General features: G+C 45.9%; 56 protein-coding genes and 1 riboswitch (2 of these 57 running past the window's edge). Of the genes, 47 read left to right on the forward strand and 9 right to left on the reverse strand.

The window, feature by feature from the left end; translation table 11 throughout:
- The 4 genes from V6669_RS08790 to V6669_RS08805 form a co-directional block, all read left to right on the forward strand.
- Window positions 1-317: the final stretch of an endonuclease MutS2 gene (locus V6669_RS08790; RefSeq protein WP_338592923.1), read on the forward strand. 2,050 nt of this gene lie to the left of the window's left edge; the window shows 317 of its 2,367 coding nt (coding positions 2,051-2,367); its start codon lies beyond the left edge, outside the window; it ends in the stop codon at window positions 315-317.
- A 50-nt stretch (window positions 318-367) separates the two neighbouring features.
- Window positions 368-808 carry a DUF350 domain-containing protein gene (locus V6669_RS08795; RefSeq protein ID WP_082219034.1) on the forward strand — a complete coding sequence of 147 codons (441 nt, stop codon included), beginning with the start codon at window positions 368-370 and terminating at the stop codon, window positions 806-808.
- 119 nt (window positions 809-927) lie between these two features.
- Window positions 928-1,494: a hypothetical protein gene (locus V6669_RS08800; protein WP_338592927.1), complete on the forward strand. Its 567-nt coding sequence runs from the start codon at window positions 928-930 to the stop codon at window positions 1,492-1,494.
- A gap of 129 nt (window positions 1,495-1,623) precedes the next feature.
- On the forward strand, window positions 1,624-2,838 hold the full coding sequence (locus V6669_RS08805) for an MFS transporter (protein WP_338592930.1): 1,215 nt from the start codon (window positions 1,624-1,626) through the stop codon (window positions 2,836-2,838).
- An 89-nt stretch (window positions 2,839-2,927) separates the two neighbouring features.
- Here the strand turns inward: V6669_RS08805 and V6669_RS08810 are convergent, their stop codons facing one another.
- Window positions 2,928-4,148, reverse strand: coding sequence for an FAD-dependent oxidoreductase (locus V6669_RS08810; RefSeq protein WP_338592933.1), 1,221 nt, complete (start codon window positions 4,146-4,148; stop codon window positions 2,928-2,930).
- A gap of 97 nt (window positions 4,149-4,245) precedes the next feature.
- On the opposite strand from V6669_RS08810, the gene V6669_RS08815 reads away from it, so the two are divergent.
- The 7 genes from V6669_RS08815 to V6669_RS08845 all read left to right on the forward strand — a co-directional run bounded on the left by V6669_RS08815 (window position 4,246) and on the right by V6669_RS08845 (window position 8,500).
- Window positions 4,246-4,482, forward strand: a complete 237-nt coding sequence (locus V6669_RS08815) for a hypothetical protein (protein WP_338592936.1) — start codon at window positions 4,246-4,248, stop codon at window positions 4,480-4,482.
- A gap of 30 nt (window positions 4,483-4,512) precedes the next feature.
- The gene (locus tag V6669_RS08820) at window positions 4,513-4,908 is read left to right on the forward strand and encodes a spore coat protein (protein ID WP_062833450.1); all 396 of its coding nucleotides are present in this window, start codon (window positions 4,513-4,515) and stop codon (window positions 4,906-4,908) included.
- A gap of 160 nt (window positions 4,909-5,068) precedes the next feature.
- Entirely contained in the window at window positions 5,069-5,569 is a 501-nt protein-coding gene (locus V6669_RS08825) for an Lrp/AsnC family transcriptional regulator (RefSeq protein ID WP_024628343.1), read from the forward strand.
- Window positions 5,570-5,582: 13 nt separating this feature from the next.
- Window positions 5,583-6,791, forward strand: coding sequence for an aminotransferase class I/II-fold pyridoxal phosphate-dependent enzyme (locus V6669_RS08830; RefSeq protein ID WP_036610094.1), 1,209 nt, complete (start codon window positions 5,583-5,585; stop codon window positions 6,789-6,791).
- Window positions 6,792-6,933: 142 nt separating this feature from the next.
- Complete coding sequence (locus V6669_RS08835; RefSeq protein ID WP_017689627.1) at window positions 6,934-7,200, forward strand: aspartyl-phosphate phosphatase Spo0E family protein; 267 nt, start codon at window positions 6,934-6,936, stop codon at window positions 7,198-7,200.
- 168 nt (window positions 7,201-7,368) lie between these two features.
- Window positions 7,369-7,920, forward strand: a complete 552-nt coding sequence (locus tag V6669_RS08840; RefSeq protein ID WP_338592944.1) for a hypothetical protein — start codon at window positions 7,369-7,371, stop codon at window positions 7,918-7,920.
- Between the two features lie 37 nt (window positions 7,921-7,957).
- Window positions 7,958-8,500, forward strand: a complete 543-nt coding sequence (locus V6669_RS08845) for a bifunctional adenosylcobinamide kinase/adenosylcobinamide-phosphate guanylyltransferase (RefSeq protein ID WP_017689625.1) — start codon at window positions 7,958-7,960, stop codon at window positions 8,498-8,500.
- Window positions 8,501-8,585: 85 nt separating this feature from the next.
- Here the strand turns inward: V6669_RS08845 and V6669_RS08850 are convergent, their stop codons facing one another.
- Window positions 8,586-9,197 (reverse strand): DedA family protein, encoded by a 612-nt coding sequence (locus V6669_RS08850; protein WP_091014720.1) that lies wholly within the window; start codon window positions 9,195-9,197, stop codon window positions 8,586-8,588.
- Between the two features lie 148 nt (window positions 9,198-9,345).
- On the opposite strand from V6669_RS08850, the gene V6669_RS08855 reads away from it, so the two are divergent.
- The 8 genes from V6669_RS08855 (at window position 9,346) to V6669_RS08890 (ending at window position 16,888) form a co-directional block, all read left to right on the forward strand.
- Window positions 9,346-9,921, forward strand: a complete 576-nt coding sequence (locus V6669_RS08855) for a cob(I)yrinic acid a,c-diamide adenosyltransferase (protein WP_036610088.1) — start codon at window positions 9,346-9,348, stop codon at window positions 9,919-9,921.
- On the forward strand, window positions 9,918-10,901 hold the full coding sequence (locus tag V6669_RS08860) for an RluA family pseudouridine synthase (RefSeq protein WP_338592952.1): 984 nt from the start codon (window positions 9,918-9,920) through the stop codon (window positions 10,899-10,901). Before V6669_RS08855 ends, V6669_RS08860 begins: the two co-directional genes overlap by 4 nt.
- A gap of 400 nt (window positions 10,902-11,301) precedes the next feature.
- Complete coding sequence (locus V6669_RS08865; protein ID WP_338592954.1) at window positions 11,302-11,667, forward strand: arsenate reductase family protein; 366 nt, start codon at window positions 11,302-11,304, stop codon at window positions 11,665-11,667.
- A gap of 368 nt (window positions 11,668-12,035) precedes the next feature.
- Window positions 12,036-12,929 carry a 5'-3' exonuclease H3TH domain-containing protein gene (locus V6669_RS08870; RefSeq protein ID WP_338592956.1) on the forward strand — a complete coding sequence of 298 codons (894 nt, stop codon included), beginning with the start codon at window positions 12,036-12,038 and terminating at the stop codon, window positions 12,927-12,929.
- On the forward strand, window positions 12,926-14,041 hold the full coding sequence (locus V6669_RS08875) for a phosphodiester glycosidase family protein (RefSeq protein WP_133384130.1): 1,116 nt from the start codon (window positions 12,926-12,928) through the stop codon (window positions 14,039-14,041). The genes V6669_RS08870 and V6669_RS08875 overlap by 4 nt, the downstream gene beginning before the upstream one ends.
- Window positions 14,042-14,071: 30 nt before the next feature.
- Window positions 14,072-14,758, forward strand: coding sequence for an MOSC domain-containing protein (locus V6669_RS08880; protein ID WP_338592960.1), 687 nt, complete (start codon window positions 14,072-14,074; stop codon window positions 14,756-14,758).
- A 73-nt stretch (window positions 14,759-14,831) separates the two neighbouring features.
- On the forward strand, window positions 14,832-15,710 hold the full coding sequence (locus tag V6669_RS08885; RefSeq protein ID WP_338592962.1) for an ROK family protein: 879 nt from the start codon (window positions 14,832-14,834) through the stop codon (window positions 15,708-15,710).
- Window positions 15,711-15,886: 176 nt separating this feature from the next.
- Complete coding sequence (locus V6669_RS08890; protein ID WP_338592964.1) at window positions 15,887-16,888, forward strand: HRDC domain-containing protein; 1,002 nt, start codon at window positions 15,887-15,889, stop codon at window positions 16,886-16,888.
- A 71-nt stretch (window positions 16,889-16,959) separates the two neighbouring features.
- Here the strand turns inward: V6669_RS08890 and corA are convergent, their stop codons facing one another.
- Window positions 16,960-17,895, reverse strand: a complete 936-nt coding sequence (gene corA / locus V6669_RS08895; RefSeq protein WP_062833460.1) for a magnesium/cobalt transporter CorA — start codon at window positions 17,893-17,895, stop codon at window positions 16,960-16,962.
- Between the two features lie 451 nt (window positions 17,896-18,346).
- Window positions 18,347-18,470: riboswitch (SAM riboswitch) on the forward strand.
- A gap of 236 nt (window positions 18,471-18,706) precedes the next feature.
- Here corA and metA point away from each other — a divergent pair.
- The 6 genes from metA (at window position 18,707) to V6669_RS08925 (ending at window position 25,605) form a co-directional block, all read left to right on the forward strand.
- Complete coding sequence (gene metA / locus V6669_RS08900) at window positions 18,707-19,624, forward strand: homoserine O-succinyltransferase (protein ID WP_076209189.1); 918 nt, start codon at window positions 18,707-18,709, stop codon at window positions 19,622-19,624.
- Between the two features lie 24 nt (window positions 19,625-19,648).
- Window positions 19,649-20,836 carry a PLP-dependent transferase gene (locus tag V6669_RS08905; RefSeq protein ID WP_253432814.1) on the forward strand — a complete coding sequence of 396 codons (1,188 nt, stop codon included), beginning with the start codon at window positions 19,649-19,651 and terminating at the stop codon, window positions 20,834-20,836.
- Window positions 20,833-22,005 carry an aminotransferase class I/II-fold pyridoxal phosphate-dependent enzyme gene (locus tag V6669_RS08910; RefSeq protein ID WP_036669808.1) on the forward strand — a complete coding sequence of 391 codons (1,173 nt, stop codon included), beginning with the start codon at window positions 20,833-20,835 and terminating at the stop codon, window positions 22,003-22,005. The genes V6669_RS08905 and V6669_RS08910 overlap by 4 nt, the downstream gene beginning before the upstream one ends.
- 241 nt (window positions 22,006-22,246) lie before the next feature.
- Window positions 22,247-23,383 carry a cyclic dehypoxanthinyl futalosine synthase gene (gene mqnC, locus V6669_RS08915; protein WP_124113707.1) on the forward strand — a complete coding sequence of 379 codons (1,137 nt, stop codon included), beginning with the start codon at window positions 22,247-22,249 and terminating at the stop codon, window positions 23,381-23,383.
- A 231-nt stretch (window positions 23,384-23,614) separates the two neighbouring features.
- A complete protein-coding gene (locus V6669_RS08920; RefSeq protein WP_338592975.1) occupies window positions 23,615-24,595 on the forward strand; it encodes an aldo/keto reductase in 981 nt (326 codons plus the stop codon).
- The gene (locus V6669_RS08925; RefSeq protein WP_338592977.1) at window positions 24,592-25,605 is read left to right on the forward strand and encodes a zinc-binding alcohol dehydrogenase family protein; all 1,014 of its coding nucleotides are present in this window, start codon (window positions 24,592-24,594) and stop codon (window positions 25,603-25,605) included. Before V6669_RS08920 ends, V6669_RS08925 begins: the two co-directional genes overlap by 4 nt.
- Before the next feature lie 84 nt (window positions 25,606-25,689).
- Here the strand turns inward: V6669_RS08925 and V6669_RS08930 are convergent, their stop codons facing one another.
- The 4 genes from V6669_RS08930 to V6669_RS08945 form a co-directional block, all read right to left on the reverse strand.
- Complete coding sequence (locus tag V6669_RS08930; RefSeq protein ID WP_338592979.1) at window positions 25,690-26,595, reverse strand: YitT family protein; 906 nt, start codon at window positions 26,593-26,595, stop codon at window positions 25,690-25,692.
- Window positions 26,596-26,706: 111 nt separating this feature from the next.
- Window positions 26,707-27,945 carry a cation:proton antiporter gene (locus tag V6669_RS08935; RefSeq protein ID WP_076289901.1) on the reverse strand — a complete coding sequence of 413 codons (1,239 nt, stop codon included), beginning with the start codon at window positions 27,943-27,945 and terminating at the stop codon, window positions 26,707-26,709.
- A gap of 4 nt (window positions 27,946-27,949) precedes the next feature.
- Window positions 27,950-28,444, reverse strand: coding sequence for a cation:proton antiporter regulatory subunit (locus V6669_RS08940; protein ID WP_036610059.1), 495 nt, complete (start codon window positions 28,442-28,444; stop codon window positions 27,950-27,952).
- Window positions 28,445-28,737: 293 nt separating this feature from the next.
- Window positions 28,738-29,142 (reverse strand): hypothetical protein, encoded by a 405-nt coding sequence (locus V6669_RS08945; RefSeq protein ID WP_338592986.1) that lies wholly within the window; start codon window positions 29,140-29,142, stop codon window positions 28,738-28,740.
- A gap of 180 nt (window positions 29,143-29,322) precedes the next feature.
- Here V6669_RS08945 and V6669_RS08950 point away from each other — a divergent pair, with 180 nt between their 5' ends.
- The 16 genes from V6669_RS08950 (at window position 29,323) to V6669_RS09025 (ending at window position 47,552) form a co-directional block, all read left to right on the forward strand.
- A complete protein-coding gene (locus V6669_RS08950) occupies window positions 29,323-30,267 on the forward strand; it encodes a putative sporulation protein YtxC (RefSeq protein WP_338592988.1) in 945 nt (314 codons plus the stop codon).
- 414 nt (window positions 30,268-30,681) lie between these two features.
- Window positions 30,682-32,619, forward strand: a complete 1,938-nt coding sequence (thrS, locus tag V6669_RS08955; protein ID WP_253432841.1) for a threonine--tRNA ligase — start codon at window positions 30,682-30,684, stop codon at window positions 32,617-32,619.
- Between the two features lie 175 nt (window positions 32,620-32,794).
- Window positions 32,795-33,586: a 3D domain-containing protein gene (locus tag V6669_RS08960; protein ID WP_338592991.1), complete on the forward strand. Its 792-nt coding sequence runs from the start codon at window positions 32,795-32,797 to the stop codon at window positions 33,584-33,586.
- Window positions 33,587-33,697: 111 nt separating this feature from the next.
- Window positions 33,698-33,913, forward strand: coding sequence for a hypothetical protein (locus V6669_RS08965; RefSeq protein WP_338592993.1), 216 nt, complete (start codon window positions 33,698-33,700; stop codon window positions 33,911-33,913).
- 197 nt (window positions 33,914-34,110) lie between these two features.
- The gene (gene liaF, locus V6669_RS08970; RefSeq protein WP_338592995.1) at window positions 34,111-35,139 is read left to right on the forward strand and encodes a cell wall-active antibiotics response protein LiaF; all 1,029 of its coding nucleotides are present in this window, start codon (window positions 34,111-34,113) and stop codon (window positions 35,137-35,139) included.
- 3 nt (window positions 35,140-35,142) lie between these two features.
- Complete coding sequence (locus V6669_RS08975) at window positions 35,143-36,168, forward strand: sensor histidine kinase (protein WP_036669825.1); 1,026 nt, start codon at window positions 35,143-35,145, stop codon at window positions 36,166-36,168.
- A gap of 18 nt (window positions 36,169-36,186) precedes the next feature.
- Window positions 36,187-36,849, forward strand: coding sequence for a response regulator transcription factor (locus V6669_RS08980; RefSeq protein WP_017689597.1), 663 nt, complete (start codon window positions 36,187-36,189; stop codon window positions 36,847-36,849).
- Between the two features lie 148 nt (window positions 36,850-36,997).
- Entirely contained in the window at window positions 36,998-38,662 is a 1,665-nt protein-coding gene (locus tag V6669_RS08985; protein WP_091014685.1) for a trypsin-like peptidase domain-containing protein, read from the forward strand.
- 176 nt (window positions 38,663-38,838) lie between these two features.
- Window positions 38,839-39,528 (forward strand): response regulator transcription factor, encoded by a 690-nt coding sequence (locus tag V6669_RS08990; RefSeq protein WP_091014684.1) that lies wholly within the window; start codon window positions 38,839-38,841, stop codon window positions 39,526-39,528.
- A 1-nt stretch (window position 39,529) separates the two neighbouring features.
- Window positions 39,530-40,990 (forward strand): HAMP domain-containing sensor histidine kinase, encoded by a 1,461-nt coding sequence (locus tag V6669_RS08995; RefSeq protein ID WP_338593004.1) that lies wholly within the window; start codon window positions 39,530-39,532, stop codon window positions 40,988-40,990.
- Between the two features lie 67 nt (window positions 40,991-41,057).
- Entirely contained in the window at window positions 41,058-42,011 is a 954-nt protein-coding gene (locus V6669_RS09000; protein WP_036669829.1) for a 4-hydroxy-3-methylbut-2-enyl diphosphate reductase, read from the forward strand.
- 282 nt (window positions 42,012-42,293) lie between these two features.
- Window positions 42,294-43,358 (forward strand): 3-deoxy-7-phosphoheptulonate synthase, encoded by a 1,065-nt coding sequence (gene aroF, locus V6669_RS09005; RefSeq protein ID WP_338593007.1) that lies wholly within the window; start codon window positions 42,294-42,296, stop codon window positions 43,356-43,358.
- Between the two features lie 413 nt (window positions 43,359-43,771).
- Complete coding sequence (gene glnA, locus V6669_RS09010; RefSeq protein ID WP_074094318.1) at window positions 43,772-45,196, forward strand: type I glutamate--ammonia ligase; 1,425 nt, start codon at window positions 43,772-43,774, stop codon at window positions 45,194-45,196.
- A gap of 239 nt (window positions 45,197-45,435) precedes the next feature.
- Window positions 45,436-46,524 carry a 3-phosphoserine/phosphohydroxythreonine transaminase gene (serC, locus tag V6669_RS09015; protein WP_074094319.1) on the forward strand — a complete coding sequence of 363 codons (1,089 nt, stop codon included), beginning with the start codon at window positions 45,436-45,438 and terminating at the stop codon, window positions 46,522-46,524.
- A 138-nt stretch (window positions 46,525-46,662) separates the two neighbouring features.
- Window positions 46,663-47,130 (forward strand): tRNA (uridine(34)/cytosine(34)/5-carboxymethylaminomethyluridine(34)-2'-O)-methyltransferase TrmL, encoded by a 468-nt coding sequence (gene trmL / locus V6669_RS09020; protein ID WP_017689589.1) that lies wholly within the window; start codon window positions 46,663-46,665, stop codon window positions 47,128-47,130.
- A 167-nt stretch (window positions 47,131-47,297) separates the two neighbouring features.
- Window positions 47,298-47,552: an AbrB/MazE/SpoVT family DNA-binding domain-containing protein gene (locus tag V6669_RS09025; RefSeq protein WP_036610032.1), complete on the forward strand. Its 255-nt coding sequence runs from the start codon at window positions 47,298-47,300 to the stop codon at window positions 47,550-47,552.
- Window positions 47,553-47,653: 101 nt separating this feature from the next.
- Here V6669_RS09025 and V6669_RS09030 read toward each other — a convergent pair whose 3' ends face one another.
- The gene (locus tag V6669_RS09030) at window positions 47,654-48,571 is read right to left on the reverse strand and encodes a serine hydrolase (RefSeq protein ID WP_338593015.1); all 918 of its coding nucleotides are present in this window, start codon (window positions 48,569-48,571) and stop codon (window positions 47,654-47,656) included.
- A gap of 471 nt (window positions 48,572-49,042) precedes the next feature.
- Here V6669_RS09030 and V6669_RS09035 point away from each other — a divergent pair, with 471 nt between their 5' ends.
- The 6 genes from V6669_RS09035 (at window position 49,043) to V6669_RS09060 (ending at window position 56,706) form a co-directional block, all read left to right on the forward strand.
- Window positions 49,043-49,807 (forward strand): alpha/beta hydrolase family protein, encoded by a 765-nt coding sequence (locus tag V6669_RS09035; RefSeq protein ID WP_338593018.1) that lies wholly within the window; start codon window positions 49,043-49,045, stop codon window positions 49,805-49,807.
- A gap of 11 nt (window positions 49,808-49,818) precedes the next feature.
- Window positions 49,819-50,778, forward strand: coding sequence for an ABC transporter permease subunit (locus tag V6669_RS09040; RefSeq protein WP_017689585.1), 960 nt, complete (start codon window positions 49,819-49,821; stop codon window positions 50,776-50,778).
- An 18-nt stretch (window positions 50,779-50,796) separates the two neighbouring features.
- On the forward strand, window positions 50,797-51,699 hold the full coding sequence (locus V6669_RS09045) for a carbohydrate ABC transporter permease (protein WP_289391845.1): 903 nt from the start codon (window positions 50,797-50,799) through the stop codon (window positions 51,697-51,699).
- Between the two features lie 53 nt (window positions 51,700-51,752).
- Window positions 51,753-53,348 carry an ABC transporter substrate-binding protein gene (locus tag V6669_RS09050; protein ID WP_307538221.1) on the forward strand — a complete coding sequence of 532 codons (1,596 nt, stop codon included), beginning with the start codon at window positions 51,753-51,755 and terminating at the stop codon, window positions 53,346-53,348.
- Window positions 53,349-53,446: 98 nt separating this feature from the next.
- The gene (gene bglX, locus V6669_RS09055) at window positions 53,447-55,612 is read left to right on the forward strand and encodes a beta-glucosidase BglX (RefSeq protein WP_338593028.1); all 2,166 of its coding nucleotides are present in this window, start codon (window positions 53,447-53,449) and stop codon (window positions 55,610-55,612) included.
- Window positions 55,613-55,689: 77 nt separating this feature from the next.
- Window positions 55,690-56,706 (forward strand): LacI family DNA-binding transcriptional regulator, encoded by a 1,017-nt coding sequence (locus V6669_RS09060; RefSeq protein WP_338593031.1) that lies wholly within the window; start codon window positions 55,690-55,692, stop codon window positions 56,704-56,706.
- Between the two features lie 298 nt (window positions 56,707-57,004).
- On the opposite strand, the gene V6669_RS09065 is transcribed toward V6669_RS09060, so the two are convergent.
- Window positions 57,005-57,671, reverse strand: the 3' portion of a protein-coding gene (locus tag V6669_RS09065) for a phosphodiester glycosidase family protein (RefSeq protein WP_338593034.1). It continues 398 nt past the right edge of the window; the window shows 667 of its 1,065 coding nt (coding positions 399-1,065); its start codon lies beyond the right edge, outside the window; the stop codon is at window positions 57,005-57,007.

Here is a 57,671-nt window from a genome sequence, read left to right on the forward strand (position 1 = left end):
TACAGCAGTCGGCTCCCGCAGCCAAACCGAAACAAAAACCGGTAACGGGTATGAAACGCACACGTGATGACAATGTGAAAAGTGAATTGGATCTGCGCGGTACCAACCTGGAAGAAGCCCTGATGGAGACAGATCGGTTCATTGATGAAGCTTTCCTTGCCAACCTGGGTCAAGTTTATATTATTCACGGTAAAGGTACAGGAATTTTACGTTCCGGTATTCAGGATTACCTGCGTAAGCATAAACATATTAAAAGCTACCGGCTGGGCAATTACGGAGAAGGCGGGAACGGTGTGACCGTCGCAGAATTGGAATAGCCGGTCCATGAATCAATGATATTCTGTGACCTTATTCATGAAGGTCGCAGATGGGGAGAGGGGAACGGTGCGTGATAGAAAGCATTGACCAATTGCTGTCTCATCCCTTGGGGATGGTACTCGGTTTTTTCTCGGTAGCGATTATGGAGCTGCTTGTATTTCTGGCTTGCTTCGAACTGGTGACCAAGTATAAATGCTGGACGGAGATCAAGAAGGGCAATGTGGCCGTTGCGATGGCTACAGGAGGCAAGATCTTCGGGATCTGCAACGTATTGCGGTTCTGCATACAAGCGAAATCTTCGGTGTATGAAGCCATGACGTGGTCATTTGTAGGGTTTATCCTTCTGCTCATTGCCTACTTTTTGTTCGAATTCCTGACACCCGTGTTCTCCATTGATAAGGAGATCGAATCGGATAACCGAGCTGTCGGATTGATATCCATGATTATTTCAGTCTCGCTGTCGTTTGTTATTGGCGCGAGCATTATCTAGGGGGACCGGTCATGAAGATATTGATACGGATTCTGTTTGCGGCATCGATCGTGTTTTTTGCCATCGGTGTCATCTATGTAATGAATACATGATTATATGAAAGAGAAAGGTTGATCAATATGGAAACAACAGTATGCCCTTGGTGTCAGACGGAGATTGTATGGGATGAGGAACTCGGTCCTGAAGAAGAGTGTCCTTATTGTCACAATGAGTTAAAAGGATACCGTACACTCAACATCAACATCGATGATGAAGAGAACGATGAAGCTGAGGACGACATCTATGATGTAGACGATGTAACGAACGAGAAACAGACTACGGATCTTTCTGATCTGTGGGGGGATGAAGTCGAACTCAAATTGCCGGAGTTGCGAACGTTAACCAAATATGCGGATGAAGGTAATGACCTCATTCAGTATGAACAAGGTGTCCAGAAGCAACTTGATCATCAGGAAGAAGTGCCGGAGTGCCCGAATTGCCGGGAATTCATGATTCTCGCAGGTACGCAAGCTGCAACGCAGGATAACTTCGTGCCAGTTGCTAACGCAGCTTCAGGCGAAGGGTCACTATTGTCACCACCTTTTAAGGTATTGACCTATGTATGTTCGGGATGTTTCCAAGTTCAATACAGTCTGTCTGAGGAAGATCGTCTGCGTCTGATCAAGAACCTGAGTACGCAGGAATAAACATTTCGGAGATTCTAACCAATTTCATAGCAATCCTGAAGATTCATCATGTTTTCCTCTTGCTTGGGGCACGTTAACCCTGAGACCTACCTGTACACAGTTCACTTCAGGTGGATGAAGGAGGAGCAGATGAAGATTACTTTAGGCCGACAATCCATTCTGCTTTTGGGCGTGAATGGATTGTTTGCGTTAGCCGGAGCGTTGTCGGGAACCTTTTTGAATGTGTTTCTGTGGAAAAGCCGTCCGGATTATGCCATGTTGGGGTGGTTCACCCTCAGTCAGCAACTGGCCATTGGACTGACATTCTGGCTTGCTGGCAAATGGGTCAAGGAACACAATAAAATGAGTGCACTACGATTAGGTACTGCGCTGTCAGGCATATTTTATATGATAGTCCTCTGGGCTGGTTCCAAAGCTGTAGACTGGATATGGCCTCTGGGTATACTACTGGGTTGTTCCCTGGGGCTATTCTGGATTGCATTTAATGTTGTGTATTTTGAAATAACGGATCGGGAAAACAGGGATCTATTCAATGGCTGGGTGGGGTTACTTGGTTCGATGACAGGAATTATAGGTCCATGGTTCTCCGGTCTGATTATTACTCGCATGACAGACAACACAGGATATCGGCTCATCTTCACGGTATCACTCGTTATTTATGTAATCGCGGTAGTTTTTAGTTTTTTTCTGAAAAAAAGAAAGGTGAGCGGTACATACCGCTGGTCGGAACCTTGGATACAGCTATCCAAGCGGGATAGTCCCTGGAGGACCTTAGGCTTGGGTTTATTCGCTCAGGGTGCACGTGAAGGTGTCTTTGCCTTCCTGATTGCACTGCTTGTATATTTGGCCACTGCACAGGAGTACAAATTGGGGCAGTTCTCACTCATCACTTCAGCTGTGGCACTAGTAAGTTATTGGGCAGCTGGGAAATGGTTCAAACCACAGTATAGATCAAAAGGCATGTTCATCGGAGCCCTCATTCTGCTCGTTGTGCTTCTTCCTCTTCTCTGGAAAGTGACCTATGGAACGCTGTTAATCATGGGGATTGGGAGTGCTGTTGCGATGCCGTTATATGTACTACCGATGATATCAGCGGGATTCGACATGATGGGCACAAGTGGCGAAAATGTGGAGAAAAGGGTTGAACTTGTCGTTTTGAGAGAGTTATGCCTGATGCTTGGCAGACTATGTGGGTTGGTCATATTTATTGTGACAGTCTTAAATGCTCCGTCTCTACACATGTTAACCTGGCTTATTATTGTCCTCGGTGCTTCTCCGCTAATTGGATGGATCTTTATGCGCAAGCTATTGAACCGAACGGAAGGACAAGAGCCCTCGGCTTAGCAGGCTTCCCAATATATAGAACAGGGTACAGCGGCGGGAAAGAGAACTTTCCGTGTGCTGTACCCTGTTTGTATTGATTTATTTTGATGTTATACAGGAGATGGTTTACTTGTACGTGTGAGAGAGAACAGATCCATATCAGGGTTTTGTTTGCCAGTAATAGCATCCGCAATTAAGGAAGCAGCAATCATGCTGTATACGGTCCCGTTACCTCCATACCCTTCTACAAAATATGAATGCGGATAATCGGGATGTGTACCAATTAGAGGCAGGCCATCATTCGTATTACCAAACACAGCCCCCCAGGCATAATCGACTTCAAGATCATCTAAAGGGAAATAGGAACGGACCTCTTCCAGGAGTGTGTCTCCCCGGTGTTTTGACCGTATTTCACGTTGATCCTCTCGAGGTGTTTCTTCATCCAAACCGCCTGCAATGATTCTTCCGTCCGGTGTTGTTCGCATATACAAATATGGACGAGCTGTCTCCCAAATCATGCTGTGTTCAAACCATGCACTAAGATCAGACAACGGTTTGGTAGCAATCGCGTAGGTCGTTTTCAGATAGGCTCCGCGATCCTTTTTGATGTCCTGTGTCTCGTAACCGGCAGCAAATATGACCTTCTTGGCACGGATTTTACCGTTGGCAGTGTGGCAGATTACACCATCTTCATCGTATTCACAGTGTATCATCTCTGTCTGACCATAGATTCGTGCGCCACGCTTATTTGCGGATTCAAACAAGGCATGAACAAAACGATAGGGATTCACTTCTGCATCTCCCATTGTGTACAGTGCAGCGGGTTTGCTGAAGGGGAAATGCTGGCTTATTTTGTCGGCATCCCACAGTTCAGCTTCAAAACCATAACGCTTCAAGGTCTGATATTCTTCCTCCAATAGGGCTACATCATCTTCACTGCTTGCAAAACAAAGACTTGTTCGTGGGATAAACCAAGGGTCTGTATCCAGGCTGTCTGCAATTTGAGCAAGTTGTTTCATGGCTTCACGACAAAGCTCATAAAAACGTACGCCTGTTGCTTCACCAAAAGTGTGGATACATGAGGTTAGTGTCTTGTCATTGGTGTATTGTAAAAGACCTGTATTGGCAGAACTGCTGCCGTGGGCAGTGTCTCGCTTATCAATCACAACAGTGTTGACACCTTGTTCCGTGAGTAGTTTAGATGTCAATGCGCCCCCCATGCCCCCACCAATGATGAGGCAGTCACAAGAGATGTCTTCTTGTAGCGCAGAATAATTAAATGTTGAATTGAAAGTGGAGGGCCAGAAAGGTGTGCCATAGACCAGATCCATTAGAAACATCTCCTTTATAATTTAAATTTGTATACTTTTGTGTGACCGGGTTAACAATAATTGCGCATAAACTTTATGCCGAGGAGGCCATCGAAACATGCAGAATCATACTATGCAAGCGCTGAGTCCCAAGGAATTGAACTACATTACGGACTCGATCACCAATGAAGAACTGCTGATTAAGCAGTGTGCAGCCACAGCTTCCATCACACATAATCCACAAATTCAACAAGCTCTGAATCACTATGTTCGCTCACATGAACAGCATCTGAACACGCTTGTCAATGCACTGCAGCAACATCAGTCTCTTGCACCGGCGCAAGTCAGTAATTGAGACAACTCTAACTGTATAGGAGGAAAACGCATGTATTCTCAATCTTTATCATCTAATGGCGCTTTTATGCAGGAGCAGGATCTGTTGAAGTCGATTCTTGCAGATTTAAGACGAACCTCGCGCGAATATACGACTGCGACAACGGAAGCTTCCTGCCCCATGACACGTCGGATGTTCACAGACCTGACGAACGATACCCTAAGATTACAAGGGGAACTGTTCAATCTGATGCAGCAAAACAACATGTATTCTGTCTCGTCCAAGGCACTTCGTCAGGATGTGGACAAACAAATTCAGTCCGCCCACCAGACCCAACAAAAGTGTCAGCAATTCATTCAGGAAAAGAATACGCAGAACAGTTCATATAGCCAAGCTCCTAATGTGCCTCAGCATCAACCGAATTACGGTAACCCTTATTACATGTAACCTTTGCAAAAGAGGTTTGAAGCACCTATCGTTAAAGGACCATACCACCGCTTGCCTGAATTCAGGGCAGGCGGTCTTTTGTCTATGCATCAACGTCAAATTCATGTAATATAAGTATTAATTCATTTTCAGGAACCTGGATGACGCTGGAGGGAAAACCATGAAAGATTTGAACGATCTGCAATTAAAAGTTCTGGATCTGCTGAAGGAAGACGCGAGAAGGACTCCCGCACTGCTGTCGACGCTGCTGGGGGAGTCGGAAGACAAGATCAAAAACGCCGTGGCACAGCTAGAACAAGACCACGTCATCGTGAAATATGCAACCGTCGTGAACTGGAGCAAAATAGATGATGAAAAAGTAACGGCCCTGATTGAGGTGCAGATCACGCCGGAGCGTGGTCGTGGTTTTGAAGGGATTGCCGAACGCATTTATCTCTATCCGCAAGTGAAGTCCGTATATCTCATGTCCGGTGCATACGATCTGCTCGTTGAAGTAGAAGGTGGCAACCTGCGTGAAGTCGCTAATTTTGTGTCGGAGAAACTGTCTCCGATAGACTCTGTACTGTCAACCAAAACGAATTTTATTCTTAAAAAATATAAGCAGGACGGGATTATCTTTGAAGACCATCAGGAAGACAACCGTCTCATGATCTCGCCGTAAAGGAAGATGTGTCATGATAGTGAATGAACAGACAACCGGGAACAACAAGAAAATGACATCTTATCTGGCACCCCTCGTGCAGCAGATACCTCCATCCGGAATTCGTAAATTTTTTGATCTGGTTGGAGACAATAAGGATATTATCACATTGGGTGTGGGTGAACCTGATTTTGTTACCCCTTGGCATATGCGTGAAGCTTGTGTATACTCGCTGGAAAGAGGTATGACCAGCTACACATCTAACGCAGGTATGCCGAAGTTGAGAGAAGCCATCAGTGAATATCTGGATACTCAGTTTGATACCAAATACGATCCCAAGGATGAGATTATTGTTACCGTGGGTGGCAGTGAAGCGATTGACCTGGCTTTGCGCGCATTAATCGTACCTGGCGACGAGATTCTCATTCCTGAACCTTCGTACGTGGCGTATTCACCAATCGCTTCAATCGGTGGCGGTATACCAGTTGGTGTTGAAACCTACGCGAAAGATCAGTTCAAGTTAACGGCCGAAGCACTTGAAGCTGGTATCACACCGAAGTCGAAAGTGGTTATTCTGTGTTATCCGAGTAATCCGACTGGAGCCATCATGACGTATGAAGAGTGGCTGCCTATTGCTGAAGTGATTAAAAAGCATGATCTGATTGTGATCGCGGATGAAATTTACGCTGAATTGACGTATACGCAAAAACATGTTAGTTTTGCAGCTATCCCTGACATGAAGGAGCGGACTATTCTCGTAAGCGGATTTTCAAAGGCTTTTGCAATGACAGGTTGGCGGATCGGTTACATGTGTGGTCATCCTGAGCTTATTGCAGCCATGCTCAAAATCCATCAGTATACGGTAATGTGTGCGCCGGCCATGGGTCAGGTTGCTGCACTTGAGGCGTTGACAAATGGTTTGGGTGAGAAAGATCGGATGGTAGAATCATATAATCAGCGTAGACGTTTAATTGTGCAGGGATTCAGAGATATTGGACTCGATTGTCATGAACCTCAGGGAGCATTCTATGCATTCCCGAGCATTCAAAAGACGGGTATGAGTTCCGACCTGTTTGCTGAGCGATTGTTAACGGAGAATAAAGTGGCTGCTGTTCCGGGCAATGTTTTTGGCCCTCAGGGTGAAGGCTTCTTGCGTTGTTCCTATGCTACTTCCGTAACCCAATTAAATGAAGCTTTGGAACGAATCGGAAACTTTGTTTACAAACTTCAAAAAGAGGGTTAATTTAAAGTAGAATCTTTTTACAAATGTGATATTGTTATCATTGGAAAAAAATAACTTTCTTTTACAAAATAATGTGATATAATTTCAATTTGAAATAAGTTTTCATAAATTTGGAAACCATTTTTCCAAGGAGGGGTTAGCTTTGTTTTGTGTTGAATATGATTTACCGACGAATCGTGGGCACTATCTGGCAGAAGGCGATCATGGCGACCGATGGTCGGTGAAACCCGATAACGCATCTTTGCATGACATTTCCTTGGAAGATGAAATTCATATGCTTCGTCGCAAGATGGAACAGATCTTCCTCGAAGAGAAATCATTCACATCCGATATTGTAATTGAAATCAGCAGTCTGCTTGATTTAAAGATTAATGAATATATGAAGGCTAACCCGATTAAAGCAAAATAACGTTTATGCTGGAGCGAAACGTTTCATTAATCGAATTAGAAAGGGAGACCTGAGAGGGTCTTCTTTTTTTGTATGTAAAGGCAGGGTGATCCCCCGATAAGCCAGGTTATTTTTTTGCGTGGAACAATTGTGATATATTGGACATAGGAGACTAAAGGGGGAACTGGAATGAAGAGATTTTGGGGGCTTACTGCAATCATTTCTATCGTTTTTCTGCTTGCTGGTTGTGGAGGTAAAGATGGTTTTTCCATATTCATCATTGATAACCAAGGAAATCCATCTGTAATCTCAGAGCAGTTACAGGCCAATCTGCAACAGAAACTGGGTGAGGAACCCAAGGTGGAAGTGATTACCAGTGCAATGTATGATGTTCAGAAAATTATGGTAGAATATGCGGCTGGAGGACATGATATCTTCATTTTGCCTGAGTCTGACATGAAACAATACGGAAGTAATGGCTCCAATGTTCCGCTGGATGATACTTTTGATCCCAAGAAGTTTGAACGGGGTGTATTTGAGGGGGGAGTATTGGTAGAGAAGGGTGAAGGAGATGGAGGTTCAGATCTCAAGCAAGAAACACATCTTTACGGCATTCCACTCGAAGATATGAAAATGTTTAAAGATGTAGAATATGCTGCGAGCAATTTGTTCGCCACCATTCCAGTGTCATCTTCCAATGTCGAAGAATCCAAAAAAGTGCTGAAGGCGCTGACAGAGTAAAGAAAATTCAGAATGGCTATGGAAGGAGGGAAGCGGATTGCTGATTACGGTCACAGGCGGCATAGGTAGTGGTAAAACCCGGTTTGCCCTCAAGTACGCAGCCGGGATTAGCCGGGAGGGTGTATATTTATCCACTGGTGATCATGATCCCGTTATTCCCGAATTGCCATCCGCTCATTATCGTGCCATTCATGCCGGGAACGGTCAGCATCTGACAGAGGTGATCACCCAGATTAATCGGGAATCCAATCTGTTTTTGGCGGATCAGCGAATTGTAATTGTAGACAGTCTGACCTCCTGGATGGCTGCCGGTTTCAGGGCAACAGAGGATCTGGATCATCAGCGTTCAGAGACACAGCTTTTGCTTGATGCTTTATTGTCTTATCAGGGGAAGTTGCTTGTGATTACCAATGAAATGCATGGCACATTGCATCCTACCGAGGAAGAACGAATATTTACAGCGAGAATGGCTTCGGTTAATCGGATGCTGCAGATACATGCTGAAAAGATGTACTTGCTGGTATCTGGTCTGGCTATCGATCTGAAGAGTCAGGGCATGCGAAATGAAGATGAACGATAGCGAGATGACATAAACGGGTGACATAAAGAAGCCTCCTTAACCACGAATTGGTGGCGAGGAGGCTTTATTTATTAAGTTATCCTTTTTATTTCTGCTTTTTGCTACGTCTGATCCACCAGATGATACATCCGATGACAATGATGGCCAGAATGACGTACACTACAATGGAATAGACGTCCATAAAGTGCAAAATGCTCTCCCATGATGCGCCAAGCGCAGCACCAACGCAGACCAGAATGACATTCCAGATCAATGTACCAATGGTTGTAAAGAGAAGGAATAAACCAAATTTCATATTGGACATGCCTGCGGGAATGGAGATAAGACTACGGACGAGGGGAACCATTCGGCAGAATAATACGGTCCACATGCCATATTTGTCAAACCATGCATCGACACGGTGAATATCCTCTTTTTTGATGCGCAGAACATGTCCCCAGCGTTCCACAATTTTCTCAAGGCGTTCGACGTCAATGAGTAGACCAATACCATACAGGAGAACAGCACCAAGGACGGAGCCAATGGTTGCGGCGATAATAACTCCTGGAAGAGTGAGACTGGTATAGGTGGTCATGAATCCGCCAAACGGCAGAATGATTTCGGATGGAATCGGGGGAAATACGTTCTCAAGAGCAATAATGAGTGCAATGCCTATGTAGCCGTATTGTTCCATGAAATCGGTTATCCAGTTTTGCATAATCGTCTCCTTTACTTTTGGTTTCCTTCGATTTGTCGTATACTCGGCAGAGCACACCAATTCTTATATACGTGTAAAGCGATAGACGGGTTTCTGAAAAAATGGCATTCCCGTATTCATTATTATATTACCAATTGGAGGGATAACGATGGGCATATATACACGAACAGGTGACGAAGGACAGACTTCGGTCATCGGTGGACGCGTCATCAAGGATGATGACCGAGTTGAGGCTTATGGCACGATTGATGAATTGAACTGTTTTGTAGGCCAGGCGATCAGCCTTATTGACTCTGCTCAAGGGGAATTTGAAGATCTGCGTGAACATCTGCTGGAAGTTCAGCAGGAACTGTTTGATTGCGGGTCGGATCTGGCCTTCGTGAAGATTAGTGAGACCAAATATAAGGTTAGAGATGAAATGGTCACACGTCTGGAACAATGGATTGACCAGTATGATGCAGAGAATCCAAAAGTGGAACGGTTCATTATTCCTGGTGGCAGTCAGCTGTCTTCTGCTCTTCATGTGTGCCGTACTGTATGTCGTCGCGCAGAGCGTCGCACGGTAACACTCGGACAACATACGGACATTAACCCGTCTGTACGACGTTACTTAAACCGACTGTCTGATTACTTCTTCGTGGTTGCACGGACAGCCAATGCGAGACAACAGGTGGCGGATATTGAATATGTGCGGAGCAAAAAAGTCTTCCGCCGCAAAGAATGAGCCTATACTACTCGCCGATTGTTTACACGGTGACCGAACAAGAAGATGGCTGGCTGCTGAAGACCGTGCTTCAGCGGCGGCTGCTGGTGTCGCGTAAGCTTTTATCCAAAATCAAGCTGACGGAGCAAGGTGTCATGTTAAATGGAGAGCGTGTATACATTAGCGTCAAGGTAGCTGCGGGTGATGTCGTAGAAGTTCGGATGGAGCAAGAGGAATCGGATGATATTTTGCCTGAACCTATTCCCTTTACCGTTCTGTATGAAGATGAGCACTTGCTTATTGTCAACAAGGATGCGGGCATCATCGTTCATCCAACACATGGACATTACACAGGTACTTTGGCGAATGGGGTCGTTCATTACTGGAAATCCAAGGGCGAGCGATTCCGGTTCAGACCGATTCATCGACTTGATCAGGAAACGTCAGGTGTGCTGGCCATAGCCAAGAACCCTTATGTGCATCAGCATGTGTCTGAACAGATGATCGCGGGAACAGTGGATAAGAAATATATTGCCCTTGTACACGGTAGCCCTGTCCCGGAACAAGGCGCAGTGGATGGCCCGATTGACCGCGATCCTGAAGAGCCACACCGCCGAATCGTAACACCTGATGGTTACGCTGCAAGAACGCTGTACACAACCTTAACACATTGGGCAGAAGGTAGCGCCAGTGCGATAAGTCTCAAGCTGGAAAGTGGCAGAACCCATCAGATCAGGGTACATATGACGTCCATCGGCTGTCCATTAATTGGTGATCGCATGTACAAGACACTACCTGTGCACGAGATCGATGAGCAAACCATGGCTGTTCGTGAGGAACGGGATACCTGGATCGAACGGCAGGCATTACACGCTTGTGAATTGACGTTCGAACACCCAATTCTACAGGAACGCATAACGTTCCAAGCTCCTTTTCCAGCAGATATGGCCGCGTTGGAGCAGCGTTTGAATGATGAGGCAGCTCCCAGAGAAGAACTGTAGGAAGCTGCGACGGGGCTCTTGGTTCTGCACCCTATGTCGCATTCTCTTGCACGGCCCGTCCTGCTTGGGAGCAACAATGATTGGCTATTCCATGTGAGGGGGGCTTAATGCACCCGAACAACATGCCGTAGGCTAATCTTACGGTTTCATGGTTTAATGTATTGATGTTTACCAATTTCATGTTAAATATTTCAAGAATTCAAATCTCAAAAGCTTTTAAGGATATAAAAGCTGTAAGATTTTGACCCAAAAAATATAGCGAATGTGTGTTTTGATCTCATTCGCAAAAGTCAGTAAAATTACATGGCGATGGTATCGATTTGGAGCGACTTTTGGATTTGCGAAGCAAACCAAGGGAAGCGAGAAGTCGATACCGGAGCATTTGGAGGAACACAAATCAATGAGTAACTTAAAAGTATATCAATATGCCAAATGCGGCACATGCCGCAAAGCTGTAAAATGGCTTGAAGCTCAAGGACATGAGCTGGAGTTAATCCCTATTTTTGACACACCGCCATCAGAATCTGAACTAACAGAACTCATCCAAAAGAGTGGACTGGAAGTGAAAAAGTTCTTTAATACGAGTGGGGAAGTGTACAAAGAACAACAACTGAAGGACAAACTTCCGGGAATGTCAGCTGATGAACAGATTCGTTTATTGGCTTCCAATGGTCGTCTGATCAAACGTCCGATCGTTACGGATGGAGAAAAGGTGACGGTTGGATTCAAGGAAGAAACGTACGAGCAGGAATGGAATAACGCGTAAACGCGCTGAATATCAGCCTTGAATTGTTCAAAATTCAGGGCTTTTTTGGCTGATCGATGGTTGGCGGAACTATGCTATAATGATAGAATTAGTTCGATATTTTATTTGCTATAGAAATTGAACTAAACATTTACACGAAAATGGAGAGGACAGAAATAACCTGAAGAAGCGGAGCGTTCGCCTAAAAGCTTTCTGAAAGAAAGCTACTTCGGAAGCATATGCTATCCCCGGATTTTCCCTTTTGGAAAAGGGTATCAAAAAATCTGGGGATAACAGCGATCAGAAGGTTGTTCTGTCATCGGAATGGTAAGTGTAAATATACTTTAGTTTAATTTCTATAGAATCAGGACAGGAGAGAACAAATTCAAGTGAATCAACGTAATGAACCTACTTTGTTGCTGGTAGACGGTATGGCGGTGTTGTTCCGTGCTTTTTATGCGACATCTGCAAGCGGATATATCAGACGTACAAAGGCAGGATTGCCTACCAACGCAGTCTACGGATTTATCCGTTATTTCTGGGATGCGGTTCAGACTTTTGGGCCAAGTCATGTCGTATGTTGTTGGGATATGGGCGGTAAGACGTTCCGCGGTGAAGAATATGCAGCCTACAAAGGCAACCGGGCCGAAGCTCCGGATGATCTGATTCCCCAGTTTGCCCTGATTCGTGAAGTCATGGATAGCCTGGGTATTCCCAATATAGGTGCACAAGGATTCGAAGCCGACGATTGTATCGGGACGCTTGCGAAGTATTATACCGAAGAGACCGATATGAATGTTATGGTGCTGACTGGTGACCACGACATGTTGCAACTGATCAATGACCGCACGAGTATCATTATTATGAAAAAAGGCCATGGCAACTACATGGTGTACAACCCTGAAACGCTCATGGCAGAGAAACAACTGACACCTCGTCAAGTGATTGACATGAAGGGTCTGATGGGAGATGCCAGTGACAATTATCCCGGAGTACGGGGAATTGGTGAGAAAACAGCGTTGAAGCTTGTACAGGAATACGGCTCCATTGAAGGGATTTTGAGCAACATGGATAAACTGACCTCTTCGGTGCGTAACAAGATTGAGAATGATCTGGACATGCTTCATCTGTCCCGCAAACTGGCAGAGATTCATTGTGCTGTTCCGGTTGCCTGTGCGCTGGATATCTGTGAATTGCGTCTTGATCCGGATATGGTGATGGACAAGTTTGAACAACTTGAGATGAAGAGCCTTGGCTCTTGGATGGGAGTGGCAATAGGGTGAGCAACAAGCAGAACGTACGAACAGGCAAAAAGTGGTGGACAGGGGCTATGGCCCTCGTCCTGGCCTTGCCCGTAATTCTTTCGGGAGCAGTAAGTGCGCCACAGACAGTGGATGCCAAAGCAGCAATTAGTACCAAAGTACAGAAAGTAAAAGCAGCAGGACGTAATTTTACCGTGCAGACCGTTTCGATTCCAAAGGGAACACCGGTTACCGTGGGACTCGCGAAGAAGCAAGTTGGCCAGACGGCAACATTGCCATCGATTGTGAAAGCCTATGGTGCACAAGCAGCCATTAACGGAGCATTTTTTGAAGCATATAACGGAGCACCAGATCCATACGGTATGTTAATAGCAAATGGTAAGGTCATACATATTGGAAGATACGGAACATCAATTGGATTTAAGGAAGACGGCTCGGCGATCATGGATTCACTTCAGGTGAGTTTGACAGGTAAAGTAACGGATACAAAAGGTAAATCACGGAGTTGGTATGCAACCTTTATTAATCGAACACCTTCAGCGAACGCGAGCATAACAATGCTGTATACGCCTGAACGAGGTGCCACAGTCGGGTTCAAAGGTGGCACCGCGGTTGTCATGGAGAAAGGTATTGTGACCAAAAAAGTGCCCAATACAAATGTAGCGATTCCTAAGAATGGCTCGGTATTGGTCTTCACAGGTAATCAGAAGTCTTCTTCGGATCGTTTCACCGTTGGTTCGACCGTAGAAATGAATTATAAGTATACGAACGCAGCAGGCAAAGAGATCCCTTGGCAAGATGTAGTGACTGCTGTTGGGGCAGGACCACGTCTGGTGAAAGACGGCAAGGTAGCTGTAAATCCGACGAGCGAAGGTTTCAAGGATGCCAAGATTCTTAATGCTTCCGGAGCCAGAAGTGGTATTGCAATCATGGCGGACGGTTCTGTTATGCTGGCTACCGTTTCCGGAGCAACAATCAAGGAGTGGGCAGCGGTGATGCAGAAGCTTGGTGCCAAACAGGCAATGAATCTGGATGGCGGTGCTTCCTCGGGTATGTATGCCGGGGGCAAAATGCTGACTTCTCCAGGTAGGCTTTTGAGTAATACACTCGTATTTGGCGGCTCTGTGCGTTAAAAGAAAGTGATTATGGGAGGTATGACGCAAATGACACTCACATCTGATCGAAAGCCAGGGGAGGGCAATACAGCTGTTCTGGCCATTAATGTAGGCCTGCCGCAGCCGCTCCCTGGGCAGAAGCGTGAAGTGCTGAGCGGCATTGTGAAACATCCTGTATCCGACGTGGTTTTCCTGTCATTCACTGGAATGACAGGGGACGCGCAGGCGGATCTGGTGCATCATGGCGGCCCTGACAAAGCCGTTTGTGTATACGATTACAGTCGTTATCCGGCGCTGGAACAACTGATGAATCGCAAGTTGGATTGGGGAGCTTGTGGAGAAAATCTGACGGTTGAAGGCTGTGCCGAAGAAGACGTACGGATTGGTGATGTGTACGAGTTGGGCGAAGCCACAGTGCAGGTCAGTCAGCCCAGACAACCTTGCTTCAAGCTGGGTGCGAGGTATGACTATAAGGAGCTGCCTGTTTATTTTCAGGAGAGTGGATATACCGGCTTTTACTTTCGTGTACTGCAAGAAGGTGAGGTAGGGCCTTCATCGATATTTCGACGGATCAGCACCGATCCAACATCAATGACGGTTCTTGAAGCCAATCGAATTATGCATCAGGGGAAAGAAAATGTCGATGGTATCCAGGCGTTGCTGGCCATTCCTGCGCTGTCAGACAGCTGGAGGCAAACGTTAATGAAACGATTGTCCAAGCTGGAGAACAAGTAGCAGGGTAATTATAGTGTCATCAAGTAAAATAATCCGAATTCCTTTTTTAAACTAACTTGGGAGTGTGACTAACATGACGATCTTAGGCGCAATTGAAGCAGGCGGAACCAAATTTGTATGTGGTATTGGCACAGAAAACGGAGAAGTTCTGGAACGCGTAAGTTTTCCAACAACAACACCGGAAGAGACCATGGCTCAAGTGATTTCATTTTTTGAAGGCAAAGGCATTGAAGCTCTGGGTGTAGGTTCATTTGGTCCGATTGATCCGATTGAAGGAAGCCCAACATATGGTTATATCACAACAACACCAAAACCACATTGGGGACAGTATAACGTGATTGGCAAGCTCAAGGAGCATTTTGATGTGCCGATGACATTTGATACCGATGTGAATGGTGCGGCACTTGGAGAAGCAACCTGGGGCGCTGCACAAGGTCTTGAGAGCTGTCTGTACATCACTGTGGGTACAGGTATTGGTGCAGGTGCTGTGGTTGGCGGTAAAATGGTCCATGGATTGTCACATCCAGAGATGGGACATATCATTGTACGCAGACATCCGGAGGATACATACGAGGGTTTCTGTCCGTATCATGGTGACTGCCTCGAAGGCCTTGCAGCAGGACCGGCCATTAACAAACGTTGGGAGCAACCGGCTTATGAACTGCCGACAGATCATAAAGCTTGGGAGATCGAAGCACATTACCTGGCACATGCACTGATGAACTATGTTCTGATTCTCTCTCCGCAGAAAATCGTCATGGGTGGCGGAGTAATGAAGCAGGAGCATCTCTTCCCGATGGTGCGTAGCAAACTGCAGGAGTTGCTGGCTGGATACGTTCAGCATCCTGCACTTCAATCCGACATTGACCAGTATGTTGTTTCACCAGGACTTGGTGACAATGCGGGTCTGTGTGGTTCGCTGGCGCTTGCCAAGTTGGCATTGAATAAGTAGTTCATTAAGGGATTGACGAATTTTACCATTGTGGTATGATATGGGCAACAGCATAGTACGGTTAATGAGGAAGCACCTCTCTTGCATGGATTTTGCAGGAGAGGTGTTTTTTGTGCTGCCTGCAGGTAGCGTAACTAACCCGTATAGGCTGAAATGTTAAAGGGAGGGAACGGAAAATGGAAGTCATTTTCATGAACAGATTGTCCAGAATGTCAGATCAGAATGCAGAGTATGCACAGCTATGGATTGGGGAAGAGGAAGATAGTTGGCAGCTGGGTTGGAGTCGCTACGAGGAAGGAGAGCGTGAGGACAGCATCTGGTATGAAGGGACTTCTTGGGAGGAGCTGCTTCATATTTACCGTCATCAGCTTGCCATACAGATGAGTGAGGGGTACCGACCGCAGTTGCAGGGGTTATTTCATGAGAATGATGATCTGAAATCACGCAGTTATGGTGGACAGCGGCTCCATTGTTACAGTGAGTTATACGGCAATGAGCAATTATATACGGATCTGTGCACATGGCGCAGGAAGAGAGCTGTGTCTGACCGGAAGGCACCGTATTTTATTGCAACGAATCGTCTGCTGCGTTTGATCAGTGCTTTTGTTCCGCAATCGCTGGATGAACTGATGCAACTGCCGGGCGTAGGAGAGAGCAAAGCGACTGAGTATGGTACGGAATGGATGGAGATTACAAACGGGTTGGAGCGTTCAACGACATTCCCGCTGGACTGGGTATACACGGCGCTGAAGGAAGAAGAGTATGAGAGTTGGTTATACAAGCAGAGAGAGCAGAAGTACAAGCAGGAACTTGATAAGTTCACCACGCGTAAGCAGGTGCTTGAAGGCATGAAGGAAGGGTATACATTAGAGGAGATTGTTAATCGATCCGGATTATCCCGACGCGAGTTGGTTGAGTTGTTAGAGGCACTGGATCATGAAGGTTATGACACCGATTGTCTTCTTGATGTGGAGCTGGCAGTGATGCCAGAGAACGAACAAGAGGCCGTATGGAGTGCGTATGAGGAGCTGGGAGATACGTTCCTGAAGCCAGTATTACATAAGGTGTATGGAGGAGAGAAACCCGATGGAGGGAGTCTGGAGCAGGTCTATGAAAGACTTCGCATGATTCGAATCCGCTTTCGTCGGCACGCAGAGACAGAGAAGCAAGTTGGTTAATGATTAGAAATGAAAAAAAGACGAGGCGTTTCTCCAAGAGGAGCGCTTCGTCTTTGTTATTTCATACGGGTTCATACCCAGTCTTTCTTGCGGAAAATGAAGAACATGCTTAGGCCCAGAGTAACCATCAGGCCAATCACAACAAAATAGCTGTATTTCCAGTTAAGCTCTGGCATATTCGTAAAGTTCATGCCGTATATACCGGTAATGACCGTCAGCGGCATGAAGACCGTGGTAATGGCGGTAAATACACGCATGATCTCATTCGCCCGGTTCGCAATACTGGATTGGTAGGCTTCTCGCAAGTTGCCCATCAGGTCGCGATAAGTCTCAAAGGTTTCAGATATTTTTACAGCATTCTCATAGATGTCACTGAAATACTTTTGCAGTTGATCATCGATGAGACGCAGATCTTTTTTGTTCAGGGTGTTAATGACCTCTTTCTGAGGTCCGAGCACTTTCTTCAGCCACAGAATCTCACTGCGCAGCCCGATGATTTCATTCAGATGTGACTTTTTGGTGTGCATCAGAATGTCTTCCTCAAGCTTCTCGATCCGTGCTTCAATTCGGTCACCTACGGTGAAATAATTATCAACAATCAAGTCAACCAGCAAATACAGCAGACGATCCGGTGTACTGATTTCCTGTTCCCACAGGATTGGTTTCAGTGTACGCAATTCGCTGACCTTTTGCTTTGTAACACTAATAATGAAATGTCTGCCGAGGAACAAGTTCACCGCACGTAGAAATATTTCTTCATCATCGAAACGGATACTATTAATTACAATAAAATAATGGTTCTCATAAATTTCAATCTTCGGACGTTGTTCTTCGTCACTGAGACAGTCTTCCACAGCCAGATCATGCATCAAGAACAGCGGCTGAAGTACCGCCAAATCGTCTACGTCTGCATCAATCCAGTAAAATCCTTCCGCTGGTGGAGTCAGCGCCTGCTGAATGTCGTCCACCGGAATAAATACACCGTTGTTTACCAACCGGATTTTCATCGTCAATCTACTCCTTCTGCACCCGCCAACTTGGCGGATATTATCATTATGGGCGCAAAAAGAACAAATCAGCCGGTCGGCAGCGGAGCCTGGAGATCAGGGCTGCGTTCACTATATAATCAAACGGAAGTCACGTCCCGCTGCCGGCATGCTGATGTCAATTCTCTATGCAGTTTGTCGGAATTCGGCTGCCAGTCAGGCCTCGGGTCGCCATCCATTTAATATGTCACCTCTCACATAAGGGTTTATAACACCTTGTTTAGTATACCGCTGGTACAAGGTGCTTTCAAGCGCAAAAATGTGTCTATTTCGCGCCCTGAGGCAGTGTATGACAACGGATGATGAACGGTTCCGATCTGGGAAGCAGACATCGAACTGCATCTTGACGTGAGGGCATTAATGTAATAAAGTAGACGGTGAACCATATCTAATTACAATCTAATACAGCGAAATCTTATCAAGAGTAGGTGGAGGGACTGGCCCGATGAAACCCGGCAACCGGCGGTATACCGCACGGTGCTAATTCTTGCAGCGACTAAGTGTCAAGTGGCACTGTTGTAACTGAGAGATGAGAGAGGCGCATATCTTTTTTACATATGACCTTTCTCGAAATCCGAGGAAGGTCTTTGTTATATGCCCCGACTTCTCAGCAGTGATTTTCGCTAAGGAACTTGAGGTTGTTTGTAACGTTGGATGAAAGAGCAATTCAATGTTTTTACAAGCTCAAGGCAGTCTATACCTGTATTGATGTGAAGACATCAAGCCAGGGGTGGCTGCATCTATCTATGCAAAAGGAGGAGTTAGACTTACTATGCCAATCAAAATACCCGATACTCTACCAGCAAAAGAAGTACTTGAAGGAGAGAATATCTTCGTCATGGATGAAACTTCTGCATATCAGCAGGATATTCGTCCACTCCGTATCGCTATATTAAACCTGATGCCCACAAAGGAAACGACCGAAACACAATTGCTTCGTCTGGTGGGAAACACGCCTATTCAGGTGGATGTCGTTCTCGTACATCCCAAATCCCATACGTCGAAGAATACGTCTCAGGAGTATTTGGATCTGTTCTATAAAACCTTTGATGAGATTGAGCACCGTCGTTTCGATGGAATGATCATTACGGGTGCCCCGGTGGAACAGATGGATTTCGAAGACGTGAACTATTGGAATGAAATCCAGGAGATCTTTGAATGGACCAAAACTAATGTGACTTCAACCCTCCACATATGTTGGGCTTCCCAGGCAGGTTTATACCATCATTTTGACGTACCTAAGGTTGCACTGGATGAAAAGTGTTTTGGCGTTTTCCCGCATACCATCAATAAACCACATGTTCCGTTGTTGCGTGGATTCGATGAAGTATTCAACGTTCCACATTCCCGTCATACGGAAGTGAGACGCGAAGATATTGAAAAGAATGAGAATTTAGAGATTTTGGCTGAATCCGAGGAAGCGGGGATCTTCCTGGTTGCTACCAAAGACGGCAAACAGATTTTTGCCACAGGACATGCCGAGTATGACCCGTTCTCATTAAAGTGGGAGTATGACAGGGATACAGCCAAAGGGTTGGATATCGCATTGCCTAGACATTATTATCCGAATGACGATCCTTCCCGTGTGCCACCGGCTACTTGGCGCGCTCATGCCAACTTATTATTCTCTAACTGGCTCAATTACTATGTGTATCAAGAAACACCTTACGATATTGGCCCGCAAATCTAATCGAGATTACAGGAGGATGCAGCAATGGAAGACAACAACAAGTTGAAAATCGAAAGCCGCTTAGCACAAATTGGGTCCATCAATGAACCGGTAACAGGCGCCATTAACTTTCCGATCTATCAATCCACTGCGTTTCGCCACCCGAAGCTTGGACAAAGCACGGGGTTTGATTATATTCGTACAACTAATCCAACCCGTAAAGTGTTGGAAGAAGCGGCTGCAGCGCTGGAGTCCGGTGATGCAGGGTTTGCCTGTAGCTCGGGTATGGCCGCACTGCAAACGATTTTTGCCATGTTTGGTCAAGGGGATCATCTGATTGTATCGCTGGATCTGTATGGTGGAACCTATCGTCTGCTTGAACGCATCTTGTCCCGTTTCGGCGTAACTGCAAGTTATGTGGACACAAATGACCTTGCAGCATTGGAGAAGGTTCGTCAGCCGAATACCAAAGCTGTATTCATTGAGACACCAACCAATCCACTGATGATGATCACCGATGTGGAAGCCGTTGCTTCCTGGGCGAAAAGTTACAACCTGTTGACCATTGTTGACAACACGTTGTTGACTCCATTTTTCCAACGTCCGATTGAACTCGGTGCCGATATCATCATTCATAGCGCTACCAAATATCTGGGCGGACACAATGATGTGCTGGCCGGACTAATTATAACCAAGGGTGAGGCATTATCTGCAGAGATGGCATTCCTGCATAATTCCATTGGAGCGGTATTGTCACCAAGTGACTCCTACCAGTTGATGAAAGGTATGAAAACGCTGGCTCTTCGCATGGAGCGTCATGAATACAATGCGCTTACCATTGCCAAATATTTGCTTGAGCATCCAGCGGTGGGTGAAGTGTACCATCCAGGCCTGTCGGATCATCCGGGGTATGAGGTGCAGAATAAACAATCCACGGGTAACACAGGTATCTTCTCTTTCAAAGTGAAGGATGCACGTTATGTTGAACCATTGCTGCGTCATATCAAACTGATTGCTTTTGCCGAAAGTCTCGGTGGAGTGGAATCCCTCATGACCTACCCAGCGGTACAAACGCATGCGGATATTCCGCTTGAAATTCGTGATGCTGTAGGTGTGGATGATCGACTGCTCCGGTTCTCCGTAGGCATTGAACATGCGGATGATCTGATTGCAGATCTTGGCAATGCTCTTACTGCTGCACAACAGGAAGTTGAAGGAGGCGTGCACTCATGAGTGAGTCCAACAACAAGCCGAATTCCGAGTTGAAATTTGATACCAAATTGCTTCATTTTGGTGATGAGATCGACAAAACAACTGGAGCCTCCAGTGTACCAATCTATCAAGCTTCAACCTTCCATCATTTTGATATCTTCAATCCGCCTCAACATGATTACAGTCGTTCGGGTAATCCGACACGCCAGGCTTTGGAAGATTACATCACACTGCTGGAGGGCGGAGCACGGGGATTCGCCTATTCATCGGGAATGGCGGCGATCTCCAGCGTGTTCATGATGTTCTCCGCAGGAGATCACATGATTGTAACGGAAGATGTATATGGAGGAACGTATCGTTTGCTTACTTCCATATTAAGCCGTATGCAGATCGAGACAACCTTTGTAGACATGACCAATATAGATGAAGTAAAAGCGGCACTCAAGCCAAACACCAAGGCAGTTTATATGGAAACACCGTCCAACCCTACACTGCGAATTACGGATATCGCTGCTGTAACTGACTGGTCGAAGGAACATGACCTGATCACGATTCTGGATAACACCTTTATGACTCCGTACTATCAGCGTCCAATTGAGCTTGGTGTGGACATCGTCGTACATAGTGCTACGAAGTTTCTCGGAGGTCATAGTGATGTACTGGCAGGGTTAGCCGTTGCTCGCACGGAATCACTTGGCGTACAACTGAAACAGTTACAAAATGGACTTGGAACTGTACTCGGGGCACAAGAATCCTGGCTTCTGATGCGCGGGATGAAAACCTTGGGGGCTCGCATGGCTCATAGTGAACGGAGCACAGCTAAACTTGCGGCATGGCTTAATGAGCGTAGTGATATTACCGCTGTCTTTTATCCTGGACTGGAGGATCATCCGGGCCGTGAGGCACATGAGCGCCAGTCCACAGGATATGGAGCTGTCGTTTCATTTGACGTCGGTTCAGGCGATCGCGCAAAAGCAGTTCTTAACCGGGTGAAGCTACCCATTGTTGCTGTAAGCTTGGGAGCTGTGGAGAGTATTCTGTCCTACCCAGCCATGATGTCTCATGCGGCAATGCCAGCTGAGGTTCGCCGTGACCGTGGCATTACAGACGGGTTGCTGCGCTTCTCCGTAGGTCTGGAAGATATCGAAGATCTCATTGTAGATTTGGAGCAAGCACTTCAGGAATCCTAGCAAAAGAGGATGCCCGAATACGCCGACCCGTATCACTTAAGTTCGAATAAATTCCATTCCATATGTAAAAATTTTTACTTATTTTTAAAGCACCTGAACATAAGGTGCTTTTTTTCACATGTAACCTGTGTTACGATATGTGGAGTACAGAAATACGATGTTGCCACCAGAACTTGCTTCTCTTGAACAAGTTGGGACGGATCGTTATATAATTTCTCTTCATGAGGGAGGCTTTTTTACGATGAGTACGGTAGACCGTATCTTAGATAAAGCCCTTCGGGGCGAACGTTTGGACTTGGAAGACACGATTCAGCTATTTGAATCCAATGAAGTGGACAAAATCGGGGCAGCTGCTAATGTCATCATGAAACGCATGCACCCTGAACCATACAGAACATTTGTAATTGGGCGTAACGTCAACTACACAAACGTGTGTGATGTGTACTGCCGTTTTTGTGCTTTCTACCGCAGACCTGGTTCGGATGAAGGTTATGTGCTTCCGGACGAAGTTATTTTCCAGAAGATTCAGGAAACGGAAGATGTGAATGGTACCGAGATTTTGATGCAAGGTGGAACGAATCCAAACTTGCCTTTCAGCTATTATACAGACCTGTTGAAAGCCATCAAAGAGCGTTTCCCAAACATCACGATGCACTCTTTCTCCCCAGCGGAGATTATGAAAATGGTTGAAGTATCCGATGGCCTTACATTGGAAGAGGTTGTTCGTGCCATTCACGAAGCTGGACTGGATTCCTTGCCTGGTGGCGGCGCTGAAATTCTGGATGACCGCACACGTCGGAAGATTAGCCGTTTGAAAGGTTCATGGCGTGATTGGATGGACGTTATGCAAACTGCACACCGCATCGGTATGAACACCACGGCAACAATGGTTATCGGCCTTGGTGAATCGATGGAAGAGCGTGCATTGCACTTGCTCCGTGTACGTGAAGCTCAGGACGAATGTATTGCGAACAAGTATGATTCCGAAGGTTTCTTGGCGTTCATTCCGTGGACTTTCCAGCCAGACAATACCAACCTTAAGCTGGAGCGTCAGACTCCGGAAGAGTACTTGAAGACTGTAGCCATCAGCCGCCTGGTGCTGGATAATATCAAGAACATTCAATCCTCTTGGGTAACGATGGGTCCTGAGATTGGTAAGAAGTCGCTTGAATTTGGCTGCAATGACTTCGGTAGCACCATGATTGAAGAGAACGTTGTATCTGCTGCTGGTGCAACATATAAAGTTAACATTGAATCCATTCTGCGTTTGATTCGGGAGTCCGGTTATATTCCGGCACAACGTAACACGCGATATGACATCGTGCGCATGTTCGACGAAGAGAATTCCGTGCATGAAGATTTCGTAATGCAGAACTAATCCTGATTATTTGAATACTACTCCCATAAATGCTGATCGTTAGATAAGTATTTATGAAACCAAGCCCGCTGACTACTCCGTTTGGAGAGACGGCGGGCTTTTTGATTTCTTTCTGTGGTTCGAGGTCATCAAACAGTACATGTTACGCAATTGGCGATATTTTATATTGAAATTGAACTGTTACAATGAAAGGGAACTTGTGTAGTCAGACACGCTGGAAGGGGTAAACCAATGAAGAGAAGAATACTTGGCAAGACGGAACTGGACGTACCTGTATTGAGTTTTGGAGCATCCTCTCTCGGTTCTGTATTTCGTGACATTGACCGGGACGAAGGGATCCGCACTGTACATGAGGCCGTAGATGCGGGGATGAATTACATAGACGTTTCGCCTTACTACGGACTGACAAAGGCAGAGACGGTGTTGGGTGAAGCCATCCGTAGCTTGCCGCGTAGTTCATATATGTTATCAACCAAAGCCGGACGGTATGGGGAAAATGAGTTTGATTTTTCACGTCAGCGGATTCTGGATAGCGTGCAAGAGAGCCTGGATCGACTGCATACAGACTATATCGACATTCTGTTTCTGCATGATATTGAATTTGTGCCAGCAGAGATTATTATCGAAGAAGCTTTTCCAACATTGCTACGTCTGAAAGAGCAGGGAGTTATTCGTCATGCGGGCATTTGTGGATTGCCCTTGCCGTTGTTCGAGAAGGTTCTGCCACAGATCGATGCCGATGCGATCATCTCGTATTGTCATTATTCATTAAATGATACTTCATTGTTATCGCTGTTACCGCTGTTGGAAAAAAAAGAAATTGGCCTTGTGAATGCTTCGCCTCTTTCTATGGGCTTGTTGAGTACCCGAGGGGCTCCTGCCTGGCATCCGGCAGACAATCGGGTGAAAGAGCTCTGCCTGAAGGCTGCCCGCTTCTGTGCAGAACAAGGCAGTGACATTGCCAAGCTGGCCGTGCAATTCTCCACGTTGAATGAACGAATTCCGACAACACTGGTGAGCAGTGCCAACCAGCGTAATATCGTTAATAACGCAGCCTGGATAGAGGAACCGATAGATCAGGATCTGCTGGATGAAGTGCTGCGCATTCTGGCTCCATTGCATAACGAGACGTGGTCAAGCGGACGTCCTGAATATAATAATACAAAGCATAACAACATGACATCAGAAGCGTCTAAGGGGGAACAAGGATGAGAGCCATTGTATGTGAACAAATAGACCGTTTGGAGCTGCAAGATCTGCCTCAACCGGAACGAGCAGAAGGGGAGGCATTGGTTGCCATTCGACGAATTGGGATCTGTGGAACGGATCTGCATGCGTACAAAGGCAATCAGCCATTCTTTACCTACCCTCGCGTACTCGGTCATGAACTGGCGGCTGTTATTGAAGAGATCGGTCCGAACGAGGCTGGGTTACAGCCTGGGGATCAGGTAAGTATTATTCCGTATCTGCATTGCGGTCATTGTATTGCATGTCGCAGTGGAAAAACCAATTGTTGTGCGTCCATGCAAGTCATGGGTGTGCACGTAGACGGAGGCATGAGAGAAAAAATCAGCGTGCCTGTCTCACATCTGCTCTCAGCAGAAGGTTTGACACTGGATGAGACAGCAATGGTTGAACCATTGAGCATTGGAGCCCATGCAGTCAGAAGAGTAGGAATTAAACCTGGTGAGCATGTGGTTGTGATTGGAGCTGGCCCCATTGGATTGGGTGTGATGGCATTCGCTAAACAGGCGGGGGCGCGTGTTATTGCCGTTGATCGTAATCTGGACAGGCTGGAGCTTAGCCGGACTTGGGCTGGAGCGGATGACCTGGTACAGGCGAATGAACATACTGTACAACAAGTGGCTGAAATCACGGGAGGCGACTATGCTACAGCTGTCTTCGATGCAACAGGTAACGTGAATTCCATGAATGAGGCCATTCAATATGTTGCGCATAGTGGTCAACTCATTTTTGTAGGACTGGTGAAAGCGGATATTACCTTTCATGATCCTGAGTTTCACAAGCGGGAAATGAGTATCCTGGGCAGTCGAAACGCAACCCGTGAAGATTTTGAACAGGTCCTGTCCACCTTGCGTCAAAAGAAATTAAGTATGGATGGGTATATCACACACCGAGTGGAATTTGATGAGTTACCTACTGCAATAGACCAATGGCTATTGCCAGATTCACATGTAGTCAAAGCCATCGTTGAACTATAATATCAATTAATTATAAAAACAGAAAAAACGCTCTCTAACCTTGTTGGACAATACTGTCCATCCATAGGGTAAGAGAGCGTTTTTTTATTTTTCCGGATTTGTCACAATACCCGCATGTGGATCAATGTGACGCACAATGGACTTCAACCAGATCATCTCCAGCACATGTACCTCATAATAAAGTGCACCCGGGATTTGCCTGATCCATCCTTCCGCCATTGCGAGTTGTGTTGAGTCAGAAGTGGCTTCCAGCGTTCCAGGTTCACGGCGCAGCCGTTTGCGTACAGCTTTTTCAACTTGAGAGCTTTGTGTGGTCAAAATGCATACTTTGCGTTTGGAAGAGAAACCCCTGAACGCAATGTAGACCATTTCATAAGCAATAAGATAGGCGATTACGGAATACATCGCTTGGTCCCAACCAAAGACAACACCAGCAGCTGTCAGTATCAACAAATTAAGCAGCATGATTATTTTTTCGATAAGCATCCGTTTTCCGCTAAATACATGTTCAGGTGGGCGGGAAGACGGATCACCGATTTCCAGCGTATCCAGTGTCCCACCATACCGCACGACGAGCCCAATTCCGAGTCCGAGGCATAATCCGCCAAACATGGCGGCAGCCAGCGGATGCTCTACAAGTGGCGGCATGGGATGAAGCACAATGGCACCGATCGAAAAGACAACCAGACCCAGAACAGTAACCAGTACAAATTTCTTCTGCACAATCTTGTAGGACAGAAATATAAACGGAACATTGAATAAAAATAGGAATAATCCAATTCTCATTTCGGTCCAGTGGGCGAACAGGGAGGAAATGCCTGTAATGCCTCCAATAATGATCTTATTGGGGTGTAAGAACAATTCAAGTCCCACGGAGGCCAGAATTCCACCGACAATCACAAGTAACAGGTTTAACCAGCGGCGGGAAGACGAGATTCTGGTCTTGGCGGTGTTTGGCACCGGATTAGCCGATATCAGAGGTGCTTTCATAGGTCATCCTCCTTAGTGCGGCTTTCGAGCCATCCCCCTGGGTTAGTCACAGAAAGATCGGCGTAGAGCCGCGAAGTACGATAGTATGTCTGTTCTGCACAGACATAGGGATTATCCTTCTTTCTGCAGAACCTTCGGTTCTTCTTTCTTTTTCCGAGGATCTTTGAACTTAAATATTTTATCCAATAAACGGAATACATGTTTGGACTCTTTGGTTAATAAAGGACCCAGAATGGCCAGAATTAGGACATACAGTGCGGCAAACGGTTGAATCATTGGCAGCAGTCCTCCTGCTTTACCCATGTTGGCCAAGATGATGGAGAATTCACCCCGTGACACAATGGTTAATCCAATATTCGCCGATGCTTTGGGTGATAGTCCTGCACTGCGTCCGGCCATCATACCTGCCAGGAAGTTACCGAACAATGTAATAACAACTGCAATCAGAGCTAACCATACGGCTTCGCCCCCCAAGGACAACGGATCAATGGACAATCCAAAGCTGAAGAAGAAGATGGCTCCGAAGAAGTCACGGAACGGCAGAATCAAGTGCTCAATCCGCTTCGCGTGTTCTGTTTCAGCAAGCACCAGTCCAACCAGTAATGCACCAATCGCTTCGGCAACATGAATGGTTTCAGAGAAACCGGCTACCAGGAACAAGGCTCCAAATACAACGAGAGAGAATAGCTCATTCGATCGAATTTTAAGCAATTTGTTTAATAGTGGTGTTGCTTTGCGTCCAAGGATAATCACGATAAGCATGAATCCGAGGGCAATAAGTGCAGACATGATGACGCCTCCGATGGAGGATGAATCACTAAGCACAAGTCCGGACAAGATCGAGATATATACAGCGAGGAATACATCTTCGAACATAATAATACCGAGTATCATCTCTGTTTCCGGGTTGGCCGTTCGTTTCAAATCGACGAGTACCTTGGCCACGATGGCACTGGAAGAGATGGTAGTTATACCTGCGATAATAAGTGCTTCTGCAACGGGGAAACCGGACATAAATCCGAATATTAATCCCAGCGTAAAGTTAATCCCGATGTAGATCGAGCCGCCAACTGCAATAGAGCGACCCGATTTAATTAAACGACCTACCGAGAATTCAAGTCCAAGGTAGAAGAGAAGGAACAGGATACCGATCCGACCCATAAATTCAATAAAAGGCTGACTCTCAATAAAACGGAAGTCCAGATGCCAGATTTTCATGGCATGTGGCCCAACGGCCATCCCGATCAGAATATAAAACGGAACGACCGAAAATCTTAGTTTTGCCGATAAAAGGCCGGCTGCCGCAATGAGCACAAGGGCCAGACCTACTTCGAATATCAAATGATCCATCTATTTACCCCCTTCCAGTCAGGAGGAGGGATTTAAACAGTTTCTGCTGATTGCGTTCGCCAACGGCTACCACCGTGGATTCTGCACTGATAACTACCTCCGGACCTGGGCTGATATGTTTTTTGTGATTTTTCTCTACAACGGCGATAACCGTTGCCCCAGAGTTTTGACGCACGTCCAATTCACCGATGGATTTGCCGATACTCCCAAAGGAAGGTTCGATTTTGTACCACTCAATAATCAGGTCGTCAAACGTTACTTCAATATTTTCAAGCTGCTTTGGTTTGTAAGTTAATCCACCAACAATAGCAGCAATTTGTCGTGCTTCGTAATCGTCAAGTGTGATCATCGAGATGCTTTGATCGGGATCATCATACTCGAAGTGGTACATTTCCCGGCGACCGTCATCGTGAATAATAATGACAATTTTATCACCGCTGCTTGTTTCAATCTGAAATTTTTTGCCGATTCCCGGCAAGTCTGTTTCGCGTACATCCATGGATTGTTGCCTCCTTATAATTAGGGGCTGGCCACAGAAGACAGGCTTATTTCCCGAAAATGATAAATCTGCTGCTCAAAGGAACATCAAAAGATGCGGGTAAACAGAGCCAGAAATTCCTGACACAGCCATATGATTTGAATTTTTCGATGTGGGTACAACAAAAATAGGTACTGTCGTAAACATTGGTTTATCTAACGTGTGCTAAAAGGGTTATAAGTTATGCACAAGCGCACCGTCTTAAATACAGAGGTGTCTCCATGCAAAAGCAACCTGTAAATACGGTGTAACGGCTAGTGAAGAGCGTTCACGTATTTTGGCGCTATAGGGGTGAGGGATACATACATGCTGGTAAACTTAATAGGTAGCAGAAATAATCTGCGTTTAAACAGACAATACCACGGTTTAAAGGACAGACCCGTTGTAGGGATTCGCAGCATCAATAACAATGCGAGGACAAGAAAGACAGGCTTATTATGCGTAACCGCAATCAGCTTGGACATAACTTGTGGGTATTTGCGAATGACAGGTTTCTGCTGGGATTCGGGTATTTGCAACAGCACTTCCTTGTTGGAAGTTGCGTCAACAGACACCCCAACGGCAGATTCGGACTGCATCGGAATAGGGAAGCACAAGGCTTGGAAAACGCACAAAATGATAATGATAGTGTAGTGGAGTATTCTAGGTTGTTGTCTCATTTTGGCTTCCCTCCTTTTCCGTGAAACATACTGTTATTAAAATAATAACACATTTTTGTCTTAACTCCAAACCTCTTCATAATATACTGAGAAATCATGACACGCTTTCCATCAATCCGCTTCGTATATCCCCATCGGCCTTGCCATATACTTTGAACAGGAAGGAAAGGAGTGATTCTTGTGGAACTGTTTGCTGTATGGACCGATGTATCGGGGCAAGAGGAAGCGGACCAATTTTATCGTTGTGTCAAGGAAAAAACCAAAGGTTTACATATAAGTAAAAGAGGATTTCGGCTCACCTTCAAACATAATGATGGAAGAGCAATCTGGGTGTGCAGAGGGAATGAGAATCACGAAGACTTCCAGCAATGGCTTCCCCGGATCAGTGATCTGCTCTCCCTTGGACTCGCCGACTTCATTATGGAGACACAAGAACGGAACATGGTAGAGGATATGATTGCCAAGGCATGTTCTGTCATGGATGAGCATGAGGTGGAGAAGGTCAATCGAATCTGCATGCCCCTTCTATTAAATGGTGATCTGGATCAGCCGGGACTTCGGGAGCGCCGCCGTACTACATTAGCCAGTGGACTACGGCAGGATCTGGAGGATGTTCACTTTTTTCACCTTGAAGGCATTACCAACTTCCGCATACGGCCATATAAGCAGGAGCTTCAGGAATTAGTGGAGTATGCGCTGGATGAGTTCTGGATGGATCGGCAGTATGAAGAGTTTATGGGGCTGTTAAAATATTTTGTGTTTTTTCAAGAAGCCAAAGTACCTCTGGTCCATCTTGTACACAAGGGAATGCATGAATTTCAGGTGCTGGATGCTGGACTTAATCTGTTACCCGTACAAAAGGATGAACAGGTTGTTGTGGAAATGCCGGGTCTGGAACTGGAGATGGATATTGAAGATATGATTGTAAGTACACTCATCTCGATCTCTCCTGAGAAAGTCATGCTTCATACACGTACCCCGGATCTGCCAATCATCTCGACCATATGCCAGATCTTTGAAGACAAAGTGCAAATATGTCATCATTGCCCGGAATGCGAAGTGCTGCGCTCAGGATTGTTGACAGGTCTTGACGCAAGTGATCTCGGCAATTATAATAACTGTTGATCCATGAATTTTTCATGTGAACCATTGAACCAAAAGCGTTGACAAAGACAATGACCACACGATAGATCAGTGCAGAGAGAGGAACCTAGGCTGAAATTTCCTCCGGATATCACGTATGGTTTACCCCTTTGTAGCTGCAATTTTGAAAGTGGAGTTAGAATATCGCCTTTATTGGGGATTATCCGCGAGTAAGGATCTGCCGGGTCATGCCCGTTATCGTCATGCCAATGAGGGCTGCATTTCCGAATAGGATGAATCAGCTGAATTAGGGTGGAACCACGAGTATATAACACTCGTCCCTTTGCCGGGACGGGTGTTTTTTGCGTTCCTTTGCAAAATGACTGGAATAGCAATAGATAATCAGTCCAAGAACATTTGGATGTGAAGGTTACATTAACAGGAGGAATGAGACAAATGGCAGTGAACATTAAATTACCGGATGGTTCGGTACGTGAGTACGCGGATGGCAGCACCATTGAGGACGTAGCCGCTTCGATTAGCAGCGGATTGCGCAAAAATGCCGTAGCCGGCAAGCTGGATGGTATCGTGGTGGACTTGTCCACAACACTTCACGAAGGAGCATTGGTGGAGATCGTAACTCTGGATTCACCAGAAGGACTTGAAGTGATGCGTCATAGTACAGCTCACTTGATGGCTCAAGCAGTGAAACGTTTATATGGTAACCAAGAGGTGCGCCTCGGTATTGGCCCTGTCATCGAAGATGGTTTCTACTATGATATGGACCTCGAACATGCGCTCAACCCTGAAGATCTGCAAAAGATCGAGAAGGAAATGGAACGTATTGTAAACGAGAACTTGCCAATTGTACGTAAGGAAGTTAGCCGCGAGGACGCGATCAAAACGTTTGAAGAAGTGGGCGATCCTTACAAGCTTGAGTTGATTCGTGATTTGCCAGCGGACAGCGTGATCACGATTTATGAGCAAGGTGAATTCTTCGACTTGTGTCGTGGACCTCACGTACCATCAACTAGCAAAATCAAAGTGTTCAAACTGATGAATGTTGCTGGTGCTTACTGGCGTGGAGATAGCAAAAACAAAATGCTTCAACGTATCTATGGTACGGCTTTTGTGAAAAAAGCACAGCTGGACGAGCATTTGCACTTCCTCGAAGAAGCTCGCAAACGGGATCACCGTAAGTTGGGTAAAGAGCTGGAAATGTTCACATTCTCCCAACTGGTCGGTCAAGGCTTGCCAATCTGGTTGCCTAACGGTGCAAAGCTGCGCCGTACTCTGGAGCGTTATATTGTGGATCTGGAAGAAAGCCTGGGATACCAGCATGTATACACACCAGTTCTTGGTAACGTGGAATTGTACAAAACATCTGGACACTGGGAGCACTACCAGGAAGATATGTTCCCGAAAATGGTAATGGATAACGAGGAACTTGTTCTCCGTCCAATGAACTGTCCTCACCATATGATGGTGTACAAGTCCAGCATGCACAGCTACCGTGATCTGCCAATCCGGATTGCGGAGCTTGGCATGATGCACCGTTATGAAATGTCGGGGGCGTTAACAGGTCTGCACCGTGTACGTGCAATGACACTGAACGACTCACACATTTTTGCTCGCCCGGATCAGATCAAAGAAGAGTTCGCTCGTGTTATCGAGTTGATTCAAACCGTGTACAAGGATTTTGGTATCAACGAATATCGTTTCCGTCTGTCCTATCGCGATCCGAAGGATACCGAGAAATACTTCCAGAACGACGAAATGTGGGAGATGTCCCAACGCATGCTGCGTGAAGTTGTGGAAGAACTTGACCTTCCTTTCTATGAAGCTGAAGGTGAAGCGGCGTTCTACGGTCCGAAGCTGGATGTGCAGATCAAAACAGCCCTGGGCAAAGAAGAGACATTGTCTACAGTTCAACTGGACTTCCTGTTGCCTGAGCGCTTTGAACTTGAATATGTGGGAGATGACGGACAGAAACATCGTCCGGTCGTTATTCACCGCGGTGTAATTAGTACAATGGAACGTTTCACAGCATTCTTGCTGGAGAACTTTGCAGGAGCTTTCCCATTGTGGTTGTCTCCGGTTCAGGCAAAAGTGATTCCGGTATCCGGAAACTTCGACGATTATGCGCGTGAAGTGGAAGCGAAGCTGAAACGTGCGGGAATCTCTGCTGAAGCTGATCTGCGGAATGAGAAGCTTGGATATAAAATCCGTGAGGCGCAGCTTGAGAAAATGCCTTATATGTTTGTTGTTGGTGAGAATGAGCGCAATGCAGAAGCAGTATCCGTGCGTAAGCGTGGAGAAGGCGATCTGGGCATGAAACCGGTTGATGAAATTATTGCTCAATTGAAAGAAGAAATTGCAACACGTTTGGTATAAATGAACAAATAATCTATCAGATAACCAGCGCATAAGCTGCGCTGATCATCTGCATAACGCCTGGATAACATGGGATTGACCTATGTTATCCAGGCGTTTTTTCGTAGTGTTTGCAGTAAAAAGTATAGATTAATTGCTTTTTGGAAAACCTTTGCAGTGAGGGGGAGGTTATACAATGAAAAAGCAATTCTCAATTCAAAAGAAACATATACGGGGTTTATTGGTTGGCTGTGTGATGTTCGCCGGGATGATGATTAACCTGAATCAGGCGAATGCCTATACATTTGAAGAGGAAAGTACAGTACTGCATGTCGAGAGTCAGAGCAGCGGCAGTGAAGGTCTGATGATTGAAACTTCGAGCAAGTCTGATCAAGAATTTCCGGAACAGGTCAGCCATCAATACAGCGATGAGGCCCAGCTGACAACCATGGTGTATATGGCTTTATTGTGGTCACCACAACCAATGGTCATTCCAAGACCTGAGCTTCCAGAGAAACAAGTGGCAGATCCGTCTATGCCGGTGCTTGCTCCGCGTTCAGAACAAATCCTGGGTACACAAAAGGTTACAGCAACGGGATATACGGCAGGTGTGGAGTCTACAGGAAAAGGACCAAAACATCCTCAATACGGAATTACGTATTCCGGTGTCAAAGTACGTCGTGATAAAGAAACAGTTTCCACGATTGCAGCTGATCCAAAATTATTCCCAATGGGTTCCATTCTGTACATTCCGGGCTATGGTTACGGAATTGTTGCAGATACGGGTTCAGCGATCAAAGGTAATAAAATCGATCTGTATTTCCCGACAACCAAGCAAGTGTACAAAGAGTGGGGCAAAAAGGATGTGGAGGTACAGGTGATCAGGCAAGGCGCTGGAAAGTGTACAGAGAAGATGCTCAGCGAGTTAGCCGATGCAATCGACGTGTACAAATCCGTACCGGATTCCTGGTTGGACAAGGCCATTTAATTTCACATGTGAACATGAATAACAGAAGTGCTCTCTCCACATAATATTGACTGGGGACGAACCCCGCGGTGCAGCAATGCATCGTAAATATGAAGAGAGAGGTGATTCGTTGTGGCTAAAAAATCACAAGGGTACCAAACGCCAAACGAGAAGTACAATGCAGAGTTTGGAGAAGAGAATGCAGCAGCAAAAGTGAAGCAATCCGCTCAAAACAAAGTACAAGATAATTTCCAAACACCTGATGAAAAATACAATGCCGAGTTCGGTGTAGAAAACACAGGCCAAACTAGCCAAGGTCAAGGCAAAGCATCAAAATACAAAAAATAATTGAAGATTCATTAATCAATGATGATTCAGCACCCTGGAGCAGCAGCTCCGGGGTGTTTTACATATGCGAAGTTTTTTACATTAATAACCTCTGATCTCAGTCTCGAGACCGAGATGAATTCCACCTGCCGCCGCTGTTCTCATTGTCTTGTCTGAGTTACACTGGATACATAATACAGACAAAGGAGACATGAGCGATGAAACGATCGACGCGTGACCGCTGGTGGGTTGGCATACCTCTTATTGCTATTGGTGCGATGATCTTGTTCAGACAATTGGGATATGACATTGATGTAGGATATATTTTCAGAACATATTGGCCGTTATTTCTAATCTGGTGGGGGGTCAAAGGAATCTCCGAGATTCGTCGCAACGGGGGTTACGCCTTTATTGGACCGGTAATTGTACTGGCGATTGGTGGTTACTTTCTTGCCCGTAACCTGGGATGGATTGATTACTCCATGGGGGAGTTCATTCGTTATCTGATCCCGGTTATGCTGATTGGCGGAGGATTGTTTGTACTGATTGGGCCACGACGTCGTGATCGGAAACATCATGACAAGATGCAGCCACCTCCAGCACCTGAGCAACCTTATAAACCGTTGTCCCCTGAGGATCTGGAGATGCCGTCGTCGTTTGACGAACAGTTCGAGAAAACATTTGGCAAACCAAAACAGGAACAGAAGAACGATGCACATGGCCCTCATTTCACAGGATCAACGGATTCATCATCACAAGGGCATCAATATAAGAAGAAACATCAATCGTATAACTCTAACGATACCGGATATGGAGAACATTATGATGATGGCTACGGAAATGGTTATGGGGATTATGGCAGTGGCAATACCATTAACAAATCGGCGTTCATCGGGGATCTGTACATGGGGCAGGAAGTGTTCTCGTTGAAACCAATGAACATCTCGGCTTTTATTGGAGATACTGTAATTGATTTGACCAAGGCACAGATTCCTTATGGGGAGACGAAGATTGTCATTTCTTCATTTATTGGGGATGTGAAAGTATTTGTTCCAGAAGATATGGATCTGGGTGTGACGGTGACGACAAATTCCTTCATTGGAGATATGTCACTGTTGAACCAGAAACGCGGCGGATTCCTGAGTAGTGCTCAAGCTGAAACGGCTCATTATCGTGAAGCAAGCAAAAAGGTACGCATTATTGTAAGTGTGTTTATCGGAGACGTCAAAGTGAATAAGGTGGGTTAACGCATGATTCGAACAATTCTCAAGGCCAATAAATGGGAACTGATGATGTATTTTGCGCTAACTGGTCTGATTACGCTGGGCGGCTTCTATCTATTGTATGGAGAGGTATTGATGGGGGCTGGTCGTCAGCGGGCATGGACCTATGTAGCCGTTGTTGTGCTGGCCACCGTTATTACCGGATATATCGCTGCATTACGACTTCAGCGTAAGATCGACCTGCTAGATCTCAACATGTTAAAAGTATCCAAGGGTAATCTGGCGGTGCGCATGCCTGAAGCGGATGACGCTTCATTTGGTCGTGTCTATCAGGAGTTCAATGTCATGATGGATTCAATTGAGAAAAAGATGAGACTGCTTCAGCGCCTCGGTGAGCAGGAAGTCATTGAGAAGGAGCAAGCCTCGGAGCGGGCTGTGCTTGAAGAGCGCAAACGAATGGCAAGGGACCTCCATGACACGGTTAGCCAGCAGCTGTTTGCCATGCATATGTCGGCTTCGTCCTTACCTCGTCTGCTGGAGATGAATCCTGAACATGGCGGTAAAGTACTGGACCAGTTGATCCAGATGTCACATATTGCACAGCGTCAGATGCGAGGACTGATTGCCCAACTTCGACCGGTGGAGCTGGAAGGGCGTGACCTCACCGCAGCACTGGATAGTTGGTTTCCTGATTATTGCAGGCAGAATGGTCTTAAAGGTGTGAAAGAGCTGGAACTGGATGGCGGAATCTCGGATGCCATTGAGCACCAGCTGTTTCTTGTTATTCAGGAGGCAGTTGCCAATGTTGTGAAGCATGCAGAGGCGGGAGTGGTTAGTCTGTCCATACGGGAGAGTGAACATCAGATCAGCATGAGCATCAGCGATGATGGTCAGGGATTTTTGCAGCAAGCGGAGCGTCCGGGTTCATACGGGTTATCTACCATGCGTGAACGGGCGGAGAAGCTTGGGGGGCAAGTTCAGATTATATCGAAACCGGGAGCGGGAACGACGGTGCGGGTATTGATCCCGAAATTCCCGAACGTTCCTGAGTGAACCAGAGGGGGAGACGGAATGAGTGGTAAAGTAAACGTGATGATTGTGGATGACCATGATATGGTGCGCATGGGGTTGAAAACATATCTAATGCTGGAACCTACTTTTCATGTGATGGGAGAAGCGGGCCACGGGCAGGATGCGCTTGATCAGTTACGTAAGTTAAATGATAGTGAAATGCCGGACCTGATTCTAATGGATCTGATGATGCCGGTAATGAATGGCGCTGAAGCAACAAAAGCCATTATGACTGAATTTCCAGGGATGAAAATTGTGATGCTCACCAGTTTCCTGGAGGATGATCTGGTTGTGCAAGCGATTGAAGCGGGTGCGGTAAGTTATGTACTGAAGACAGTCTCTGCTGAAGAACTGATCTATGCTCTGCAAGGGGCCTATAGAGGCATGCCTGTTATGACAGGTGATGTGTCGCAGGCGTTAACCCGGGGAATCAGACAACGTACAGCGAGAGAGAGTGAATCGGGTCTGACTGAACGGGAGAAGGAAGTGCTGCTGCTTATTGCAGAGGGGAAGACCAACAAAGACATTGGAGAAGAATTACATATCAGTATCAAAACCGTCAAAACACATGTGAGTAACCTGCTGATGAAATGTGAGATGGATGATCGTACACAATTGGCAATCTATGCGCATCGTCAGGGATGGGTGAAAACGAAAGGGTAAAATGCTGTCATGACGGGGAAAAGAGTCTATTCTTACGTGCTTTTATCTCCTTTTTAATTGTTTTTAAGGTACGGTTAAGGTTTAAAGTACAAAATAAGGACAGTTAAAGAATATCTCTTGGGAATAAGAGATTGGGAGGTAGAGAGGCATGGACGAACGCAACTATAGATCGAACCGTCAAGACGAGGAAAACGAAACCAAACAAACGGAGAACCGCAATTCTTCCGGAACGGACGAATCCTCCTATTATTATTCTTATGGACCTTTTCAGTCCGTGAATCAGGAAGATACAGCAAATCACATGGGAAGCAATAATCAGCGTGAAGAAGGAAATGTAGAGATTACAAAACCTGATCCGGTGAGACCCGTACCTACTTACTATAATAGTGAATCATCCGAACAAGCGAAAAGATCATCAGCAGGCGGCGGAAACGGCTCAGGTAACGGTGGAGATCAAGGGAATGGCGGCAAAGGCAACTGGAACTATAATAACCGCAAGCCACGTTCTTCCGTAAGATCACTTCTATTTTCCTTTATTGCCGGTATGCTGGTCATCACCGTTCTCATGTACACAGCTGACAGAACAAACATGTTTACACCGGAGACGGCACTTACGAACACGGACAATCAAAGTTCAGGACAGGAAGCGTCCACAAACACAGGCGGAGGCAACAATGTCACAGCGTCGTTACTGCCAACAGGCAAAGAAGATGTGTCTTCCGTAGTAACAAGTACAAGTCCGGCTGTCGTCAAAATTGAAACACTCGCGAAGCAGTCCTCACGTACAGGATTGGGTCAGGGTGGATCAAATACAAGTGATCCGCTGTACCAATACTTCTTCGGTAATGGCGGCGGAACAGAAGGCAATCAAGGCCAAAGCCAGCAACCACAAAGTAGTAATCAGCTTGTGCCTATGGGCATTGGTTCCGGATTCATTTTTGACAAAGAAGGATATATCCTGACGAACCAACACGTGGTTCAGGGTGCAGACGTAATCCAGGTAACCCTGGAGAACAACAGCAAACCTTATGAAGCTAAATTGCTGGGAAGCAGCTTTGATCTGGATTTGGCTGTATTGAAAATTGAGAAAAACAGTGGTGACGATGCGTTCCCTGTAGCTCCACTGGGTGATTCCAACAGTACTCAAGTCGGTGAATGGCTTGTAGCTATTGGTAACCCGGAAGGATTCGAACACACGGTTACAGCAGGTGTATTGAGTGCCAAAGAACGTACGATCAGCATTCCAGATGAAGAAACAGGAAAAACACGTGAGTACAGTCATCTGCTGCAAACAGATGCTTCGATTAATCCGGGTAACTCCGGTGGTCCGTTGCTTAACCTGAATGGGGAAGTTATCGGAATGAACGTTGCAGTAAGCGCAGATGCACAGGGTATTGGTTTTGCAATCCCGTCGAGCGTCATTTCTGAAGCTGTTAAATATCTTAAAGAAAACAAAGAAGTTCCCAAAGAGCCAGTACCCTTTATCGGTGCGTCTCTGATGGCTCTCACGCCTGAAGTTGCTAAACAAATGGGAACAGACGTTACCGAAGGTTCTGTCGTAGCCAGCACGATCTTCCAATCACCGGCTTACCAAGCAGATCTTCGTGCATATGACATCATCACAGGTGCCAACGGTACGCCGTACGCGACAAGTCAAGATCTGATTGATTTTATCAAGAAACAGGAAATCGGCAGTGAAGTGACATTAAACGTGGTACGTGACGGTAAGAAGATGGATCTGAAAATCAAAATCGGCAACAAAAATGATTTTGATACTTCACAAACAACAGATACACAACAGCAGCAACCATAAATATCAGGTAAGGATTGACAGAACGGAAGGGTTTGAAGGCCCTTCCGTTTTTTTTGCCCTGATGGAGCAAGGTTACAATGGACCAGGACGGATTGGAGACGCCTACTTGAAGATGCAGATTGTGCTTCTGCCTGTTACAATGGGATAAAACGTTAGGATAAAGGAGAAAGACCACCATGCGCTCAACTATTTTGATTGTGGATGATGACGAAAAAATTGTATCCATGCTCCGCCGGGGGCTGGCTTTTGAAGGATATGAGGTACAGACGGCTTCCAATGGAGCTGAAGGCCTCAGCAAACTGATGGACAAGGAGCCGGACATCGTTGTGCTGGATGTGATGATGCCGCAGATTGACGGATTTGAGGTATGTCGCAGATTGAGAGAAGCAGGCAGTAAAGTGCCTGTGCTGATGCTGACGGCCAAGGATGAAGTACAGAGCCGGGTGACCGGACTGGACACAGGAGCCGATGACTACCTTGTAAAACCTTTTGCGCTGGAAGAATTGTTGGCACGTGTCCGTGCATTGCTGCGCCGCAAGTCAGATAGTGGGGGTACGCCGGACAACCGCTTAATGTATGAAGATATCATTTTGGACAATGACTCACGTGAAGTATTGCGAGATGGGCAGCGGCTGGAGCTGACTGCCAAAGAATTCGAACTGTTGAATCTGTTCATGCAAAATCCAAGACGGGTACTGTCCCGTGATCTGATTATGGATAAAATCTGGGGTTATGATTACAGCGGTGAGTCTAACGTGCTTGAAGTGTACATTGCCATGCTCAGACAGAAGACCGAAGAATACGGTGGCAAGCGTCTAATCCAGACCATCCGGGGAGCCGGCTATATTCTGAGAGGTGACTCTTGATATGTCCATCCGGTTAAGACTAACCGCATGGTATTCTGGCATTTTGGCGGCTGTTCTTATCTTTTGGGGCGTTGTAATCTATGCCTTTGTGTATTTTAACTCCTATCAGGAAGTCGAACAGCAATTGAAGGTGAAGAGTACCCGGATTACGGAACAGATTGGTGTTAATCCTCTTTCACAGTCGTTGGATCTGGACCCCTTTACAGAGAGTCAGCTTCAGGAGGCACAAATTTACATTCAACTCTGGGATTATCAGAGTCGCTCAGGCATAATTTCTGGCAATATGAAAAAACTGGAGATTCAGTTTCCGGTATTAAAAGCCAATGAAATTCTTGAAAAGCGAGGCATATCCAAGATCTATGTGGATGGTACACCCTTTCTGGTGAATCAGCTTCCCCTTTCTCTTCAGGGAACCAATGAAGTACGTGGGATTCTTCAGGTTGGTGCGAATGTAAGTTCACAGGAGCGCTTGCTGGAAGCGTTGCTTAATATTTTGGTTTTTGGCTGGCTGGTAGCGATGGCATTGGCTATTACCTCAGGTCTCGTCTTGGCTCGCAAGTCGATGCGTCCGCTCGTGACTGTCATTGATGCCGCCAATCAGATTCAATCTGGAGATGACTTAAGTGTACGTATTCAATATGCTGGGCCGAAGGATGAGATCGGGCGTCTGATTGAAACGGTGAATAATATGCTTGAACGTACAGAATTGTCATTCCGTGGTTTGGAGGAGACGAATGCTGCCCAGCGCCGCTTTGTATCCGATGCATCGCATGAACTGCGTACGCCGCTGACCACCATTCGCGGGAACGTGGACTTCCTGAAGAAGTTATGGGATCAGGAGGGAACCGACCGACCGAATCTGGATGAGGAGACCGTCAAACAAATGTCGCTGGAAGCCATTGAAGACATGGCGGACGAGGGAAAACGTATGAGCAGGCTGATCAGCGACATGTTATCGCTGGCGAGAGCGGATACGGGTCAGAAAATTGAACTGAATCCGATTCCGCTGCAGATACTCGTACAGGAAGTGGCACGCAGAGCACAATTTCTGGATCGTCAGGCAGACTGGCTTCCAGGAGATTTTTCCATCCTTAACGGCATTTATGTAAACGGTAGTAAGGACTATCTCCAACAGATGTTGTTTATTTTCATCGAAAATGCGTTTAAATACACACCTGAAGGCTCTGTGACGCTGGATGCCGTATTATACAAAGGTCAGGTGGGACTACGCATCAGCGACACCGGTATTGGGATGGATCGGGACGAAGTGCCGTTCATCTTTGATCGCTTCTATCGGGCAGATGAATCCCGTGGGGCTACACCGGGCATAGGTCTGGGACTTTCGATTGCGAAGTGGATTATTGAGGAACACCATGGATCGGTTGAGGTTGTGACCAGACGTGGAGAAGGAACCACCTTTATTATCTGGTTGCCGGTTGTCTTTGCTCCGCCTATCGAATAAAGGTATAATAGACAGGACTGCAATTACATCGGCAACGTTGCCGAGAAAGAAAGCGGGTGGCAACCAAGTGGAAGTACTACGAATTTCGCCGCGGGGATATTGTTACGGCGTTGTGGATGCGATGGTGCTCGCGCGTCAAGCGGCACGCAATCTGGATTTACCACGACCTATTTATATATTGGGTATGATTGTGCATAACCAACATGTGACGGATTCCTTTGAAGATGAAGGTATTATTACATTGGACGGTCCGAACCGGATGGATATTTTGAGCCAGGTGGAGAGTGGCACGATTATTTTCACAGCTCATGGTGTATCTCCTGAAGTGCGTAAGCTGGCAAGGGATAAAGGATTGACAACAGTGGATGCAACATGCCCTGATGTCACCAAGACCCATGATCTCATTCGGGAGAAGACGGCAGAAGGTTATCAGATCATCTATATCGGCAAAAAGAATCACCCTGAACCAGAAGGTGCCGTAGGTGTTGCACCAGATCTCGTTCATCTGATCGAGAAGGAAGAAGAGATCGAAGAACTGAACGTGTCTCCAGGCAAAATCCTTATTACGAATCAGACAACGATGAGCCAGTGGGATATCAAACACATTATGAGCCGTCTGCTGGAGAAGTTTCCGGGCGCAGAGATTCATAATGAGATTTGCCTCGCAACTCAGGTTCGTCAGGAAGCTGTTGCGGAACAGGCAGGTCAATCGGACCTGGTTATCGTGGTGGGTGATCCTCGCAGCAATAACTCTAACCGTCTAGCACAAGTGTCGGAGGAGATTGCGGGTGTTACGGCCTATCGTGTATCTGATGTTTCCGAGATTCAGCAAGAATGGCTGAAAGGTGTAAATAAGGTGGCGGTTACTTCGGGTGCATCAACACCAACACCGATCACGAAGGAAGTCATCCTTTACCTGGAGCAGTATGAACATGACAAGCCGGAGACGTGGGAGATCAAACGTACCGTGAACATGAGCAAACTGTTGCCTCCAGTTAGAGAAAAAACACGTACACCTTAGGAAATGTAAAAGTAAGTCTAAGTGTATGTGAATTCAAAACGAGATGTGAATGAGAAGAATCCTGTTATGAGATCCGAATGTCGGAGCTTGTGGAGCAGGGTTCTTTTTGTATATGGATAAGGAATGTGTACCTTGACGCAATAAGATAACTATGGTATATTCACTTTAACGGATAAAAGCTTAAAAGCGAACAAGCGTTTAAGCGCGACAGAGTTTTTATATTTAATCAGACGCACGCTAAGAAATTATGGTGCTCTCATACAAGGAAGGATGGGAATTAATATGATCGTTATTGCAGGCAAGGCTACACCGGAGGAACAGATTCAGGATATCGTTGCAGTTATTGAAAAAGAAGGGCTTCAGGTGCATATCTCTCGCGGAGAGGATCGTACCATCATTGGTTTGATTGGTAAAGTTGAACCTAAAATGCAAGAGCATCTTCGCCAAATGAAAGGTGTCGAGAATGTCGTTAAAATCTCGAAGTCCTACAAATTGGCAAGCCGTGACTTCCATCCGGAAGATACGGTAATCTCCATCAAGGGTGTAGATATCGGCGGAAAAGAACTTGTTGTCATGGGTGGACCATGTGCGGTTGAATCCGCTGCACAGATTGATGAGATTGCCGGGCTTGTGAAAGCTGCTGGTGGGCAAGTGTTACGTGGGGGAGCATTTAAGCCTCGTACGGGTCCTTACAGCTTCCAAGGAACGGGCGTAGAGGGATTGATCATGATGGCGGAAGCAGGAAAGAAACATGATCTGCTGACCATTACAGAAGTCATGACACCCGAATATGTGGATATTTGCGCCGAGTACGCCGATATTCTGCAAGTAGGTACACGTAACATGCAGAACTTTGACCTGCTCCGCAAATTGGGTGAGTGTGGCAAACCGGTATTGTTGAAACGTGGTTTCAGTGCGACATACGATGAATTGTTGAATGCGGCTGAATACATTCTTGCGGGTGGTAACCCAAATGTTATGCTGTGTGAGCGTGGTATTCGTACGTTTGAATCCTACACACGGAATACGCTGGATCTGTCAGCGATCCCTGTTCTGCAGTCTCTGAGCCATTTGCCGGTTATTTCCGATCCGAGCCATGGTACTGGACGCCGTGAACTGGTAGAACCGATGACAAAAGCTTCCGTTGCTGCGGGTGCCAATGGCCTGATCATTGAAATGCATACCGATCCGGATAACTCCATGACAGGAGATGGTGTGCAATCCTTGTTCCCTGACCAATTCGCCAAACTGTTGCAGGATCTGGAGAAATTGGCACCAATCGTGGGTAAATCATTCAGCACAGCCAAACAACCGGCAGAATTTTTCCCGGCACGTGTAGGCGTATAATAAGAATTTCATAGGCAAGGTCTGGATCATCATCCGGGCATCTCCTCTGGTCTCGTTCATTGCAACGGAATCAGATAGATGCTCGGTTTTTTGCATATTTTGCAGTTTTGAACGTATTTATTAATCAATGGTGATAAGAAACATTTATGATGTGAAGTTTTTCCCATGATTTAGGATAAAAAAGGGGTCGCTTTACCGCATTAAACCAGTTAAATGTTTATAATTATAGTTGTTATATGAATTTAGGTTATTTATAAAATGTGAGTATAGCTAACATACTCGCAAAAAATACCTTACATAAGTATTGACGATGTCAGGTTTTAAAATTTATAATGACGACAGAAAAAAATTCGAATTTAGACATTTTCTTAGTGGGGTTGTTTAATGTTCGGAATATTTGGGAGGACGAATACATGTCGGTTGAAAACGTATTGAAATCAATTCAAGAGAACAACATCGAGTGGGTAGATTTTCGTTTTGTAGATTTAGCTGGTCGTGCACATCACATCTCGTTGCCAGCTTCGGCTGTTGATGCAGACACGTTCGTAAATGGAGTAGCTTTTGACGGTTCTTCTATCCAAGGTTTCCGCGGAATTGAAGAGTCCGATATGGTTATGATGCCAGACCCTGAAGCGACTTATGTCGATCCGTTCACTGCACACCCTACATTGAATGTTATGTGTGACATCTTCACTCCGGATGGCGAGCGTTATGAGCGTGACCCACGCAGCATCGCTGTTAAAGCAGAAGCTTATTTGCAAGAGAGCGGTGTAGGTACAGCGGCATTCTTCGCACCTGAATCCGAGTTCTTCATCTTCGACGATGTACGTTATGAGAGCGGCACGAACAGCTCTTCCTACTATGTAGATTCCGAAGAAGCTTCATGGAACACCAACCGCAAAGAAGAAGGCGGTAACCTGGGCTTCAAAGTTCGCACTAAAGGTGGATATGTTCCAGTAGCGCCAGTGGATACACAACAAGATATTCGTAGCGAAATGTGTCGTCTTTTGGAAGAAGCAGGCCTGTCGATCGAGCGTCATCACCATGAAGTGGCGACAGCGGGTCAAGCCGAAATCAACTTCCGTTTTGATACACTGAAGAAAACAGCAGATAACCTGCTTGCATACAAATACATCGTGCACAACACTGCACGTCAATATGGTAAAGTAGCAACATTCATGCCAAAACCATTGTTCGGTGATAATGGTAGCGGAATGCACGTTCACCAATCCATCTTTGATGGCGATTCCCCATTGTTCTATGACAAAGCGGGATATGCTAACCTGAGTGAAATGGCACTGCACTACATCGGAGGTATCTTGTACCATGCTCCGGCACTGATTGCTTTGACTAACCCTAGTACAAACTCATTCAAACGTCTTGTACCTGGTTACGAAGCACCAGTAAACTTGGTTTACTCCAAAGGTAACCGTTCCGCAGCAGTTCGTATTCCAGTTGCAGCTGTGACACCAAAAGGTTGTCGTATCGAGTTCCGTACACCAGACTCCACAGCTAACCCATACTTGGCATTCTCCGCAATGTTGATGGCTGGTCTGGATGGAATCAAACGCAAAATCAACCCAACTGAGCTTGGATATGGTCCTCTCGATAAAAACATCTATGACCTGTCTGATGCAGATAAAGAAAACATCCGCAGTGTGCCAGCTTCCCTCGAAGAAGCACTTGATGCATTGGCAGCTGATAACGAGTTCTTGACTGAAGGCGGCGTATTCACAAAAGAATTCATTGAAAACTACATCAACCTCAAACGTGATGAAGCAAAAGCAGTAGCGATCCGCATTCATCCGCACGAGTACAGCCTTTACTTCGACTGCTAATCGGTCGGGGTCGGAACAGTTCTTGTTCCAACTTAAAGCCTCCGGGACACGCTCTCGGAGGCTTTTCCTTGAATTAAACAATGTAGTGCTTTAACTTTGCAGGGTGATAAAGGAATTTGATGACCTGAATTCAACACTTCAGTGCATATTGCCCTTGAAGCAGATAGAGAATACTGATATCATAGCGATAATATTCACTTTGTATGTCAGAGTTACGGATGGAAAGGGCGGGGGATTTTGTGACAAAAAGAGCGTATAACTTTAATGCAGGACCTGCGGCGTTACCACTTGAGGTACTGGAGCGTGCACAGGCGGAATTTGTAGATTTTCGTAATACAGGCATGTCGATTATGGAGATGTCCCACCGTGGAGCGGTGTACGAGTCTGTACATAATGAAGCTCAGGAGCGGTTATTGTCGCTTCTAGGCAATCCAAAAGGATACAAGGTTCTCTTTCTGCAGGGCGGTGCAAGCACTCAGTTCGCGATGTTGCCAATGAACCTGCTCGGAGCAGGACAGACAGCTAGTTACGTAATGACTGGCAGCTGGGCCAAAAAGGCTCTGTCTGAGGCGAAGTTGATCGGCGAGACACATGTTGCTGCATCTTCAGAAGCAGAGAAGTTTATGAAATTGCCGGATGTTTCGAATCTGAGTTTGCCAGAACGTACGGCTTATGTACATCTGACTTCCAACGAAACGATCGAAGGTACGCAATTCAAGTCGTTCCCGGATACCGGTTCAGTACCTCTGATTGCGGACATGTCGAGTGATATTTTCTGTAAACCATTTGATCTTAATCAGTTCGGCATGATCTACGCGGGTGCACAGAAGAACCTGGGTCCATCCGGAATTACGGTTGTAATTGCTCGTGAGGAACTGGTGAGTGAATCGCCTAAAACGATTCCAACTATGCTTCGTTACAGCACACATGTTGATAACAACTCCCTGTACAATACGCCGCCATCCTTCTCGGTATATATGGTTAATGAAGTATTGAAATGGATTGAAGAACAGGGCGGACTGGCTGGTATTGAGCAAAAAAATACGAAAAAAGCGGAATTGCTCTATAACACAATTGATGCTTCCGGTGATTTCTACCGTGGTTGTGTTGAACAAGAAGATCGTTCTCTCATGAATGTAACTTTCCGTCTTGCTTCTGAAGAACTGGAGAAAAAGTTCATCAAGGCTTCGGAGGAAGAAGGATTTGTAGGTCTGAAAGGACATCGCAGTGTGGGTGGTCTCCGTGCCTCCATTTATAATGCTGCTCCTTATGAGAGTGTTAAGGCACTGACCGACTTCATGAGCCACTTCCAGAAGACAAATGGATAATTAGTATAGGTACGGTGTAATGGACCTTCGTGTCTAATCCTGTGCCTTACCAGAGCCTTCCACATTGACGTGTGGAGGGCTTTTCTTTAAGATTAGAGGGTTGTCGTCAACATGAAATGAAAAGGAGATTGAACACATATGGCTTTACACATCGTTCTGGTTGAACCAGAAATTCCGGCGAACACAGGCAATATTTCGCGTACTTGTGCGGCAACCGGGACCCATCTGCATCTCGTACGTCCACTTGGATTTCGAACAGATGATGCTACATTGAAACGTGCAGGGCTGGACTACTGGCATGCTGTTCATATTGAATACCACGACTCATTTGCTGAGGTTCAGGAAAAATATCCGGAAGGTCGTTTCTTCTACGCAACTACGAAGGCCAAGAACCGATACAGTGATTTTAATTTTCAGGATGGAGATTTCCTCGTTTTTGGTAAAGAGACTAAAGGCCTGCCACCTGAATTAATTGCTGCGAATCCCGATACATGCATGAAAATGCCAATGACTGGTGACGTTAGATCATTAAATCTGTCCAATTCGGCAGCAATTATTGTATATGAAGCGTTGCGCCAGCTCAATTTCCCGGGGTTAGAAGGATAAATTTTGGTTATAAATGACGGCTAGAATTCGGAAAAAAAACATTTTTCAAAAAAAAGGACAAAAAATGTTTATTTCCAGCAGGATTCGACAAAATCTTGGCGAATCTATAAACATAGTACAAATGTACCTAGAAATTTAGAGTAAGATAGGAGAGGTGTGCCGTAGCTATGAAGCCAGCTGGAGTAGTTCGCAAAGTTGACCAATTAGGTAGGATCGTATTGCCTAAATCTTTGCGTAAAAGGTATCAAATGAATGAGGGAGATCCTGTAGAAATCTTAGTACAAGGGGACCATATTATCTTGGAGAGATATCGTCCAAAATGTATTTTCTGCGGATCCATCGAGGAAGTCAACGAGTTCAAAGAGCGTTACATATGCGCACAATGTTTAGATGAAATGACTCAGCTTCCACAACACGGATAAGAAATAACGTCATGGGGTCCATTGACCCCGTGACGTTTTTTTTGTTTTATTCTCAAGTGGATGGCATAATTGCAAATTGAAAAAAAGATAAAATACGTAGACTAACGCTGGGTGTAAAGGGGTAAAATCTCATTCCAGACGGCATTCAGGATGCCTTGCATATTTTCTTCCTCACTATTAATACATATGACAGCTTCCTTTGAGGGAATTACGATACACAATTGACCATAGGCTCCATCCGCGCGATAAGCGCCATGAGAACACATCCAGAACTGATAGCCGTAACCTTTTCCCCAATCTCCGTCTCCAGTCGTTTCGATCTGCTGGGACGTAGCCTGTCTGATCCAATCCGCAGGTACAAGCTGTGTGTCTTCCCAAAGGCCCTCCTGCAGCAGTAACTGTCCAAATCGACTCAGTTCCTCATTGCTTATCCAAAGACCTGCACAGCCAAGTGTTACCCCCAGTGGAGAGGTTTCCCACTCTACATCATGGATGCCAAGTGGATCAAATAATCGTGGAGTCAGGTAATCTTTCACGGTTTGGCCGGTAGCAGCCTGTAGCATGGCTGAGATCATAAATGTATCCCCGCTGCTATATGTAAATTGTTCTCCAGGTACCCGGTCCAGAGGCAGAGACATATAATATTTCGCCCAGTCCTTTTCGGTCAATGAAGCTCGTTCATCAGCCCAAAGAGGGGGAGAGTCATGGCCCGAAGACATTCGGAGCAGATCACGTAACTTCAATTCCCGTGGAGATGGGAGATTGTGCTGTGCAATGAGTACATGATCATAAGAGAAATAATCACCAAGTGTCGCATCCAGATGTAACAGACCTTCTTTAAGCGCAAGTCCAACGGCCATACAGGTGAAGGATTTGCTGATGGAATGTTGTACCCTGCGCTGATCCTTATCCCGGTCCCAATGGGCAAGCAGATGCCCTTTTTGTAATATGCGAATGGAAAAAACGTTCAATTGTTGCTCAGTAATCGTATGAATGAAACCTTTGAGTTGCTCAGACATATTAACCTCCCTGATATCAGGTGAAACCTGAGTAAAATCGGTTGGTGAAACGTTTCCGTAATTCGAATGCAAAATCAGAACCCATGTTAGTATAAACCTGGTTTGGTGTCAATTAAAGTTGTAATAGCACTTACTAAATTTTCATTTTTTCGTAATAATAGTGTCTTTGGACGCAAATTTAGACTTGAAACAGCATTTTTTCGAGAAAAAAACGCGAAATTTGTAAAAAGGTTATTGACAGGATTTACTCATCGGGCTTATGATTTATTCGAAACGATTCGAAGAAATCGCTTCCACATTAAAAGTGTTGTAATGAAGTCCATGTGAATCAACGTTGGCTATGTTTTGAAACGATTCGAGAAAATCGTTTCGATAACCCATCGTAATACAAGGGAATCTACAACAGCCTGCGATCCAACGCCAGAGAAACGAATGAGTAAGACAGCAGGCGATGATGAGAGGGGTTACATTATGGCACATATAACGATCGAAACTGGATCGCCAACCTTATGCATGAATACCAGCATACATGTTGTGTCCAGTGACTCCGGAGAGACTTCAGGCGGTACACTATATCTGTTGCACGGGGCAGGCGATAATGCGAGTACCTGGCAGCGGTTAACCACAATTGAGATGTATGCAGCCCAATATGGCTGTACCATCATTATGCCGGAAGCGAATCGAAGCTATTACACGGATATGGAATACGGCCTGAATTACTTCCACTACATCACTCAGGAGTTACCTGAAGTATGCAAGCGTCTACTCAATCTGAATCCTGATCCGGAGAAAACGTACGTCGCCGGTTTATCCATGGGTGGATATGGTGCACTGAAATGTGGACTAACTTATCCAGAGCGATATCGCAAAGTCGTGTCTCTATCCGGCGTAACGGATATCCAGACACGACTTCATGATCCCCATATGCCAACGACCATGATCAAGGAAATGAAAGCGGTTTTTGGAGAACGTTTACAGGTAAAAGCCGATCAGGATATTTACGCACTGTCGGCCAAGCTGCTGGAACAGGGTGTTCCTTTACCGGATATCCTCAGTTGCTGTGGCGATAGTGACCCCTTCGTAGAGATGAATCGCGACTATGCGAAATACATGCAGGGGACTGCCTTTGATTTTCGGTATGTGGAGACGCCAGGGGCTCATGAATGGAGATTTTGGGAGCACCACCTGAGAACGATGTTTGATTTTCTGTACAACGACAAGACCATAGTAGAGTGAGGAGATGCAATGTGAAACCTGCAGCCGAAGGACCTAGCAAAAAGCTGAAGGGAAACGTGAAGGGCAATTCGCTCTGGACTGAAATCTGGAAGCACCGAATGACATATACCCTGCTTATTCCGGGGCTTGTCTGGCTAATCCTGTTTGCCTACATGCCGATGGGTGGCCTGTCTCTGGCATTCAAAGATTACAAGGCCAACCTGGGCATCTGGGGAAGTCCATGGAGCGGATTCGAGAACTTCAAATATGTTTTCCGTGATCCAACCTTTATCGACGCAGTATGGCGTACGCTGTACATCAATATTCTGAAACTGATTATTCAGTTCCCATTCCCGATCATTCTGGCGTTGTTGCTGAATGAATTGCGGATGCGCAGAGGGAAAAAATTGTTCCAAACCGTTCTTACGTTCCCGCACTTCCTGTCCTGGATCATCGTATCCGGGGTGGTCATCAATGTGCTGGCATATGACGGACTGGTAAACAGCGCGCTCGGATTACTCGGATTGCCAACGATTAACTTCCTGGGATCCGAATCCAACTTTGTACCAATGTTGCTGTTGACTGATATTTGGAAATCAAGTGGATGGGGCGCGATTATATTCCTGGCTGCCATTTCCGGTATTGATCAGGATCAGTATGAATCAGCACAGATTGACGGGGCTTCCCGTATGCAACAGATGTTCAAAATTACTTTACCGAACATCCTTCCAACCATCACAATCATGTTTATTCTGTCGGTTGGTGGATTGATGTCTTCCGGGTTTGACCAGATCTTCAACTTGGCAAATGCCGCTACCAAAAATGTATCGGAAGTACTCGATGTATATATCTATCGGATTACGTTCCAGTCATCAACCGATTTCTCATTCTCGACAGCGGTCAGCTTGTTCCGTTCCCTGGTGAATATGGCCTTGCTGCTTCTTGCTGACAGATTTGCCAAGTGGCTTGGCGGAGACGGTTTGTTCCGATAAGAGAGGAGGAAAAATGAGATGAGCAAGAAAGCTAACAAAAAACCGAGAATTGGTACAGAAAAAATGACACTTCTCGATTACATTATCTTTGCCGTATTACTAGTGCTTGCCCTGATGATCCTGATTCCGTTCTGGAATGTCATCATGATCTCGTTTGCAACACAAAAAGAATATGCTGACAATCCATTTTTGATGTTCCCTAAAGAATGGACATTGGATTCCTATAAGGCATTGTTCGCTGACGGAACGATTCTGTCGGGGTACAAAAATACAATTATTTTGCTAGTCATCGGCTTGCCACTCAGCTTGTTCCTGACAACAAGCATGGCATATGGCCTTAGTCGCAACAAATTTCCGTTTAAGAAATTTATATTTTTCCTGGTACTGTTCACCATGATCTTTAATGGTGGTATCGTACCGCTGTACCTGATCATGAAATCACTTCATCTTACAGGTACGCTGTGGTCCGTTATCCTGGCGGGAAGCTTCAGTGCGTTTAACATGATTCTGATGATGAACTACTTCTACACCTTGCCTGAATCACTCATGGAATCAGCGAGACTGGATGGAGCCGGAGAGTGGAGAATTTTGTTCTCTGTTGTTCTTCCGCTGGCTACACCAATTATGGCTACAATCACGTTATTCTACGGTGTAGCTTACTGGAACAGTTGGTATGATGCGATGATATTCCTTCGAAAAGCGGATCAGTTACCGCTCCAGAATGTACTCCGAAATATTATCGTGACATCTACGACGAATGCATCCAATGCATCCAGTGTGGATGCTGCCCAGGCAAGCAACTTCTCTATGGGCATGAAGATGGCGGCCGTATTTGTCACCATGGTACCAATTATGTGTTTCTTCCCAATGCTGCAAAAACACTTTGCCAAAGGGGTATTAACAGGGGCAATCAAGACCTGATTATACGTATAGGATTTTGCAATAAAATTCTACTAAAAACATGGGGGTAAAACATGAAAACGAACAAAAAGTTGTCAGTAAGAGCTCTCTTTGCCATCACGCTTAGTGTAGTTATGCTGATGGTGACCGCTTGTTCCAGCCAAGGAGCTTCAGGTGGTAACGAAAAAGATGCAGAGGGAAATTACAAAGATAACCTGACCATCTCTGTAGCTAACCTGACAGAAATTAAAAACGGGAACCTGGATAATGACTTCCACAAGTTCTGGACAGACAAATTCAATGTAACTTGGGACTACAACTATATCGATTGGGATTCATGGGGCGAGAAGCTTCGTCTGTGGATCAACTCTGGCGACTTGCCGGATGTAGCGGTATGGAACTACGTACATGGCGATGCCATTAACAGTATTGAACAAGGTTTGTTCTACAAATTCCCGGATGACTGGAAAGAACGCTGGCCTAACGTGGCAGCAGCTTACAATTTGACGGGTCTTGGAGACAAATTGGAAGAATTGACGGGTGGAACATATGTCCTGCCTAGACCAATCTATTTCGAGAACAAACCGGCTGACCCACTGACGAACCAAATTGGTGTCATTGCGCTTCGTAAAGACTGGGCTGAAGCGGTTGGTTTTGAACTGAAAGATGCTTATACAACAACCGAATTGAACGAATATGCTGCGCTAGTGAAAGAAAAAGATCCAGGCAAAGTGGGTAACAAACTTGTACCTCTGTCCTATAATGCGGCAGATGCCATGACAAACATGATTATGCCTAACAGTGTGCATGCCATGACTGACTCTCCGTTCTACAAAGGTGAAGATGGCCAATTCCACTGGGGACCAGCAGATCCTGAAACGCTGACAGGACTTAAATTGATGCAAAAAGCCTATAAAGATGGACTGCTCAATCCTGAGTTCTACACATGGAAAAACAATGAAGGTCAAAACAACTTCAAAGTAACAGGTACAGCTGCTGTAACAAGTCTGGGCGGACTGGCTTCGTACAGACAAGGTCTGGATTCCGATATGAAAAAAAATCTGGGTGTAGATAGTGATGAACTGGTACACACAGCAATCGTAGTAGGCGATGACGGTAAATACCGTAACATGGAGCAAGCCAACTTCTGGTCGGCATTGATCTTCAATCCGGACATTAGTGATGAGAAATTCGAACGGATCATGGATCTGATCGATTACTCCGCAACAAAAGAAGGACAGTTGCTCATCAACATGGGCTTTGAAGGAAAAGATTGGAAATATGATGAAAACAACGAACTTGTTAGCTTGTTGCCAGAAGGAACGGTATTGGAAGATAAATACCCAGCACGTTTCGAAGGTCTGTACCTGCTCGGTGACGACTTCAGTGTTGTAAACCCTGCAATCAAAAAAGATTACCGTGATAGAGCCGTTAAATTGTTCGAAGAAAAAGCAAAACTTGGTACAGAAGGCAAATCGCTTGCACCATACGATTGGGATGTCAATCTGTACGATTCCAAAGCTAAGAGTCAGGCTTCATTCGACTACCAGAACGAATATGCCAATTTGATCCTCAAAAACGGAGATCTAGAGGCGAACTGGAAAGAATGGGTAAACAGTAAAATGTCCCTGGTTCAACCTTATCTGGATGAGCTAAACGATAAATTCTAGTAATCATTCAGTAATTCATTTTGAACCCGGTGCGCGGTCTCTCCCCGAACGCAGCCGGGTTCTTTATTTCAACAACTTATAGTGGAGGATACGATCAAATGAATAACGAGCAGTTGCTAGATCTGGTAAAACAGATGACGTTGGAGGAAAAAACAGCTCAGCTTCTTCAGTTGACTGCCAACTTTTATGAAGGAACAAATGTCGAAGGTCAGATCACAGGGCCGATGGAAGAGATGGGAATTACGGAGCAGTCCGTGGATGCCAGTGGGTCCATTCTGGGGTTGTCCGGTGCGCAGGCCATCATTGATGTACAGCAAGCTTATATGAAAAAAAGCCGTTTGGGCATTCCGCTTTTGTTCATGGCTGACGTAGTTCATGGATTCAAAACCATTTTCCCGATTCCACTGGCGATCGGTTGTTCATGGGACACAGAACTGGCTGAGAAAAGTGCTGAAATTGCAGCACGTGAATCAGCTGTATCCGGTTTGCATGTTACCTTTGCACCCATGGTGGATCTGGTTCGTGACCCGCGCTGGGGCCGTGTGATGGAAACGACAGGAGAAGACCCTTATTTGAACAGTTTGTTTGCGGCTGCGTTTGTACGTGGATATCAGGGCGATAACTTGAAGGATGAGCCAGATCGTCTTGCAGCCTGTGTTAAACACTTTGCGGCGTATGGGGCGGCTGAGGGTGGTCGGGATTACAATACGGTGGACATGTCTGAGCGTAATTTGCGTGAGTACTATTTGCCAGCGTACAAAGCAGCATTGGATGCGGGCGTGGAGATGGTCATGACTTCGTTCAATACGGTTGACGGTATTCCGGCAAGTGGCAATGAGAAGTTAATGCGCGGCATTTTGCGTGACGAGTGGGGCTTTAATGGTGTATTAATCTCGGATTGGGCTTCCATTCGCGAGATGATTGCACATGGTGCTGCAGAAGATGATCGTGAAGCGGCATATCGTGCCATTCGTGCAGGGGTAGATATGGAGATGATGACACCTTGTTATGTTCATCATTTGCCTGAGCTGATTGAGAGCGGTGAAGTGGAAGAAGAGCTCATTGATGAAGCCGTTCTGCGAATTTTGCAACTGAAAGAAAAGCTGGGATTGTTCGACAATCCGTTGCGTGCAGCCGATCCGGAACGTGAGCGCGAAATTGTTTTCTCCAAAGAGCACCGTCAGGTATCGTATGAACTGGCAACAAAATCAGCTGTCCTCTTGAAGAATGATGGCAATGTTCTTCCACTTCAACCGGAAGCTAATGTAGCCCTCATTGGTCCTTTTGCACAGAGTCCAGACATTCTGGGCTGGTGGTCCTGTGAAGGGGTTAAGGAAGATGCAGTTAAGCTGGGAACAGCTCTGCAAGAGCGCCTGACAGGTGGGAAAGTTCAATTTGCTCAAGGCAGTAATGTTCATACGATTACAGCTGAGCAGATTGCCGAAGCCCTGGAAGTGGCAAGCAAAGCAGATCTGATTGTCCTTGCTCTTGGTGAAGACTCCGAGATGAGTGGAGAAGGTGGCTCACGCACGGATATTCGTCTGCCAGCAGCCCAATTGGAATTGGTTAAACAGCTCAAAGCAGCGGGAAAACCGATTGCCACCGTTATTTTCAACGGCCGTCCATTGGATCTGCATGGTGTAATCGATGAATCGGATGCCGTTCTTGAAGCCTGGTTCCCAGGTAGTGAAGGCGGAGCAGCGATCGCAGATGTTCTGACAGGTGTAGTGAATCCATCCGCACGTCTGACGATGTCCTTCCCGCAGTCCGTAGGTCAGATTCCGGTCTATTACAACCATTTCAATACAGGTCGTCCACTGAACCCGGAGAAGACGGAAGAACGTTACGTATCCAAATACATTGACAGCCCGAATGAACCTTTGCTTCCGTTCGGTTATGGTCTTTCATACACTTCGTTCTCTTATGGTGATCTTGAAGTGTCAAGTAATGAGATGACTGCCGAAGAGTCCCTGAGCATTCAAGTACGTGTAACAAACACGGGTGAGCGCGCAGGCGTGGAGACCGTTCAGTTGTACGTTCGTGATGTAACAGGTGAAGTCGTTCGTCCTATGCGTGAGCTGAAAGGATATGTGAAGCTTGCACTGGCGCCAGGCGAGAGTGGTACAGCGACGTTTACGTTAAATGAAGAACAGCTTCGTTATCACCATTCCGACTTAAGCCACCGCAGTGATCGAGGCGAGTTCCATATTCTTGTGGGTGCAAACAGTCGGGATACTCAGAAGAAATCATTCAGACTTGTTTAATCCGGTGAATGGAAAGAGTAATGTGTCAGGCCTTTTGTTATGAAAGGCCTGATGAACATAACAGGGGAGCGAAGAATGTGGTCAGTATCAAGGATATCGCCAAACAGGCGGGAGTTTCCATCTCTACTGTGTCATATGCGCTGAATGGCAGCAACAAAGTGACCGATGAGACGAGTTCCAAAATTTTGGCCATTGCCAAAGAACTGAACTATGTTCCAAATGCCGCAGCAAGAACACTGAAGAAGAGGGAATCCAAAATTCTAGGTGTATTCTTGACCGATTTTAGAGGAGATGTGTATGGAGACTTGCTGAGTGGCATGAAAGCCGTATGTAATGCTCAAGGTTATGACCTGATCGTGTGCAGTGGTAAACAATCCCATCGCATGCTTCCAGAGAGGATGATTGATGGTGCGATCATTCTGGATCATACGTTTGCAAGTGAGGAACTAATGCAGTATGCCGATCGTGGGCACAAAATCGTTGTATTGGACCGTGAGATGGATCATCCCAACATTAATCAGGTTCTGCTGGATAATAAGGCCGGGGCAACACTTGCGATGGAACATCTTATTGAACGGGGACATAAGAAAATCTACGTGGTTACCGGACCGGAAGGTTCGTTTGACTCTGTGCAGCGGTTAAAGGCTGTGAGACAGGTTGCTGAACGTGAAGCCGATGTGGAATGGATTGAGATTACGGGAGATTTTGAAAAGAGTGGTGGAGAACAAGCCGCAGATCAGATTGTGCAGGTGTATGATGGACCCGCAGCGGTATTCTGCCTCAATGATGAGATGGCTATTGGCTTGTGTGATCGTCTGGCAGACAGTACACTTGGCGTTGGTCAGGAGATTGACGTCATCGGATTCGACAATATTGAATTGAGCAAGTACGTCCAGCCGAGATTGGCAAGCATTGATTATTCCAAACGCAAGTGGGGATCACTCGCTGCTGAACAATTGATCAAAATTATTGCTGGAGAACCCGTAGATCATGAACGAATTTATGTGACATTAGTTGAGGGTGGGTCGGTGAGTGGGCCTATTCCATCTGATTCGGTTATATCTATGGAGAATGACCGGGCGGTTAGCTATTGATCCCGAATACAGCAAGAGACAAGGCTTAGAAGAATCGAATCATTCTTTTAAGCCTTGTCTCTTGCTATTTCGAGGATGAAGCAATAGAAAAAGCCTCTCCGGAGAGAGGCTTGGCCTTTACAAGCCTTTTGTTTTGTCATTGTTGTAGGATGAAGTGAGAATGCCTGTAATGAAGAGAGTCAATACGATTGCAATAATCCAGAATGTCAGTGAAAATGACATACCCTTCGCACCTCCTGCACAAGCTCATTTTCTTCTATTATAACCATTATAGGTAGAAAAGAAATGCTTCACCCTATTATTTGTAAAATAAAAAGTGTGTGGGCACCGGTCTGAGGCTGCCATCTGAAGGGTTATTCACGACCCGATTATTCAGAATAAGCGAGGATGATCCACCGCCATCCAGATTATAGGCGTCGATCACCCCAAGCTTGTACAACCGCCCTTGCAACTCTTCAAGGGTAGCACCGGAACTTCCGCCCTCATTATATCCGTCAACTACAATAATCAATAACTGATCATCCTTATAATTGCCAATGACTGTACGTGGTGCTCGTTTGGGTGATACTTTCCATTTGTCGGGAATTGCGGTTTTACGTCCATTCTGTAGCAGCACGGGTACAAACGTAGCCCCAAATTGTGGTTGCAGGCGATCCAGTGAGTTTTTGTCGAAGAACTTGCCTCCAACCAGTTTGCCGGCATCGTTAAGTCCTACAAAAAACAGATCTTTGAAACTGGCCTGGAAACCGTTCACGTATTTCCCATCCATGACGGTTGTGCTAAGTGGATAACGTTTGCCGCCACTGTCAGCAAATCCACCTGCGTTGATCCCGGCAATTGCGCCGTTACGCTTCACAGCCTGCATGGTCGTCTCAGAACGCCCAGGCTCACTGTCTAGAGCCATCTGCATGGCCGTAGGGTCTTTTAGCTTGATCTTCATGGCATAGCCCTTATAGCTGCCAGGA

Source organism: Paenibacillus sp. Y5S-9 (assembly GCF_036894235.1).
Taxonomy (GTDB): Bacteria; Bacillota; Bacilli; order Paenibacillales; family Paenibacillaceae; genus Paenibacillus.

What these genes read in the sequence shown, in the direction of transcription:
- V6669_RS08905 (WP_253432814.1), top strand. Translation starts at nt 19,649, where the DNA reads ATGGAAGACAACAACAAGTTGAAAATCGAAAGCCGCTTAGCACAAATT.
- V6669_RS08910 (WP_036669808.1), top strand. Translation starts at nt 20,833, where the DNA reads ATGAGTGAGTCCAACAACAAGCCGAATTCCGAGTTGAAATTTGATACC.
- metA (WP_076209189.1), top strand. Translation starts at nt 18,707, where the DNA reads ATGCCAATCAAAATACCCGATACTCTACCAGCAAAAGAAGTACTTGAA.
- V6669_RS08800 (WP_338592927.1), top strand. Translation starts at nt 928, where the DNA reads ATGGAAACAACAGTATGCCCTTGGTGTCAGACGGAGATTGTATGGGAT.
- glnA (WP_074094318.1), top strand. Translation starts at nt 43,772, where the DNA reads ATGTCGGTTGAAAACGTATTGAAATCAATTCAAGAGAACAACATCGAG.
- V6669_RS08855 (WP_036610088.1), top strand. Translation starts at nt 9,346, where the DNA reads ATGGGCATATATACACGAACAGGTGACGAAGGACAGACTTCGGTCATC.
- V6669_RS08945 (WP_338592986.1), bottom strand. Translation starts at nt 29,142, where the DNA reads ATGAGACAACAACCTAGAATACTCCACTACACTATCATTATCATTTTG.
- V6669_RS08885 (WP_338592962.1), top strand. Translation starts at nt 14,832, where the DNA reads ATGACGATCTTAGGCGCAATTGAAGCAGGCGGAACCAAATTTGTATGT.
- V6669_RS09050 (WP_307538221.1), top strand. Translation starts at nt 51,753, where the DNA reads ATGAAAACGAACAAAAAGTTGTCAGTAAGAGCTCTCTTTGCCATCACG.
- V6669_RS08850 (WP_091014720.1), bottom strand. Translation starts at nt 9,197, where the DNA reads ATGCAAAACTGGATAACCGATTTCATGGAACAATACGGCTACATAGGC.
- mqnC (WP_124113707.1), top strand. Translation starts at nt 22,247, where the DNA reads ATGAGTACGGTAGACCGTATCTTAGATAAAGCCCTTCGGGGCGAACGT.
- V6669_RS08825 (WP_024628343.1), top strand. Translation starts at nt 5,069, where the DNA reads ATGAAAGATTTGAACGATCTGCAATTAAAAGTTCTGGATCTGCTGAAG.
- V6669_RS08890 (WP_338592964.1), top strand. Translation starts at nt 15,887, where the DNA reads ATGGAAGTCATTTTCATGAACAGATTGTCCAGAATGTCAGATCAGAAT.
- aroF (WP_338593007.1), top strand. Translation starts at nt 42,294, where the DNA reads ATGATCGTTATTGCAGGCAAGGCTACACCGGAGGAACAGATTCAGGAT.
- V6669_RS08935 (WP_076289901.1), bottom strand. Translation starts at nt 27,945, where the DNA reads ATGGATCATTTGATATTCGAAGTAGGTCTGGCCCTTGTGCTCATTGCG.
- V6669_RS09025 (WP_036610032.1), top strand. Translation starts at nt 47,298, where the DNA reads ATGAAGCCAGCTGGAGTAGTTCGCAAAGTTGACCAATTAGGTAGGATC.
- V6669_RS08940 (WP_036610059.1), bottom strand. Translation starts at nt 28,444, where the DNA reads ATGGATGTACGCGAAACAGACTTGCCGGGAATCGGCAAAAAATTTCAG.
- corA (WP_062833460.1), bottom strand. Translation starts at nt 17,895, where the DNA reads ATGAAAATCCGGTTGGTAAACAACGGTGTATTTATTCCGGTGGACGAC.
- V6669_RS08830 (WP_036610094.1), top strand. Translation starts at nt 5,583, where the DNA reads ATGATAGTGAATGAACAGACAACCGGGAACAACAAGAAAATGACATCT.
- V6669_RS08925 (WP_338592977.1), top strand. Translation starts at nt 24,592, where the DNA reads ATGAGAGCCATTGTATGTGAACAAATAGACCGTTTGGAGCTGCAAGAT.
- liaF (WP_338592995.1), top strand. Translation starts at nt 34,111, where the DNA reads ATGAAACGATCGACGCGTGACCGCTGGTGGGTTGGCATACCTCTTATT.
- thrS (WP_253432841.1), top strand. Translation starts at nt 30,682, where the DNA reads ATGGCAGTGAACATTAAATTACCGGATGGTTCGGTACGTGAGTACGCG.
- V6669_RS08840 (WP_338592944.1), top strand. Translation starts at nt 7,369, where the DNA reads ATGAAGAGATTTTGGGGGCTTACTGCAATCATTTCTATCGTTTTTCTG.
- V6669_RS08820 (WP_062833450.1), top strand. Translation starts at nt 4,513, where the DNA reads ATGTATTCTCAATCTTTATCATCTAATGGCGCTTTTATGCAGGAGCAG.
- V6669_RS09035 (WP_338593018.1), top strand. Translation starts at nt 49,043, where the DNA reads ATGGCACATATAACGATCGAAACTGGATCGCCAACCTTATGCATGAAT.
- V6669_RS08960 (WP_338592991.1), top strand. Translation starts at nt 32,795, where the DNA reads ATGAAAAAGCAATTCTCAATTCAAAAGAAACATATACGGGGTTTATTG.
- bglX (WP_338593028.1), top strand. Translation starts at nt 53,447, where the DNA reads ATGAATAACGAGCAGTTGCTAGATCTGGTAAAACAGATGACGTTGGAG.
- V6669_RS08995 (WP_338593004.1), top strand. Translation starts at nt 39,530, where the DNA reads ATGTCCATCCGGTTAAGACTAACCGCATGGTATTCTGGCATTTTGGCG.
- V6669_RS08865 (WP_338592954.1), top strand. Translation starts at nt 11,302, where the DNA reads ATGAGTAACTTAAAAGTATATCAATATGCCAAATGCGGCACATGCCGC.
- trmL (WP_017689589.1), top strand. Translation starts at nt 46,663, where the DNA reads ATGGCTTTACACATCGTTCTGGTTGAACCAGAAATTCCGGCGAACACA.
- V6669_RS08985 (WP_091014685.1), top strand. Translation starts at nt 36,998, where the DNA reads ATGGACGAACGCAACTATAGATCGAACCGTCAAGACGAGGAAAACGAA.
- V6669_RS08805 (WP_338592930.1), top strand. Translation starts at nt 1,624, where the DNA reads ATGAAGATTACTTTAGGCCGACAATCCATTCTGCTTTTGGGCGTGAAT.
- V6669_RS08810 (WP_338592933.1), bottom strand. Translation starts at nt 4,148, where the DNA reads ATGGATCTGGTCTATGGCACACCTTTCTGGCCCTCCACTTTCAATTCA.
- V6669_RS08990 (WP_091014684.1), top strand. Translation starts at nt 38,839, where the DNA reads ATGCGCTCAACTATTTTGATTGTGGATGATGACGAAAAAATTGTATCC.
- V6669_RS08920 (WP_338592975.1), top strand. Translation starts at nt 23,615, where the DNA reads ATGAAGAGAAGAATACTTGGCAAGACGGAACTGGACGTACCTGTATTG.
- V6669_RS09030 (WP_338593015.1), bottom strand. Translation starts at nt 48,571, where the DNA reads ATGTCTGAGCAACTCAAAGGTTTCATTCATACGATTACTGAGCAACAA.
- V6669_RS08980 (WP_017689597.1), top strand. Translation starts at nt 36,187, where the DNA reads ATGAGTGGTAAAGTAAACGTGATGATTGTGGATGACCATGATATGGTG.
- V6669_RS08975 (WP_036669825.1), top strand. Translation starts at nt 35,143, where the DNA reads ATGATTCGAACAATTCTCAAGGCCAATAAATGGGAACTGATGATGTAT.
- V6669_RS08815 (WP_338592936.1), top strand. Translation starts at nt 4,246, where the DNA reads ATGCAGAATCATACTATGCAAGCGCTGAGTCCCAAGGAATTGAACTAC.
- V6669_RS08930 (WP_338592979.1), bottom strand. Translation starts at nt 26,595, where the DNA reads ATGAAAGCACCTCTGATATCGGCTAATCCGGTGCCAAACACCGCCAAG.
- V6669_RS08860 (WP_338592952.1), top strand. Translation starts at nt 9,918, where the DNA reads ATGAGCCTATACTACTCGCCGATTGTTTACACGGTGACCGAACAAGAA.
- V6669_RS09045 (WP_289391845.1), top strand. Translation starts at nt 50,797, where the DNA reads ATGAGCAAGAAAGCTAACAAAAAACCGAGAATTGGTACAGAAAAAATG.
- V6669_RS08795 (WP_082219034.1), top strand. Translation starts at nt 368, where the DNA reads ATGGGGAGAGGGGAACGGTGCGTGATAGAAAGCATTGACCAATTGCTG.
- V6669_RS08880 (WP_338592960.1), top strand. Translation starts at nt 14,072, where the DNA reads ATGACACTCACATCTGATCGAAAGCCAGGGGAGGGCAATACAGCTGTT.